This is a genomic window from Methylobacterium sp. 22177 (assembly GCF_052045615.1).
Taxonomy (GTDB): domain Bacteria; phylum Pseudomonadota; class Alphaproteobacteria; order Rhizobiales; family Beijerinckiaceae; genus Methylobacterium; species Methylobacterium radiotolerans.
Genome location: NZ_JBQEPK010000009.1, coordinates 1 through 57,291 on the forward strand (window position 1 = coordinate 1; position 57,291 = coordinate 57,291).

General features: G+C 72.5%; 46 protein-coding genes. 18 read left to right on the plus strand and 28 right to left on the minus strand.

Translation table 11 applies throughout. From position 1 onward, the window contains the following. On the minus strand, positions 1-1,833 hold a 1,833-nt coding region (locus ACTJK8_RS11070), incomplete at its 3' end, for a CarD family transcriptional regulator (protein WP_440761933.1). A gap of 338 nt (positions 1,834-2,171) precedes the next feature. On the opposite strand from ACTJK8_RS11070, the gene ACTJK8_RS11075 reads away from it, so the two are divergent. Beyond that, complete coding sequence (locus tag ACTJK8_RS11075; RefSeq protein WP_012321307.1) at positions 2,172-5,012, plus strand: PAS domain-containing protein; 2,841 nt, start codon at positions 2,172-2,174, stop codon at positions 5,010-5,012. A gap of 101 nt (positions 5,013-5,113) precedes the next feature. Then, on the plus strand, positions 5,114-5,419 hold the full coding sequence (locus tag ACTJK8_RS11080; RefSeq protein WP_012321306.1) for a hypothetical protein: 306 nt from the start codon (positions 5,114-5,116) through the stop codon (positions 5,417-5,419). A 155-nt stretch (positions 5,420-5,574) separates the two neighbouring features. On the opposite strand, the gene ACTJK8_RS11085 is transcribed toward ACTJK8_RS11080, so the two are convergent. Further along, positions 5,575-6,639 (minus strand): DUF2891 domain-containing protein, encoded by a 1,065-nt coding sequence (locus ACTJK8_RS11085; RefSeq protein ID WP_182178227.1) that lies wholly within the window; start codon positions 6,637-6,639, stop codon positions 5,575-5,577. A 180-nt stretch (positions 6,640-6,819) separates the two neighbouring features. Between ACTJK8_RS11085 and ACTJK8_RS11090 the strand changes: the two genes are divergently transcribed. Further along, positions 6,820-7,587: a CDP-diacylglycerol diphosphatase gene (locus ACTJK8_RS11090; protein ID WP_053622582.1), complete on the plus strand. Its 768-nt coding sequence runs from the start codon at positions 6,820-6,822 to the stop codon at positions 7,585-7,587. Positions 7,588-7,597: 10 nt separating this feature from the next. Here ACTJK8_RS11090 and ACTJK8_RS11095 read toward each other — a convergent pair whose 3' ends face one another. Together ACTJK8_RS11095 and ACTJK8_RS11100 are read right to left on the minus strand one after the other, a co-directional pair. Next, entirely contained in the window at positions 7,598-8,125 is a 528-nt protein-coding gene (locus tag ACTJK8_RS11095; RefSeq protein WP_053622583.1) for an AAA family ATPase, read from the minus strand. A 7-nt stretch (positions 8,126-8,132) separates the two neighbouring features. Continuing rightward, complete coding sequence (locus ACTJK8_RS11100; RefSeq protein WP_024828820.1) at positions 8,133-9,035, minus strand: LysR family transcriptional regulator; 903 nt, start codon at positions 9,033-9,035, stop codon at positions 8,133-8,135. A gap of 170 nt (positions 9,036-9,205) precedes the next feature. Between ACTJK8_RS11100 and ACTJK8_RS11105 the strand changes: the two genes are divergently transcribed. From ACTJK8_RS11105 to ACTJK8_RS11130, 6 genes are all read left to right on the plus strand, one after another. Next, positions 9,206-10,738, plus strand: a complete 1,533-nt coding sequence (locus tag ACTJK8_RS11105; protein ID WP_012321301.1) for an ABC transporter substrate-binding protein — start codon at positions 9,206-9,208, stop codon at positions 10,736-10,738. Between the two features lie 191 nt (positions 10,739-10,929). Next, positions 10,930-11,847: an ABC transporter permease gene (locus ACTJK8_RS11110; RefSeq protein WP_012321300.1), complete on the plus strand. Its 918-nt coding sequence runs from the start codon at positions 10,930-10,932 to the stop codon at positions 11,845-11,847. A gap of 10 nt (positions 11,848-11,857) precedes the next feature. Then, positions 11,858-12,793: an ABC transporter permease gene (locus ACTJK8_RS11115; protein ID WP_029358642.1), complete on the plus strand. Its 936-nt coding sequence runs from the start codon at positions 11,858-11,860 to the stop codon at positions 12,791-12,793. Positions 12,794-12,882: 89 nt separating this feature from the next. Next, positions 12,883-14,304 (plus strand): M20 family metallopeptidase, encoded by a 1,422-nt coding sequence (locus tag ACTJK8_RS11120; RefSeq protein ID WP_440761934.1) that lies wholly within the window; start codon positions 12,883-12,885, stop codon positions 14,302-14,304. Between the two features lie 4 nt (positions 14,305-14,308). Beyond that, on the plus strand, positions 14,309-15,913 hold the full coding sequence (locus ACTJK8_RS11125; RefSeq protein WP_012321297.1) for an ABC transporter ATP-binding protein: 1,605 nt from the start codon (positions 14,309-14,311) through the stop codon (positions 15,911-15,913). 188 nt (positions 15,914-16,101) lie between these two features. Continuing rightward, positions 16,102-16,452: a hypothetical protein gene (locus ACTJK8_RS11130; RefSeq protein ID WP_012321296.1), complete on the plus strand. Its 351-nt coding sequence runs from the start codon at positions 16,102-16,104 to the stop codon at positions 16,450-16,452. Here ACTJK8_RS11130 and ACTJK8_RS11135 read toward each other — a convergent pair. The 11 genes from ACTJK8_RS11135 to ACTJK8_RS11185 all read right to left on the minus strand — a co-directional run bounded on the left by ACTJK8_RS11135 (position 16,425) and on the right by ACTJK8_RS11185 (position 29,160). Then, positions 16,425-16,877, minus strand: a complete 453-nt coding sequence (locus ACTJK8_RS11135) for a MucR family transcriptional regulator (protein ID WP_012321295.1) — start codon at positions 16,875-16,877, stop codon at positions 16,425-16,427. The two genes, ACTJK8_RS11130 and ACTJK8_RS11135, sit on opposite strands and share 28 nt — an antisense overlap. 227 nt (positions 16,878-17,104) lie before the next feature. Then, positions 17,105-18,193 (minus strand): YeiH family protein, encoded by a 1,089-nt coding sequence (locus ACTJK8_RS11140; protein WP_024828824.1) that lies wholly within the window; start codon positions 18,191-18,193, stop codon positions 17,105-17,107. Positions 18,194-18,404: 211 nt separating this feature from the next. Further along, entirely contained in the window at positions 18,405-19,331 is a 927-nt protein-coding gene (locus ACTJK8_RS11145) for an ABC transporter permease (protein WP_012321293.1), read from the minus strand. Further along, positions 19,324-20,094 (minus strand): ABC transporter ATP-binding protein, encoded by a 771-nt coding sequence (locus ACTJK8_RS11150; protein ID WP_012321292.1) that lies wholly within the window; start codon positions 20,092-20,094, stop codon positions 19,324-19,326. Before ACTJK8_RS11150 ends, ACTJK8_RS11145 begins: the two co-directional genes overlap by 8 nt. A gap of 157 nt (positions 20,095-20,251) precedes the next feature. Further along, a complete protein-coding gene (locus ACTJK8_RS11155; RefSeq protein ID WP_012321291.1) occupies positions 20,252-21,391 on the minus strand; it encodes an amidohydrolase/deacetylase family metallohydrolase in 1,140 nt (379 codons plus the stop codon). Between the two features lie 133 nt (positions 21,392-21,524). Continuing rightward, entirely contained in the window at positions 21,525-22,541 is a 1,017-nt protein-coding gene (locus ACTJK8_RS11160; RefSeq protein ID WP_012321290.1) for an ABC transporter ATP-binding protein, read from the minus strand. Next, the gene (locus ACTJK8_RS11165; RefSeq protein ID WP_029358647.1) at positions 22,538-23,548 is read right to left on the minus strand and encodes an ABC transporter ATP-binding protein; all 1,011 of its coding nucleotides are present in this window, start codon (positions 23,546-23,548) and stop codon (positions 22,538-22,540) included. Before ACTJK8_RS11165 ends, ACTJK8_RS11160 begins: the two co-directional genes overlap by 4 nt. 11 nt (positions 23,549-23,559) lie before the next feature. After that, positions 23,560-24,534, minus strand: coding sequence for an ABC transporter permease (locus ACTJK8_RS11170; RefSeq protein WP_440761935.1), 975 nt, complete (start codon positions 24,532-24,534; stop codon positions 23,560-23,562). Next, positions 24,531-25,472, minus strand: coding sequence for an ABC transporter permease (locus ACTJK8_RS11175; RefSeq protein ID WP_076730208.1), 942 nt, complete (start codon positions 25,470-25,472; stop codon positions 24,531-24,533). Before ACTJK8_RS11175 ends, ACTJK8_RS11170 begins: the two co-directional genes overlap by 4 nt. A gap of 317 nt (positions 25,473-25,789) precedes the next feature. Continuing rightward, on the minus strand, positions 25,790-27,376 hold the full coding sequence (locus ACTJK8_RS11180) for an ABC transporter substrate-binding protein (protein WP_058607194.1): 1,587 nt from the start codon (positions 27,374-27,376) through the stop codon (positions 25,790-25,792). Between the two features lie 506 nt (positions 27,377-27,882). After that, on the minus strand, positions 27,883-29,160 hold the full coding sequence (locus tag ACTJK8_RS11185; protein WP_024828827.1) for a polyhydroxyalkanoate depolymerase: 1,278 nt from the start codon (positions 29,158-29,160) through the stop codon (positions 27,883-27,885). 273 nt (positions 29,161-29,433) lie between these two features. Here ACTJK8_RS11185 and ACTJK8_RS11190 point away from each other — a divergent pair, with 273 nt between their 5' ends. The 5 genes from ACTJK8_RS11190 (at position 29,434) to purQ (ending at position 32,916) form a co-directional block, all read left to right on the plus strand. Continuing rightward, complete coding sequence (locus ACTJK8_RS11190) at positions 29,434-30,825, plus strand: ActS/PrrB/RegB family redox-sensitive histidine kinase (RefSeq protein WP_012321284.1); 1,392 nt, start codon at positions 29,434-29,436, stop codon at positions 30,823-30,825. A 46-nt stretch (positions 30,826-30,871) separates the two neighbouring features. Beyond that, complete coding sequence (locus ACTJK8_RS11195) at positions 30,872-31,471, plus strand: ActR/PrrA/RegA family redox response regulator transcription factor (RefSeq protein ID WP_012321283.1); 600 nt, start codon at positions 30,872-30,874, stop codon at positions 31,469-31,471. Between the two features lie 114 nt (positions 31,472-31,585). After that, positions 31,586-31,819: a hypothetical protein gene (locus ACTJK8_RS11200; RefSeq protein WP_440761936.1), complete on the plus strand. Its 234-nt coding sequence runs from the start codon at positions 31,586-31,588 to the stop codon at positions 31,817-31,819. Positions 31,820-31,996: 177 nt separating this feature from the next. Next, positions 31,997-32,236, plus strand: coding sequence for a phosphoribosylformylglycinamidine synthase subunit PurS (gene purS, locus ACTJK8_RS11205; RefSeq protein WP_012321281.1), 240 nt, complete (start codon positions 31,997-31,999; stop codon positions 32,234-32,236). Continuing rightward, the gene (purQ, locus tag ACTJK8_RS11210) at positions 32,236-32,916 is read left to right on the plus strand and encodes a phosphoribosylformylglycinamidine synthase subunit PurQ (protein ID WP_012321280.1); all 681 of its coding nucleotides are present in this window, start codon (positions 32,236-32,238) and stop codon (positions 32,914-32,916) included. The genes purS and purQ overlap by 1 nt, the downstream gene beginning before the upstream one ends. A 471-nt stretch (positions 32,917-33,387) precedes the next feature. Here the strand turns inward: purQ and ACTJK8_RS11215 are convergent, their stop codons facing one another. The 5 genes from ACTJK8_RS11215 to ACTJK8_RS11235 form a co-directional block, all read right to left on the minus strand. Beyond that, a complete protein-coding gene (locus ACTJK8_RS11215; protein ID WP_012321279.1) occupies positions 33,388-35,820 on the minus strand; it encodes a penicillin-binding protein 1A in 2,433 nt (810 codons plus the stop codon). Between the two features lie 170 nt (positions 35,821-35,990). Continuing rightward, complete coding sequence (locus ACTJK8_RS11220) at positions 35,991-37,250, minus strand: N-acetylmuramoyl-L-alanine amidase (RefSeq protein ID WP_012321278.1); 1,260 nt, start codon at positions 37,248-37,250, stop codon at positions 35,991-35,993. Between the two features lie 136 nt (positions 37,251-37,386). Then, positions 37,387-37,950, minus strand: a complete 564-nt coding sequence (locus ACTJK8_RS11225; RefSeq protein ID WP_440761937.1) for a hypothetical protein — start codon at positions 37,948-37,950, stop codon at positions 37,387-37,389. A 192-nt stretch (positions 37,951-38,142) separates the two neighbouring features. Then, entirely contained in the window at positions 38,143-38,499 is a 357-nt protein-coding gene (locus ACTJK8_RS11230; protein ID WP_012321276.1) for a phasin, read from the minus strand. A gap of 339 nt (positions 38,500-38,838) precedes the next feature. Continuing rightward, positions 38,839-40,101 carry a glycosyltransferase gene (locus tag ACTJK8_RS11235; protein ID WP_053622589.1) on the minus strand — a complete coding sequence of 421 codons (1,263 nt, stop codon included), beginning with the start codon at positions 40,099-40,101 and terminating at the stop codon, positions 38,839-38,841. 123 nt (positions 40,102-40,224) lie between these two features. Between ACTJK8_RS11235 and ACTJK8_RS11240 the strand changes: the two genes are divergently transcribed. Then, positions 40,225-41,490 carry a glycosyltransferase family 4 protein gene (locus tag ACTJK8_RS11240; RefSeq protein WP_116656140.1) on the plus strand — a complete coding sequence of 422 codons (1,266 nt, stop codon included), beginning with the start codon at positions 40,225-40,227 and terminating at the stop codon, positions 41,488-41,490. A 114-nt stretch (positions 41,491-41,604) separates the two neighbouring features. Next, positions 41,605-41,781 (plus strand): hypothetical protein, encoded by a 177-nt coding sequence (locus ACTJK8_RS11245; protein WP_012321273.1) that lies wholly within the window; start codon positions 41,605-41,607, stop codon positions 41,779-41,781. 30 nt (positions 41,782-41,811) lie between these two features. Here ACTJK8_RS11245 and ACTJK8_RS11250 read toward each other — a convergent pair whose 3' ends face one another. The 5 genes from ACTJK8_RS11250 to ACTJK8_RS11270 all read right to left on the minus strand — a co-directional run bounded on the left by ACTJK8_RS11250 (position 41,812) and on the right by ACTJK8_RS11270 (position 49,207). Then, positions 41,812-44,301 (minus strand): putative bifunctional diguanylate cyclase/phosphodiesterase, encoded by a 2,490-nt coding sequence (locus ACTJK8_RS11250; protein WP_440761938.1) that lies wholly within the window; start codon positions 44,299-44,301, stop codon positions 41,812-41,814. A 94-nt stretch (positions 44,302-44,395) separates the two neighbouring features. After that, positions 44,396-46,078, minus strand: a complete 1,683-nt coding sequence (locus ACTJK8_RS11255) for an acyl-CoA dehydrogenase family protein (protein WP_024828834.1) — start codon at positions 46,076-46,078, stop codon at positions 44,396-44,398. A 232-nt stretch (positions 46,079-46,310) separates the two neighbouring features. Next, positions 46,311-46,517, minus strand: coding sequence for a hypothetical protein (locus ACTJK8_RS11260; RefSeq protein ID WP_012321270.1), 207 nt, complete (start codon positions 46,515-46,517; stop codon positions 46,311-46,313). Between the two features lie 117 nt (positions 46,518-46,634). Beyond that, positions 46,635-48,185: an FAD-dependent oxidoreductase gene (locus ACTJK8_RS11265; protein WP_440761939.1), complete on the minus strand. Its 1,551-nt coding sequence runs from the start codon at positions 48,183-48,185 to the stop codon at positions 46,635-46,637. 113 nt (positions 48,186-48,298) lie between these two features. Next, the gene (locus ACTJK8_RS11270) at positions 48,299-49,207 is read right to left on the minus strand and encodes a DMT family transporter (protein ID WP_012321268.1); all 909 of its coding nucleotides are present in this window, start codon (positions 49,205-49,207) and stop codon (positions 48,299-48,301) included. Between the two features lie 273 nt (positions 49,208-49,480). On the opposite strand from ACTJK8_RS11270, the gene ACTJK8_RS11275 reads away from it, so the two are divergent. Continuing rightward, positions 49,481-50,368 carry a YihY/virulence factor BrkB family protein gene (locus ACTJK8_RS11275; protein WP_012321267.1) on the plus strand — a complete coding sequence of 296 codons (888 nt, stop codon included), beginning with the start codon at positions 49,481-49,483 and terminating at the stop codon, positions 50,366-50,368. 99 nt (positions 50,369-50,467) lie between these two features. Here the strand turns inward: ACTJK8_RS11275 and ACTJK8_RS11280 are convergent, their stop codons facing one another. Together ACTJK8_RS11280 and ACTJK8_RS11285 are read right to left on the minus strand one after the other, a co-directional pair. After that, the gene (locus ACTJK8_RS11280; RefSeq protein ID WP_012321266.1) at positions 50,468-52,243 is read right to left on the minus strand and encodes a glucan ABC transporter ATP-binding protein/ permease; all 1,776 of its coding nucleotides are present in this window, start codon (positions 52,241-52,243) and stop codon (positions 50,468-50,470) included. 466 nt (positions 52,244-52,709) lie between these two features. Beyond that, positions 52,710-53,189 carry a CAP domain-containing protein gene (locus tag ACTJK8_RS11285; protein WP_059409031.1) on the minus strand — a complete coding sequence of 160 codons (480 nt, stop codon included), beginning with the start codon at positions 53,187-53,189 and terminating at the stop codon, positions 52,710-52,712. A gap of 186 nt (positions 53,190-53,375) precedes the next feature. Here ACTJK8_RS11285 and ACTJK8_RS11290 point away from each other — a divergent pair, with 186 nt between their 5' ends. Further along, on the plus strand, positions 53,376-54,485 hold the full coding sequence (locus tag ACTJK8_RS11290; RefSeq protein ID WP_440761940.1) for a diguanylate cyclase domain-containing protein: 1,110 nt from the start codon (positions 53,376-53,378) through the stop codon (positions 54,483-54,485). Here the strand turns inward: ACTJK8_RS11290 and ACTJK8_RS11295 are convergent. Continuing rightward, on the minus strand, positions 54,438-57,170 hold the full coding sequence (locus ACTJK8_RS11295) for a DUF3772 domain-containing protein (protein WP_043074558.1): 2,733 nt from the start codon (positions 57,168-57,170) through the stop codon (positions 54,438-54,440). The two genes, ACTJK8_RS11290 and ACTJK8_RS11295, sit on opposite strands and share 48 nt — an antisense overlap. Between the last annotated feature and the right edge of the window lie 121 nt (positions 57,171-57,291).

A 57,291-nucleotide genomic window follows, 5' to 3' on the forward strand; every position in this document is an offset into this window, starting at 1 on the left:
CGCCACCTCGGTCTTGCCGAAGCCGACATCGCCGCAGACCAGCCGGTCCATCGGGCGGCCGGAGGCGAGGTCGGCCATCAGCGCGTCGACCGCCGCCGCCTGGTCGGGGGTCGGGGCGAAGCCGAAGCCGGCGGCGAACCGCTCCATCTCGCTGGCCGGCGGCGCCAGGACCGGCGCCTCGGTCTCCCGGCGGGCCCGGGCGGCCTCCAGCATCAGGCGGGCGGTCCGCGCCATGGTGGCCTCGGCCTCCAGGCGGCGCCGGGGCCACGTGCCGCCGTCGAGCTTGTCGAGGGTGACGGCGTCGGGCTCCGACCCGTAGCGCCAGATCCGGTCGGCCTGCGTGACCGGCACCATCAGGATCGCGTCGCCGGCGAAGCGCAGGCGCAGGGCCTCGGAGGGCGCCCCGCCCTGCGTTGCCCCCGGCGCGGCACTCGGCGCGGCACTCGGCGCCGAGACGGGCTCCAGCCCCTCGAACACGCACAGGCCGTGGTCCCGGTCGACCGCCACGTCGCCGGGGCGCAGGTCGACCTCGCCCATCGGCAGGATCGCCCGGGCGCCGCCCGTGACGGCGGCCTCCGGACCGAACAGGTCGGCGGCGGCGATCACGCTGGCGCCCTGCTCGGGCACCCGGAAGCCGGCCGCCAGCGGGGCCTCCAGGGCGAGGACGTCGCCGGGCGCCGCCTCGGCCACGTCGGCCCAGGCGTCGATCAGCCGGATCGGGCGCTCGGCGATCTTGCCCGCCTGGCGCACGAGGCGCCGGAGCGGCCGGACCGAGCCGGCGAGCACGACGACGTCGCCGGCCTTCAGCCGCGCGCGCAGGACCTTGGCGAAGGCCGTGCCGGGCCGGCGCTCCCCGGCGAAGCGCGGCATGGCGCGCGGCTCCCCGGCCGCCTCGGTGGCGGTGAGCCGGCCGTGGGCCGCCACGATGGCGCGCCACGCCTCCGGCGCCAGGTAGAGGCCGGCGCCGGGCCCCGCCGGCGCGTCGCGGCCCTTCATCCGGCCCCGCGCCTCGTCCATCTGCTCGAAGAACGCGTCGATCCGGGCCTGCGTGCCGTCCTCGACCGCGAGGCGCGCCTCGGGCACGTAGTCGAGGAGCGTCACGAGGCGCGGGTAGTAGCGGTCCAGGCGGTGCTCCTGCCCGGTGAACGGCTCGAAGCTCTGGCCGGAACCGGGCTCCAGGATGATCTCGGTGGCCGGGTCGATGACGAGTTCGTCGGCCTCCGCCACCGAGCGCTGCGAGATCGGGTCGTAGGAGCGGATCGCGGTGACGCGGCCCTCCGCGTGCTCGATCCGGCACGGCCGCGGCGCGGCGGCGGGGAACACCTCCACGGTGCGCCCGCGGACGGCGATCTCGCCCGGCTCGTCGACCCGCTCGTCGAGGATGTAGCCGAGGCGCTTGAGGTCGGCGGTGGCGGCCGCGACGTCGAGGGGGTCGCCGACCCGGAGCGTCACGCGGGCCGAGGCCCAGGTCTCCGGCGGCGGCACGCGCTGCACGAGGGCGGGGGCGGTCGTCAGAACGAAGTCCGGCAGCGCGTCCCGGTCGGTCAGCCAGCGCATCACGGCGGCCCGGGCGCCCATCGTCGCCCGCGACGGCGAGGCGTGGTCGAAGGGCAGGCAGTCCCACTCGGGATAGACCGCGACCCGCGCGTCGGGCTCCAGCGCCCGCAGGGTCGCGGCGAGATCCTCGAGGCGGCGGGCGTCCCGGGCGACGTGCACCACCGGCCCCGGCCCCTCGGCGAAGGCCAGGAGCGCGACCGCCAGGGCGCCGGTGGGCATCAGCGGCGCGTCCTCCAGCCCCTGCTGGGCGCCCGCCTTCGTCCTGCGCTTGGCCATGCCTGATCCGAACCCATCCCTTGTGAGCCGGCAACGCCGCACCCGCCCCGCGGGCTCCCGACCGCGGCGATCCGATCCACAAGAGCCGCGCGGCGCCCGCCGGATCGCGTCGCGCGGCTCCGACGGGCGCCGCAGGACGAGATCCCGGCAGGTGCCCGAAGCCCGGTCGGCCGCACCGGCAAGACTTGGACGGCGACCGTGAAACCGCGCCGCCGCCGACAATTTGAGATGAATGTCGAGTATTGGACGAATGCGGAATGCTTGCGCTGGTCCCGCCGTCGGACGCGTGATGCAGAGTTTCACTAGGGAGAAGCGGGAGCGTAGGCTATGACGACCCCGTGTCGCCGAACGAGACAATACCCCGCCCGTCGGGTTTCGAGCCCCGGCATCCCCAGCGGCTCGCCGCCTTGCGCGCCTACGCGATCCTCGATACGCCACCGGAGCGCGCGTTCGACGAGATCGCCGAGATGGCCGCCCAGGCCTGCGGCACGCCGATGGCCCACATCAACTTCGTCGACGCCGACCGGCAGTGGATCAAGGCCGCGTTCGGCCACGCCGCCCGGACGATGCCGCTCGATTTCGGCTTCTGCACCGAGGCCATGCGCGCGGACGGCGTCCTCGTGCTGCCCGATCTGGCCGCGGAGCCGGAGAGCGCCGCCAACCCCCTCGTGACCGGCGAACCGCACCTGCGCTTCTACGCCGGCGTGCCCCTTGTGACGCCGGACGGCTGGGCGATCGGGACGCTCTGCGTCCTCGACCGCGTCCCGCGCACGCTCACCGACCAGCAGCGCTTCATCCTGATGGCGCTCGCCCGGACGGTGATGACGCAGCTGGAATCCCGGAACGCCGAGGCGGCCCTGCGCCGGAACGAGGAGCGCTACCGCTCGCTGTTCACCTTCATCGATGCCGGCTTCTGCCTCATCGAGGTGAAGTTCGCCGACGGCGACCGGCCCGTCGACTACCGCTTCCTGGAGGTCAACCCCGCTTTCGAGCGGCAGACCGGCCTGCGGGAGGCGGTGGGCCGCTGGATGCGGGACCTCGCCCCCGACCACGAGCAGCACTGGTTCGACCTCTACGGCCGGGTCGCCCTGACCGGCGAGCCGGTCCGGTTCGAGCAGGCCGCCGCGGCGCTGGGCCGCTGGTACGACGTGCACGCCTACCGGGTCGACGGGCCGGCGCGGAACCGCGTCGCGATCCTGTTCAACGACATCACCGAGCGCCGCCGGGGCGAGAACGCGCTGCGGGCCCGCGAGGCGGAGCTCCGGCTGGTCGCGGACGCGATGCCGGTCCTGATCGCCTTCATCGACCGCGACCTGACCTACCGGTTCGCGAACGCCGCCTACGAGACCTGGACCGGCCAGACCCCCGACGCCGTCGTCGGGCGGACCGTTCGCGACCTCCTCGGCCCCGGCGCGTTCGAGGCCCGACGCGCCGGCATCGAGCGGGCGCTCGCCGGTCAGGAGGTCCGCGAGGAGTGGGCCTGGACCTTCCCGAACGGGCAGGCCCGGATCGCCGACACCCGCTACCTCCCGCGCCGCGGACCGGACGGAAGCGTCGACGGGTTCTACGTCTTCGCCCACGACGTCTCCGAGCGGAAGCGGAACGAGGTCCTGCTCCAGTCCCGGGCGGAGCACCTGGAGGCGCAGGTCGCCGCCCAGACCCGCGACCGCGACCGGGTCTGGACGCTGTCGCCGGTGCTGAAGCTCGTCTCGGACCGGACCGGGCAGGTCCAGTCGGTGAACCCCTCGTGGAGCCGGGCGCTCGGCTGGTCCGAGGCCGAGACGATCGGGCGGGCGGCCCTGGACTTCCTCGCCCCCACCGAGCGCGCGGCGGCGGAGGCGGCGCTGCGCCCGCTCTGCGCGGACAGCCGGGTCGAGGATGTGGAACTGTCGTGCCTGACCCGCGCCGGCGACCGGCGGCGGGTGCTCTGGACCGTCGTGCCGGAGGACGGGCTGTTCTACGGCTTCGGGCGCGACATCACCGAGCAGCGCCAGGCCGAGGAGGCCCTGCGCCAGTCCCAGAAGCTCGAGGCCATCGGCCAGCTCACCGGCGGGGTGGCGCACGACTTCAACAACCTCCTGACCATCATCCGATCCTCCGTGGAGTTCCTGCGCCGGCCGGAGCTGGCCGAGGAGCGCCGGCGCCGCTACCTCGACGCCGTCTCCGACACGGTCGACCGGGCGGCCAAGCTCACCGGCCAGCTCCTCGCCTTCGCCCGGCGCCAGGCGCTGAAGCCCCAGGTGTTCGACATCGGCGCGCGCCTGCGCAGCATCGCCGACATGCTCGACTCGGTCACCGGCGCGCGCATCCGCGTCACCATCGACCTGCCGGAGACACCCCGCTACGTGCGCGCCGACGAGAGCCAGTTCGAGACCGCGCTGATCAACATGGCGGTCAACGCCCGCGACGCCATGGACGGGGAAGGGTCACTGATCCTGCGGCTGGAGGGCGACAGCCCGATGCCGCCGATCCGCGGGCATGCCGGCGCGACGGGGCCGTTCGTGGCCGTGCGGGTCTCCGACACCGGCGCCGGCATCCCCGACGCGGATCTGGGGCGGATCTTCGAGCCGTTCTTCACCACCAAGGAGGTCGGCAAGGGCACCGGCCTCGGCCTCAGCCAGGTGATCGGCTTCGCCAAGCAGTCGGGCGGCGACATCGACGTGGCGAGCGCGCTCGGCCACGGCACGACCTTCTCGCTCTACCTGCCGCAGGTCGAGGCCCCCGCCGCGCCGTCCGAGGCCGACCGCGCGTCCGACCGGGCGGCGGAGCCGCGGCGGGGCCTGTGCATCCTCGTCGTGGAGGACAATCTCGGGGTCGGGCGCTTCTGCACCCAGATCCTGGAGGATCTGGGCCACGCGCCGGTCTGGGCGAAATCCGCCGAGGAGGCGCTGGCCGAGCTCGACCGGGCGCCGGACCGGTTCGACGTGGTCTTCTCCGACGTGGTCATGCCGGGGATGGGCGGCTTCGCCCTCGCCCGGCAGCTCCGGACCCACCGTCCCGACCTGCCGGTGGTGCTGACGTCGGGCTACAGCCACGTCCTCGCCAAGGACGACGCCCACGGCTTCGCCCTCGTGCGCAAGCCCTACTCGGCCGAGCAGCTCGCCCAGATCCTCTACGAGACGGCGCAGCGGGGGCGGCAGCCGGCCTCCCGGGCCCGACCCGCCGTCGGCTCCGATTAACAGACTTCGCTAGAATTCATCCGCGGTCTGGACGGCAATATTCCCGCGGATCCGATCCGGCTGTAGTCTATCGCCCATCGACCGCCGGGGCCTCGACCGCCATGCCGCTGACCGGACGTTTCTGGTTCCGCCGGACCTGGACCGGCAAGCTGATCCTGCTCGTCGAGGAGGAGCGCGGGCGCTGGTTCCGGCGCCGCCTCGGCCGCACCCTGCGCTGGCGCGACGCGCGGCTGCTCGACCTCGCCGAGGGGCCGCTGCGGGGGCTGATGACGTTGGAGCGGACCTACCGCGCCGAGTTCGGCCCCGGCGAGCCGCGCCGCCCCGCCGGCCTCGCGGCGGTCCCGGCCGGGCTGGCCCTGGCGCGCGGCGGACCGGAGCCAGGAACAAGGCCGCCCCTGTCGGGTTGACGGGAGGCAACACAGCGACGGCGTCGCTGTCTTGCAGCCCCTCGTGGGCGTTTCCTCCCTAGACTTCCGGACCGTTCTCCCCGGGGACGGTCCTTTTTTTGCTGTCCACCGCCAGTGCTCGACGGAGCCCGCGACGGACAGTTCTCAAGAATCTCTCAGAAAGTCTTCCCGCCGCCCTGGGTGTCGCCCGCGACGGCCTCGAGGGCCAGCAGCGCGAAGGTCGCGAGCCAGTGCTCGCCCATGTAGTCGCCGGTGACGTGCGGGAGGCCCGCCGCGAGGTGCGCCTCCGCGGCCGCGCGGAGTGGCGGCCGGCGGGGATCGTCCGGACCGAGGGACGCGGCGAGCGCGCGGAAGCACCACGCGCGGCTGAGGTTCAGCCCGTCGAGATGGGCGATCTTCCCGTCCGAGCGGTCGGTCACGCGGGCCGGGCGGAACAGGGTCGCCGGCCGGGACGCCGCGAGACCGGGCAGGAACCGGTCGAACCAGGGCGCGAAGCGCGCGGGCGGCAGCAGGCGGCGCATGCACTCCGCCTCGATCAGCGCCGAGGAGAGGAAGTCGTCGCCGCTAGGCTCGCCCCAGGCCGGGCAATCCGCGTCGTCCCCGTACCAGCGGACGGCGGTGTCGCGCAGCAGGGCAATCAGCGCGGCATCCCCGGCGCCCTCCGCGTAATCGGCCGCCAGGCGCAGCGCGAAGGCGGTGTTGAAGTGGGTCCCGACCCGCACCGGGTAGGTCGCCACCGGCAGGAACTCCGCGAATCGACCGACGATCAGCCCGGCCAGCGGCGCCAGGGCCTCGGACCAGCGGCGCTCCGGGAGCGCGGAGAGTTCGTCGGCGAGCTTCAGGAGCCAGCCCCAGCCGTAGGGCCGCTCGAATCCCCGGGCGGTCGGGGCGGCGAAGTAGGCGCATTCCCCCGCCACCGTCCCGGGGGTCAGCTGCGCGTCGAACCGGGCGCGGATCGCCGCGGCCTGCGGGCCGTCCGGGAACAGCCGCAGCACCCGCGCCAGCAGCCACGTGCCGTGGACGCAGGAATGCCAATCGTAGCTGCCGTGGAAGGCCGGGTGCAGGGCCGCGGGAGTGCGGGCATCGGCCGGCCCGGCCAGGACGTGCCCCGGCTTGTTCGGATACTCGCGGCCGACATGGCCGAGGGCGACGGCGGCGAAGCGCGCGGCGAGGTCGGGGGTGAGCGTGGGGGTGAGCGTCGGGGTGAGCGCGGGCATCATCGCGGCATTCCGGCGGGGACTTGGCGGGGACTTGGCTGAGACTTGGCGGGGATTCTGCGACCGCCGGCATAGCGGGTTTCCCGGTGCGGCGTCAGGGCCCGCGGATCCTTTGCCGGCGCGGCCCCGGATCGGCTATCGCGAAGGGCCGGGCCGGACGCGCCGGCCTCACCGGGAGTCCCCATGCGCCGCGCGCCGCCCGCCGCCCTCCTCGTCGCGGCCCTGTCGGCCGCCGCGGCACCGGCCGCCGCCGCGCCGGACCCGAGCCGCGACGTCCTGTGGGCGGCCCTGAAGACCTGCGTGCTCGCCAAGCGGCTCGCCAACCGGACCTTCCCGTGCCTCTCGGTCGATCTCGGGGACGGGACGCGGCCGGGCTCGGCGGTCCTGCGCGCGCCCGGCGAGCCGACCCACAGCGTCGTCATGCCGACCGACACCGTGCCGGGCCTGGAGGCGCCGGTCCTGCGCGGGCCGCGGGGCGCGGCCTACTGGCGGGCGGCCCTGGCGGCGCGGCCGCTCGTGTCGGACGCGCTGAAGGGGAGGCTCACCCCCGCGGAGGTCGGGCTCGCGGTCAACTCGGCCCGGGGCCGCAGCCAGGACCAGCTCCACATCCACCTCGACTGCCTGAAGCCGAGCGTGCTGAAGGCCGTCCGGGCGCACGGCCGGCAGGTGCGCCACACCTGGAGCCGCTTCCCGGTGCCGCTGGCCGGCGACCGCTACTACGCCCTGCGCGTGCCGGAGGCGGAGGCCGCGCAGTTCAACCCGTTCGCGGCCCTTCACACCCTGCCGGGCGCCCGGCCCGACCTGCACCGGACGAGCTTCGCGGCGCTCGCCACGCCCCCCGGCGATCCCGAGCCGGGCTACATCCTGCTGGCCTACCGGGCGCCGAGCGCCAGCGCCGAGGACGTGATGGACCATAGCTGCGCCGTCGCGGCCGCCCGGGGCGGCGCCTGAGCGGTCCGGGTCACCGGCTCAGCCCCTCCGCGCGGTAGAAGCCGGCCAGGGCGGCCCCCGTGGCCAGCCGGATCTTGGGCAGGGCGATGCGGTCGAACAGGGCCGCGTCGCGCGCGCGGTTCCCGCGTTCGGTGACGGCGATGTGGCGGATCATCGCCCATTTCACGCTGTCCCGGCCGCCGTCGAGGACGCCAGGCCGGTCACGCACGAACCACGACCGGCGCAGGTAGCGGATCAGGCCGGTGGCGGTCGGGACGTCGAGGAGGATCACGCCCGTCGCCCGCGCCAGACGCTGCGGCAGGCACCGGGCGTAGGTGCCGTCCATGACCCAGCGGGGCTCGCGGACCGCCGCGTCGTGCAGGGCCTGGAACTCCGCGAAGGGCCGCGGCTCCCAGTCGGTGCCCGGCCGGTGGTACAGCCGGTCGAGGTGGACCGGCGGCAGGCCGCGCGCCCGCGCGACGGCGACCGCCAGGGTGGACTTGCCGCTGTTCGACGGTCCCAGGATGCAGAGCCGCGGGCCGAGCGCGTCGAGGGTCACGGCGGCGTCACGGCGACCGCGGCGGCGGCAGCGCGTCGAGCAGCTGGCGCAGGAACGCCCGCACCGCCCGGGGCAGCCGCCGGTCGCGCATGGCCTGGACCTTGATGCCGCGGGCGAGGCTCGCCCGGGACTGGATCGGCAGGCTGACCAGCTCGTTGAGGCGCAGGGGCGTCCGGACCGACAGGGCCGACATCAGCGCCAGCCCGCGCGACCGCCGCACGAAGGGCAGCAGCGCCGAGAGCTTGTTGGCGGTCAGCACGGGCTCGACCGTGAGGCCCTCGTGCGCGCAGGCGGCGTCGAAGACCTGCCGCAGGGTCGTGTCCCGGGTCGGCAGGGCGACGGGATAGTGCAGCAGGTCGACGAGGCGCAGGGCCGGTGCCCGCGCGAGGGGGTGGTCGGGGGCGGCCAGCGCCAGCATGTCGACCTGCCCGTCGTAGAGAACCTCGACCTGCGCGGTTGGCGTCAGCGCGAAGGTGATCCCGAGATCGGCATCCCCCGCCGCGACCGTCTGGGTGACCTGGGCCGGGGGCTGGACCGTGACCTCGAAGCGGATGCCGGGATGGTCGGCGTGGAAGGCCGCGATCGCGTTCGGCACGATGTCGAGGGAGAAGCCCTCGGAGCAGGCGACCCGGATCAGCCCGCGGGCGAGCCCTTCGAGCTCCCGGATCTCGGTGACCACCTGCTCGGAGCGGATCAGCACCTGATGGGCGTGCTGCGCCAGGAGCTCCCCGGCCGGGCTCGGCACCATGCCGCGCGGGCGCCGCTCGAACAGCACGCAGTCGAGTTCGGCCTCGAGGTTGGCGATCTGCCGGCTGATCGCCGAGGCCGCGACGTTGAGCTGGGCCGAGGCCGCCGCGATCGAGCCGGTGCGGGCCACGGCCAGGAAGTAGCGCAGGCCCGTACTCTGCATTATCGTGCTCGATACGCTGTATGGTGCCGCGCACATTGCCGATACGGCAACGCAGCACTCGCCAAATTCTACTTGTTGCGATCCCAGATGCACAACACCATGGCAGGGTGAAAAACGCGGCACCCGCGGAACCGTCCGCCGGGCCTGTCCGCCGCGCCGTCGGAGCCTGCATGCCGCTACGGACTCTCACCCGGGCCGCCACCCTGGCCGCCTCGCTCGCCGCACTGATGGCCGCGCACCCGGCGCTCGCCGGCAAGGCCGACGACACGCTGGTCTACGCCTCCGACAGCGAGCCCGAGAACGTCAGCCCGTACCACAACAGCGCCCGCGAGGGCGTGATCCTGGCCCGGAACTGCTGGGACACGCTGCTGTACCGGGATCCCAAGGACGGCACCTACAAGCCGATGCTGGCGACCGCCTGGACATGGGCGGACGACACGACCCTCGACCTCACGATCCGCGAGGGCGTGGTCTTCCACAACGGCGACCCGCTCGGGCCCGAGGACGTGGCCTTCACGTTCAACTACGTGCTGACCCCCGAGGCGCGCACGGTCACCCGCCAGAACGTCGACTGGATGAAGTCGGTGGAGGTGACCGGCCCGCACAGCGTGCGCATCCACCTCAAGGCGCCGTTCCCGGCCGCGCTCGAGTACCTCGCCGGCCCGACCCCGATCTTCCCGGCGAACTACTTCAAGAAGGTCGGCCTCGACGGCTTCGCCAAGGCGCCGGTCGGCAGCGGACCCTACCGGATCACCAAGGTCGACAGCGGCCGCGGCGTCAGCATGGAGCGGTTCGACAAGTACTGGGCGGAGAGCCCTCTGGGTAAGCCGAAGATCGGCAAGCTGCAGTTCCGCGTCATCCCGGACGGCGAGAGCCGGATGGCCGAGCTGATGACCGGCGGCGTCGACTGGATCTGGCGGGTGCCGAGCGACCAGGCCGAGCAGCTGCGCGCCGCGCCCAACATCACGGTCCTCAATTCCGAGACGATGCGGGTCGGCTTCCTGCAGTTCGACACGCTCGGCCGCGCCAAGGAGAACTCGCCGCTCAAGGACGTGCGCGTCCGGCAGGCGATCTCCTACGCCATCGACCGCAAGGCGATGGTCGACAACCTCGTGCGCGGCGCCTCGCGGGTGATGAACGCGCTGTGCTTCGTCGACCAGTTCGGCTGCACCGACCAGGGGGTGATGCGCTACCCCTACGACCCCGCCAAGGCCAAGGCGCTGCTCAAGGAAGCCGGCTACGGAAACGGCTTCGAGATCGACCTCGGCGCCTATCGCGAGCGCGACTACGCCGAGGCGGTGATCGGCTATCTCGGCGCCGTCGGCATCAAGGCGCGGCTCAACTACCTGCGCTACGCGGCGTTCCGGGACGCGCTGCGGGCCGGCAAGACCTCGATCGGCTACCAGACCTGGGGCTCGTTCTCGGTGCTGGACGTCTCGGCCTTCGACGGGGTGTATTTCCGCGGCGGCGAGGAGGATCTGACCAAGGATCCGCAGGTAATCGCGGATCTGCAGAAGGGCGACGGCTCGACCGACCCGGAGACGCGCAAGGCCGCCTACGCCAAGGCGCTCCAGCGGATCGCCGCGGAAGCCTACGCGCTGCCGATGTTCTCCTACTCGACCAACTACGCCTTCACGTCGGACCTCAACTTCACCGCCCAGCCCGACGAGGTGCCGCGCTTCTACGCGGCGTCGTGGAAGTGACGGCGGTGGCCGCGGCGCGCCGAGCCCCCTCTCCCGTGCGGGAGCGGGTTGGGGTGAGGGGCCCGGTCAGTCCGGAGAGGTCGCATCCCTCACCCTGTCCCTCTCCCGCACGGGAGAGGGGACCCGCGATCGGTCCGGATGCCGTGAGCGCCGACCGATCCGTCTCCGATCGCCACGAAGGAGCCTGAGCCATGCTGGCCTTCACGGTCCGGCGCGTGCTGGTCGCCCTGGCGGTGGCCGTCACCGTCTCGGTGGCGAGCTTCCTGCTCCTCCACCTCTCGGGCGACCTCGCCACCGCCATCGCCGGCCCGGAGGCCACGGGCCCCCAGATCGCGCAGATCCGCCGGGATTACGGCCTCGACCAGCCGCTGCTGACCCAGTTCCTCACCTGGGGCTGGCGGGCGCTGCACCTCGATTTCGGCAACTCCTTCTATTTCCGCGAGAGCGTGATCGACCTGCTGGCCGCCCGCCTGCCGATCACCCTCTACCTCGGCATCATCGCGCTGGCCGTCGCGCTGTTCGTGGCGATCCCGCTCGGCGTCGTCGCCGCCGTGAAGCGGGACACGTGGATCGACCGGACGGCACTGGCCGTCTCGGTGCTCGGCCAGGCGATGCCGAGCTTCTGGTTCGGCCTGACGCTGATCCTGATCTTCTCCGTCAATCTCCGCTGGCTGCCGGTCTCCGGCAACGCCACGTGGAAGAACTTCGTCCTGCCCGCGGTGGCGCTCGGCTACTACGCGATGCCGGCGGTGATGCGCCTCACCCGCAACGGCATGCTGGAGGTGCTGGCCTCCGACTACGTCCGCACCGCCCGCGCCAAGGGGCTGCCGCCCCGGAAGATCCTGGTCCGGCACGCGCTGCGCAACGCCGTGATCCCGGTGATCGCCCTGTCGGCGGTGCAGTTCGGCTTCATGCTCGGCGGCTCGATCGTGATCGAGGCGGTGTTCTCGCTCCAGGGCCTCGGGCAGCTCGCCTGGGAATCCATCGCCCGCAACGACTTCCCCGTCGTCCAGGCGATCGTGCTGGTGCTCGCCATGATCTACATCGGCCTGACGCTCGCCGCCGACCTCCTGAACGCCTTCCTCGACCCGCGCCTGCGCCAGTCGTGAGGATCCGCCGATGAGCCTCCCCCCCGACACGGCGGCGCTCGCCGCCCCGGCCCTGCCCCCGGACGCGCCGGTCGCGCTGGCGCCGGTCCCCTCCCCCACCCGCCTGATCCTGCGGCGGGGCCTGCGCCACACCGGCTTCCTGATCGGCGCCGGGATCCTCGGGCTGATCGTGCTGGCGGCGCTCGCCGCCCCGCTCATCGCGCCCCACGACCCCTACGCGCAGGACGTATCCCGCCGCCTGATCCCGCCGGTCTGGCAGGCCAAGGGCACCTGGGCGCACGTGCTCGGCACCGACAAGCTCGGCCGCGACTACCTGAGCCGCCTGCTCTACGGCGGCCAGATCTCCCTCCTGATCGGGCTCTCGGCGGCGCTGATCTCCGGGCTGATCGGCACGACGCTGGGGCTCTGCGCCGGCTATTTCGGCGGCTGGGTCGACTCGGTGGTGAGCTACATCGTCACCACGCGGCTCGCCATGCCGGTGGTGCTGGTGGCGCTGGCCATGGCGGCGCTGGTCGGCGGCTCGCTCAAGGTGGTGGTGCTGGTGCTGGGCTTCCTGCTCTGGGACCGCTTCGCCGTGGTGACCCGGGCCGCCACCCAGCAGATCCGCAACCAGGATTTCGTCTCGGCCGCCCGCGCCGCGGGGCTCACGGACCTGCGGATCATCCGCCAGGAGATCCTGCCCAACATCATGAACGCCCTGATCGTCGTGGCGACCCTGGAGATGGCCCACGCGATCCTGCTGGAGGCCGCCCTGTCGTTCCTCGGGCTCGGCGTGCAGCCGCCCCTGCCCTCCTGGGGCCTGATGATCGCCGAGGGCAAGCAGTACATGTTCTTCCAGCCCTGGGTGATCACCATCCCGGGCGTGGCGCTCCTCCTGCTCGTGCTGGCGATCAATCTCCTGGGCGACGGCCTGCGCGACATCACGGCGCCCGAGGCGCGCAATTGATGCCCGCGTCGCTTCGCTGCGCTCGCGATGACGGGTGGGACCGCCCGCGCGCACTAACGACACCCTCTTCCTTCGCCTGAGATCACACCATGACGCGAGACGCCGCCATCGCGCGCGCCACTGACAGCTTCGACTCGGGCGCGTTCCTCGCGCTCCTGCGGGAGGCGGTGGCGATGCCCACCGAGAGCCAGGCCCCCGGCCAGGAAGCGGCGCTCCGCGCCTATCTCGACGCCTTCATCGCGCCCCTCGTCGCCCGCCTCGGCTTCGAGACCCCGGAAATCTTCCCGAACCCGGACGGGGTGCATGGCCCGTTCCTGATCGCCGAGCGGCACGAGGGCGCGGACCTGCCGACCGTGCTGATCTACGGCCACGGCGACACGGTGCGGGGCTATCCCGAGCAGTGGCGGGAAGGGCTCGGGCCCTGGGAGATCGTGGTCGAGGGCGACCGCTGGTACGGACGCGGCACCGCCGACAACAAGGGCCAGCACGTCCTCAACCTCGCCGCCCTGGAGCAGGTGATCGCGGCCCGCGAGGGCCATCTCGGCTTCAACGTGAAGCTGCTGATCGAGATGGGCGAGGAATCGGGCTCCCCGGGCCTGCGGCCGTTCTGCCGGGAGCAGGCCGAGTCCCTGCGCTCCGACGTGCTGATCGCCTCGGACGGCCCCCGCCTCAACGGCGAGCGCCCGACCCTCTTCCTAGGCTCCCGCGGCGCCTACAATTTCGAGCTGAGCCTGAACCTGCGCGAGGGCCCGCACCATTCCGGCAACTGGGGCGGCCTGCTGCGCAACCCCGGCACGGTGCTGGCCTCGGCGATCGCCTCGATGGTCGACGCGCGGGGCAGCATCCTGGTGGACGCCCTGCGGCCGCCGCCGATCCCCGAGGGCGTGCGCGCGGCTTTGGCCGACATCCGCGTCGGCGAGGACCCGACCGCGCCCACGATCGATTCCGACTGGGGCGAGCCGGGCCTCACCCCGGCCGAGCGGGTCTTCGCCTGGAACACGCTGGAGGTGCTGGCCTTCAAGACCGGCGATCCGGACGGCCCGCTCAACGCCGTGCCGCCCCACGCCAAGGCGACCCTGCAGCTGCGCTTCGTGGTCGGCACCGACTGGCAGAACCTGATCCGGAACGTGCGCGCCCATCTCGACGCGCACGGCTTCCCGATGATCGAGGTCAGGCCGGCCCGCGCCGCCGAGGTGTTCCAGGCGACGCGGCTGCCGGTGGAGGATCCCTGGGTCGAGTGGGCGCTCCAGTCGATCGAGGCGAGCTCCGGCAAGAAGCCGGCGCTGCTGCCCAATCTCGGCGGCTCGCTGCCGAACGACGCCTTCTCGGAGATCTTAGGGTTGCCGACCCTCTGGGTGCCGCATTCCTACCCGGCCTGCCGCCAGCACGGGCCCGACGAGCACATGCTCGCCTCCGGCACCCGCGAGGGTCTGGCGATCATGGCCGGGCTGTTCTGGGATCTCGGGCAGGATGGCCCGGACATCCTCCGCCGCCGCGAAGCGAGGGCCTGACACGATGAGCGAGCCGGTCGTCCGCATCCGCGATCTGACGATCGCGCTCCCCAAGGGCGCCGACCGCCCGCACGCGGTCGAGGGCCTGAACCTCGACCTCGAGGCCGGGAAGATCCTGTGCGTGGTCGGGGAATCGGGCTCGGGCAAGTCGATGAGCGCCTACGCGCTGACCGGCCTCCTGCCCCGGGCCCTGAAGCCGACGGCCGGCACGATCCTGTTCGAGGGGCGGGACCTCCTGACCCTCGACGAGCCGGCGTGGCGGTCCCTCCGCGGCCGGCGCATCGCCATGGTGTTCCAAGAGCCGATGACGGCGCTGAACCCGGTGATGCGGATCGGCGACCAGATCGCCGAGATGTTCGAGGCGCACAACCTGCTCACCCGCGGCGAGCGCTGGGCCCGGGCGGTGGCGCTGGCCACCGAGGTCGGCCTGCCGAATCCCGAGGAGGCGGTCCGGGCCTACCCGCACCAGCTCTCCGGCGGCCAGCGGCAGCGGGCGATGATCGCCATGGCGCTGGCGCTGGAGCCCTCGGTGCTGGTCGCCGACGAGCCGACCACGGCGCTCGACGTCACCACCCAGGCCCAGATCCTCCGGCTGATCCGCGACCTGCAGCGGAAGCGCGGGATGAGCGTCCTGTTCATCACCCACGATTTCGGCGTGGTGGCGGAGATCGCCGACCACGTGGCGGTGCTCCAGCGCGGGCGACTCGTCGAGTCCGGCACGGCCGAAGCGGTGCTGCGCAACCCGCAGGCGCCCTACACCAAGGCGCTGCTCGCCGCCGTCCCGAGCCTGACGCCGCCGGCGCGCCCTCCGCTCGCGGCGGCCCCGGTCGCCCTGTCGGTCGCCGGCCTGTCGAAGACCTATGCCGGGCGCTCCGGCCTGTTCGGCAAGCCGCGGGTCGTGGCGGCGGTCAGGCAAGTCTCGTTCGATGTCCGCCGCGGCGAGACATTGGGGATCGTGGGCGAATCCGGCTCGGGCAAGTCGACCACGGCGCGGCTCGCGATCCGGCTGATCGAGCCCGACGGCGGCACGGTGCGCCTGGGTGACCTCGACTACACGGCGCTCAAGAGCGGCGCGCTGCGCGACAAGCGCAGCCGCATCCAGATGATCTTCCAGGACCCGTTCGCGTCGCTGAACCCGCGCCGCACCGTGGAGCAGATCATCACGGCGGGGCCGATCGCCCACGGGGTCCCGGCCGCGGAGGCGCGGGAGCGGGCGCGGAGCCTCCTCGACCTCGTCGGTCTCGATCCGAAGGCCGCTGCCCGCTACCCCAACGCCTTCTCGGGCGGCCAGCGCCAGCGCATCGGCATCGCCCGGGCGCTCGCCATGGAGCCGGACGTGCTGGTGGCCGACGAGGCGGTCTCGGCCCTGGACGTCTCGGTCCAGCGGCAGGTGCTGGATCTCCTGGAGGACCTGAAGCAGCGCCTGTCGCTGGCGATGCTGTTCATCACCCACGACCTGCGGGTGGCCGCCACGATCTGCGACCGGATCGCCGTGATGCACCGCGGCGCCATCGTGGAGATGCGGGGCACCGCGGACCTGTTCGCCGCGCCGGAGCACGCCTACACCCGCACCCTGCTCGCCGCGGTGCCGGGGGCGCACGCGCCCTGAGCCGTGCCGGCCCCGGACAGGCCAATCTGGGACGCAGAGACAAGTTTTTTGGACGGGACTGCCCTGTCCGGATCCTGCGAGTTCAGTAGGATAGCGCCGTTGTCGAGGGTGGAGCACCCCGGCGGATCTACGGCTGCACCCGCTATCCGTCCCCGCCCGCACCTCGCACGGGGACAGGGTTATCGAGCGTGTCGATCTCAGACAAGACCGACGACATCCGGCCGAACCGCAAGCGCAGCGAGGCGGATCTGCCGCCGGTGCTGCGCCGCGGGCGCGAGCACCGGATCGTGCGCTGGATCGGCGCCGCCAACCGCAAGGCACAGCGCTCCGCGGAGGACACCGCGCCCGCCTCCGCGGACAACCGCGTGATCAAGCTGAGCTGGGCCGACACGTTCGGCCGCCCGAGCCGGGCCGAGCCCGGCCGGCCCGCTCCGGGCCCCGCACAGGTGCTGCCGTTCCAGGGGCGCCGGAGCGAGACCGCGCCGCGCTCGACCCGGCGCCGCGCCGCCGATCAGCCGCCGGTGCCCGTCCTGCGCTGATCGACGCGCCCGCCGGGCACACCGAGGCCGATCGCCTTCGCGAGGGCGGAGCGCTGCGCGGCGTAGCCCGGCGCGGTCATCGGGTAATCGTCCGGCAGGCCGTAGCGCTCGCGGTACCGCTCCGGCGTCAGGCCGTGGGCGGTGAGGTGGCGTTTCAGGGTCTTGTAGGTCCGGCCGTCGATGAAGCTGACGATGCCGTCCTCCTGGACCGACTTGCGGATCTGGGCCGGCGTCGGCCGCTCCACGGCCGGCTCGGCGGCCGCCGCGGGCGGCTGCCCGTCGAGGGCCGCCAGGGCCGCGTGCACGCTCGCCATCAGCTCCGGCAGGGCCGTCGGCGGAACGGAATTGTTCGAGACGTAGGCGGCGACGATCTCGCCCACCAGCGTGACCAACCTGAGGCTGTTCTCGGGATTCTTTTCAGGCACTGCGGGAGTCCACACAAAGCTTTCGACGACGGTGCCCGCGGTTCCAAAGCAAAAACCGCGTATGTGTCAAGACGGTCTTGACAGAGAGTCGATCTCCCAAATCGCTTCACGGTGCGGGACGGCCGGCTCGCCGGCGCGAAAGGCCTCGGTCACCTGCACAAAGGTGCCAATCGAAGGCCGGTTACAGGGGTCGGGGGCCCGCGCGGCGGGAAATACCGCGCGCGGCGTCAGCCGATCCCGAGGGCGCGGATCAGGGTGAGGCTGAGGGCGATCAGGACCGCCAGGGAGGCGGTGACCGCGAGGGTGACCCGGCCGCCGACCCGGGCCAGGACACGGACGTCGACCCCGAGGCCGAGGGCGGCCATGGACAGGACCGTGAGCACGCCGGCGAGCTGGGTCAGCGGCTTCACCGCCGGGTCCGGGACGAGGCCCAGGGAGCGCAGGGTGGCCAGCGCCAGGAAGCCGAGGATGAACCAGGGCACCAGCTTGGTGAAGCCCGGACGGGACGGCGCCGGCGGCGCCCCCGCCGCCTGCGGCAGACGCGGGGCGATCAGCGAGAACACCACCACGACGGGGCCGAGCATCAGCACGCGCACCAGCTTGACCAGGGTGCCGACCTGGGTCGACAGCAGGCTCACCGGCACGGTCGCGGCCAGGACCTGCGGCACCGCGTAGACGGTCAGCCCCGCCAGCACCCCGTACTGGTTGTCGGTCATGCCGGCGAGGGGCACGAACAGCGGCAGCCCGAGCACCATCAGCACGCCCAGGACGGCGGTGAACGCGATGGCGGCGGCGATGTCCTTCGCCTCCGCGCCGATCACGGGCGCCACCGCGGCGATGGCCGAGTTGCCGCAGATGGCGTTGCCGCAGGCCACCAGGATCGCCATCCGGGCCGGCAGCCCGAGCGCCCGGCAGATCGCCACGCTGGCGGCGATGCCGAGCACCACGGTTCCGACGATGCCGGCCAGCAGCGCCGGGCCCGAGGCGAGGATCGCCCCGAGGCTCAGGGAGGCGCCGAGCAGCACCACGGCGACCTCGAGGAGCTGCTTGGCCGAGAAGGCGATGCCGGTGCGGAACTGCGCCGGGGGTGTCCAGGCGGTCCGCACCGCGATCCCGATCAGGATCGCCAGGACCAGGGCCTCGATATAGGGGTGGCCGGCGACCCGCTCCTCCACCGCCTGCGCGGCCATCGCCACCGCGGTGATCGCCGCGCACAGCCCGATCCCGGGCAGGACCGAGGCGGCCGTGTCCGACCGGCCGCCCCGGTCGGAGCGCGCCGGCGTCGGGGCCGTCTTGGAGGGGGCTTCAGGACTCACGGGATCGGGCTCCGGGGATCGTCGGCGGAGCCTATAGGAAGAAAACGTTCGCCGCACCCGCGCAACAGAGAAGTTCGATCTCTATTCGAGTGCCATGCGAGAAGACACATCTCGGCGTCCGCCGGAGACAGCGACAGGCCGAGCGCTGCCGGAGCGCTCCGCGTCCCCCCGCGGCGACGCGGGCCGGTGTCGCGCACCGGCCCGCCCCCGCTCAGGCCTGCATGCCCCAGCGCTGGACGGTGCGCCGCTCGATCGTCTGGAAGATCAGGTTCTCGACCACGAGGCCGATCAGGATCACGGTGAGCAGCCCGGCGAACACGTTCGGGATGTCGAGCATGTTCTTGTTCTCGAAGATGAACCAGCCGAGGCCGCCCGCCCCGGACGACACGCCGAAGACCAGCTCGGCGGCGATCAGGGTGCGCCACGCGAAGGCCCAGCCGACCTTCAGGCCGGTGAGGATCGAGGGGAAGGCCGCCGGGATCAGGATCTTGCCGATCAGCCGCGGGCCCGAGAGCCCGTAATTGCGCCCGACCATCTTGAGCGTGCGGCTGACCGACAGGAAGCCCGAATGGGTGTTGAGCGCGATCGCCCAGGTCACCGAGTGGACCAGCACGAAGATCAGGCTGCCGTTGCCCAGGCCGAACCAGATCAGCGCCAGGGGCAGCAGCGCGATCGCCGGCAGCGGGTTGAACATCGACGTCAGGGTCTCGAGGAGGTCGGTCCCGATCCGCGACGCGATGGCGACGCCGGTGAGCAGGGTCGCCAGGGCGACGCCGGCGGCGTAGCCCATGAGCAGCACCTTCAGCGAGCTCCAGGCCCGGGCCGGGAGCGTGCCGTCCGCGATGCCCCGGACGAAGGCCTCCACGGTCGCCGAGAAGGTCGGGAACAGGAGGTCGTTGTCGAGGTAGCGCCCGTAGGCCTCCCAGATCCCGGCGAGGAGCACGAGGATCACGACCTTGCGCAGCCAGGCCTGGTTGTAGAGCCGCTCGGCGACCGACAGCGGCTTCTCCACCACGGTGGCGCCGTGGGCGTGGCCGGTCTCGCGCACGATCTCGGGCCGGCCGGACGGCGGCAGGGGCGACAGGCGCGGCGCGGGGCCGGCCAGCGGGGGGCCGCTCAGGGCTTGCGCGCTAGACATTCTCCGCCTCCTGGATCTCTTCCGAGAACAGCATGTGCTGGATCCGGCCCTCGAGCTGCAGCGCCGCCTCCGGCGTTTCGGCGCTGTTGAGCTCGGCCTTCACCTCGCCGGGATGGGGCGAGAGCAGCAGGATGCGCGAGCCGACCTTGATCGCCTCGGGGATCGAGTGGGTGACGAACAGGACGGTGAAGCGCGTGCCCTCCCACAGCATCAGCAGCTCGTCCTGCATGCGCCGCCGGGTGAGCGCGTCGAGCGCCGCGAAGGGCTCGTCCATCAGCAGGATGTCGGGCTCCATCGCCATGCCGCGGGCGATGGCGACGCGCTGCTTCATGCCGCCCGACAGGGTGTGGGGGTAGCTGTCGGCGAACTTCGTGAGGTTGACCTTGTCGATGTAGAGGTTGGCCCGGTCCAGGGCCTCGCGACCTCTCAGCCGGCCCGAGGCCTCGAGGGCGAAGACCACGTTCTGCCGGACCGTCTTCCACGGCAGGAGCTGGTCGAATTCCTGGAACACCATCATCCGGTCGGGGCCGGGCTCGGTGACCGGGCGCCCCTTCAGGCGGATCTCGCCCTCGGTCGGCGCCATGTAGCCGCCCACCGCCTTGAGCAGGGTTGACTTCCCGCATCCGGACGGCCCGAGCAGGACGAAGCGGTCCCCGGGCCAGACCCGGAAGCTCACCCGGTAGGTGGCCGTGACGAGGTGCTCGGGCGTCTTGTAGCGGAGCGTGACGCCGTCGACCTCCAGCAGAGGCTGACCCGTGTCCATCCATCCTCCCTGGCGCCGCGGCTTGGGCCGCGTTTCGCTGAGCGCCGGAGATGGTCCGACCCTCACGGGAAAGTGTATCGGTCAGTCGAAGAGGCTGTAAAGGTCGATATTTTGTATGCGATAGGACCGAGGTCCTCGGGGCGCGATCCCGGCGCGGTCAGGCCGGGTGCCACCACGCCCCGCGCAGCACCACGCCCTCCGCGGTGATCCGCCGGTCGCCCGTCATGTGCTCGCCCCGGGTGTCGACGTAGTCGAACTCCCCGTCCCGCACCGCCAGCACCGTGGCGTCGCCGAGCGCCCCGACCTTCAGGGTCCCGTACTCCATCCGCTTCAGCGCCACGGCGGCGTTCACCGTGGAGGCGGCGACGACCTCGTCGAGGCTCATGCCCAGGCAGAGCATCTTCGACATGGTGGTGACCTGGTCGAAGGCCGGCCCCTCGATGCAGAGCTGGTGCACGTCGGACGAGATCGTGTCGGGCAGGAAGCCGCCGGCCAGCATGGCCCGCGCCGTCTTGAAGGCGAACGAGCCCTTGCCGTGGCCGATGTCGAAGATCACGCCCCGCGCCCGCGCCTCGCGGAGCGCCGGCTTCACGGCGCCCTGGGCCGTGATCGGGGAGTTCGGGAACGGCCGGAACGCGTGGGTCAGCACGTCGCCGGGCCGCAGCATGGCCAGCACCGCCTCGTAGCTCGGCGGCGGCTCGTCGATATGGGCCATCAGCGGCAGGCCGGTCTCCTCGGCGACCTGCAGCGCGATGTCGAGCGGCGCGGTGCCCTGGTCGCCCGAGGCGTGGCGCCCGACCCGGACCTTGATGCCGACGATCACGTCCCGGTTGGCGTCGGCGACCTCGACCGCCTCGCGCGGTGCCATGAGCCGCGGATCCTCGCTCTCGCCGACCATGATGGTCTTCGAGAAGCCGAAGATCCCCGCGAAGGAGACGTGCAGGTAGGCGAGGATCCGCGCCTGCGACCGCTCGATCACGTGGCTGCGGAAGCCGGCAAAGTTGCCGGGGCCGGCGCTGCCGGTATCGACCGAGGTGGTCACCCCCGAGGTCCGGCAGAATTCGTCGGCGTCGATGCCGAGCGAGGTGCCGCCCCAGTAGACGTGGGTGTGCAGGTCGATCAGGCCCGGGGTGACGATGGCGCCGGCCATGTCGCGGACCTGCGTGCCGGGGCTCGCCTGAAGGTCGCGGCCGAAGCCCGAGACGCGGCCGTCCGCGAAGGCGACGTCGCAGATCCCGTCGTGGTTCTGCGACGGGTCGATGACCCGCGCGCCCTTCAGGATGAGATCGTGCTGCACGAGAGACTCCAGATGTTGGTCGCGGGAATCCGACCCGTCATCGCGCGCGCAGCGAAGCGACCCAGGGATCCGCCACGCTCGGGGACCGCGCGCCGCCCTGGATTGCTTCGCTGCGCTCGCCAGGACGGCGCCGTCAGGCCGCCCGGGCGGGCACGGCCGTGTCGTTGAGGTGGCAGGCGGCGAAGTGGCCGGAGCCCACCGGGTCGAGGCCGGGCACCTCGGTCCGGCAGCGGTCGAAGGCGTGCGGGCAGCGGGTGTGGAAGCGGCAGCCCGACGGCGGGTTGATCGGGCTCGGCACGTCGCCCTTGAGGACGATGCGGGTGCGCCCGGCCCCGGGCTCGGGGATCGGCACCGCCGAGAGCAGGGCCTGGGTGTAGGGGTGCTTGGGCGCCAGGAAGATGTCCCGGCGCGGGCCGATCTCGACGATCTTGCCGAGATACATCACGGCGACGCGGTGGGTCATGTGCTCGACGATGGCGAGGTCGTGCGAGATGAACAGCATCGCGAGGTCGAGCTCGCGCTGCAGGTCGCGCAGCAGGTTGACGATCTGCGCCTTCACCGAGACGTCGAGCGCCGAGACCGCCTCGTCGCAGATGATCAGGTCCGGCTCGGCGGCGAGCGCCCGGGCGATGCCGATGCGCTGGCGCTGCCCGCCCGAGAACTCGTGCGGGAAGCGCCCGAGCGCCTCGCGGGGCAGGCCGACCCGCTCCATCAGGCTGGCCAGCCGGCTCTCCAGGTCGGCGGCGTTGCGGGCCAGCCCGAAGTTGCGGATCGGCTCGGCCAGGATCGCCCGCACCCGCATCCGCGGGTTGAGCGACGAGAACGGGTCCTGGAAGACCATCTGGATGTGGCGCCGCAGGGGCCGGAGCGCCCCGGCCGAGAGGTCGTCGATGCGCTTCCCGCCGAGGACCACCTGTCCGGCGGTGGGCGCGTAGAGGCGCATCAGCGCCTTGGCGACGGTGGACTTGCCGCAGCCGGACTCGCCGACGAGCGAGAGGGTCTCGCCGCGGGCGACCGTGAACGACAGGCCGTCCACCGCCTTGAGCACGCGGCTCTGGCGGCCGAGCAGGCCGCCGCCGAGGGCGAAGTGCTTCTTGAGGTCGTTGACCTCCAGCAGCGTGCGACCGGCGGGTGCGGGGGTGGCGCTCATGCCGCGAGGGCGTCCTTCGGCGCGTAGTGGCAGGCGGCGAGGTGGCCCGGCGCCTTCGGCTCCAGGGCCGGCGCGTAGGCGCGGCACAGGTCGGTCACGTCCGGGCAGCGCCCGGCGAAGACGCAGCCCTCGATCCGACCTTTGAGGCTCGGCACCATGCCGGGGATCTCGGCGAGCCGCGCGTCGGCGCCGTGCTCGACGGCGCCGAGCTTCGGCACCGCCCCCATCAGACCGCGGGTGTAGGGGTGGCGCGGCGACCGGAACAGGTCGCGGACCGGCGCCTCCTCGACCTTGCGGCCGGCATACATCACCACCACCCGGTCGGCGACCTCGGCGACCACGCCGAGATCGTGGGTGATCAGCATGATGGCGGCGCCGACCCGGGCCTTCAGGTCGCGCATCAGGTCGAGGATCTGGGCCTGGATGGTCACGTCGAGCGCCGTGGTCGGCTCGTCGGCGATCAGGAGTTTCGGCGAGCAGGCGAGCGCGATGGCGATCATCACCCGCTGGCGCATGCCGCCGGAGAGCTGGTGCGGGTATTCCCGCACCCGGCGCCGCGGCTCGGGGATGCCGACGAGGGTCAGCATCTCCACCGCCCGCTCCTCGGCCTCCCGGCGGCCGAGGCCCTGGTGCAGCCGCAGGGTCTCGCCGATCTGGCGGCCGACCGTCAGCACCGGGTTCAGCGAGGTCATCGGCTCCTGGAAGATCACGCTGATGTCGTTGCCGCGGATCTTGCGCATGGCGCTGTTCGGCAGGTCGAGGAGGTTCCTGCCCTCGAACTTGATCGCGCCGGCGATGCGGGCCGGCGGCTCGGGCAGGAGCCGCAGGATCGACATCGAGGTCACCGACTTGCCGCAGCCGGACTCGCCCACGATCGCCAGGGTCTCGCCCGACTGGATCGCGAACGAGACCCCGTCCACCGCCCGGTTCACCCCGTCGGGGGTGCGGAAATGGACCTGCAGGTTCTCGATCGACAGAAGGGGGGTGCCGCTCACGCCTGTGCTCATCCCTGTGCTCATCACACGTCCTTCGCCATGCGGGGATCGAGGGCGTCGCGCAGGCCGTCGCCGACGAGGTTCACGGCGAGCACCGTCATCGAGAGGAAGATCGCCGGGAACAGGATGATGTAGAACTTCACCTGCCAGAGGGCCCGGCCCTCGGCCATGATGTTGCCCCAGGACGGCGTCGAGGGCGGCACGCCCGCGCCGATGAACGACAGGATCGCCTCGGTGATCATCGCGGAGGCGCAGATATAGGTCGCCTGCACGGTCATGGGCGCCAGCGTGTTGGGCAGGATGTGGCGCCAGATGATCGCCGGCATCCGGGTGCCCGTGGTCACCGCCGCCTCGACGTAGGGCTGCTCGCGCAGCGACAGCACCACGCCGCGCACGAGGCGGGCGACGCGCGGGATCTCCGCGATGGTGATCGCGATGATCACGTTCTGGACCGAGCCGCGGGTGAGCGCCATCAGCGCGACCGCGAGCAGGATCGGCGGGATCGACATCATGCCGTCGACGACCCGCATGACGATCCCGTCGAGCCAGCGCACCATGCCGGAGACGAGGCCGACCGCCAGCCCGGCGATCGACGCGAGGAACGCCACCGAGAAGCCGACCAGCAGCGAGACCCGGGCGCCGTAGACCACCCGCGAGTAGACGTCGCGGCCGAGCATGTCGGTGCCGAACCAGTACTGCGCCGACGGTGCCCGGGTGCGCTTGGCGGGCGCCAGGGCGGTCGGGTCGACGGTGCCGAGATAAGGCGCGAGCACCGCCATCAGGAAGACGATGAGCAGCAGCACGCCGCCGACCACGATGGTCGGGTTGCGGCGCACGTAGGTCCAGACCTTGCCCCGGCGCTTGCGGGCCGGGATGACGTCCGGCAGCGGCGCCGCGACGGCGAGGCCCGGCGGCGGCGGTGCCTTGGGGACGGCACCGTCGGACGGATTGCCCGCCTGCGGGGCGCTGCTGGGGAAGGGCGCGACGGTCGCGGTCAATAGCGGATCCTCGGGTCGAGCACGGTGTAGAAGAGGTCGATGGCGAGGTTCACGAGCACGTAGACGAAGCTGAACAGCAGCACGACGCCCTGGATGACCGGGTAGTCGCGCCGCAGGATCGCGTCGACGGTGAGGCGCCCGAGGCCGGGGATGGCGAAGACCGTCTCGGTCACCACCGCGCCGCCGATCAGCAACGCGATGCCGATGCCGATCACGGTGACGATCGGCACCGCGGCGTTCTTGAGGGCGTGGACGAACAGGACCGGCCCCTGCGCCAGCCCCTTGGCCCGGGCGGTGCGCACGTAATCCTGCTGGAGCACGTCGAGCATGGTCGCGCGGGTCACCCGGGCGATCAGCGCGATGTAGACGAGGCCCAGCGTCACCGCCGGCAGGATCAGGTTGGACAGCCAGGGCCACAGGCCCTGCTCGATCGGCGTGTAGCCCTGGACCGGCAGCCAGCCAAGCTCGAGGGCGAAGACGTAGGCCAGCACGTAGCCGACCACGAAGACCGGCACCGAGAAGCCCGTCACGGCGAGCCCCATCACGAGGCGGTCGATCAGGCTGCCGGCCTTCCAGGCGGCGACGACGCCGAGCGGCACCGCCACCACGATGGCGAAGACCAGGGTGACGAGCATCAGCGAGACGGTGGGCTGCACCCGCTGGCCGATCATGGTGGTGACCGGCAGGTTGGTGAAGATCGAGGTGCCGAGATCCCCGTGCAGGATCTGCCAGGACCATTCCCAGAACCGCACCAGGAACGGCCGGTCGAGGCCGAGCGTGGCGCGGATGCGGGCGACGTCGTCGGGCGTCGCCTGGTCGCCCGCGATGATCGCCGCCGGGTCGCCGGGGGCGAAGTAGAGGAGGCTGAAGACGAACAGCCCGACCACCGCCATGACCGGGATGGTGGCGAGGATGCGCCTGCCGATATAGCCGAGCATGGGTCCTCGCTATCGTGCGGGCGGGCGGGCGCGGCGGGTAGCGCCGCCCCTGCCCTCATCGCGGGGGCCGACATTCACGCGTCCGGGTCGGGCGCCGACGCTGGCGGCGGAGCGCGACGCGCCCCCTCTCCCGTGCGGGAGCGGGTCGGGGTGCGGGATCGGACGCTTCAGGAGCGCGCGCACCGCCGGCGCACGTGCGGGAGAGGGGCCTCGCGCCTCGTCCCGCGGCCGCGTTGCCGAACGCGCTGTCCGAGGCCGGTAGCCCGCCCGAGAGACCGGGCGGGTCGGGCGGCCCGACTTGGCGAGAGCGGGCGCCATCACGCCTTCGACACGCCCCAGGTGAAGGGGATCGGCCCCTTCACGATGCCCGAGACGTTCTTGCGCCACGCCTGGTAGCCGAGGAAGAACCCGGTGGGCACGTAGACCACGCCCTCGCAGGCGGCGGCGTTGACCTTGTCGATGGCGGCCTTCTCGGCGGCCGGGTCGGCGGCGTCGAACCACTCGGCGATGGCGGTCTCGACCGGCGGGATGCTGGGCCAGCCGAACCACGCCTTGTCGCCGCTCGCCCGCACCGCCGGGTAGCCCGCCGGATTGATGCAGTCGGCGCCCGCGTGCCAGGTGTGGAACATGTTCCAGCCGCCCTGAGACGGCGGCGCCTTGGAGGCCCGGCGGGTGCCGGTCGTGCCCCAGTCGGTGGCGACGAAGTCGACGTTGAAGCCCATCTGCTTCAGGAGGTCGGCGGTGATGTCGCCCTGCGCCTTGGTGATCCCCTGGTCCTGCGCCACGACGCAGACCACCGGCTCGCCCTTGTAGCCGGCCTCCTTGAGCAGCTTCTGGCCGAGCTTGATGTCGCCCTTGCCGACATTGCCGCCGCCCGCCTCGCTGTAGAGGGGCGTCCCCGGCGTGAAGAAGCCCGGCAGCTTCTTCCACAGGCTGTCGTCGTCGCCGACGATCGCCCGCATGTAGTCCTCCTGGCTCATGGCGGTCATGACCGCCTGGCGGATCTTCGGGTTGTCGAAGGGCGGGTGCAGGTGGTTCATCCGGAACGACCCGACATTGCCCAGCGGGTCGGCGATATCGACGTTGAGGTTGGCGTTCTTGCGCAGCAGCGGCACGAGGTCGGAGATCGGGTTCTCCCACCAGTCGACCTCGCCGTTCTGCAGGGCCGCCGACGCGGTGGCAGCGTCCGGCATGATCACCCACTCGACCCGGTCGACCAGCATGCGCTTGCCGCCAGCGAGCCAGGAATTCGGCTCGTCGCGGGGCTTGTAGTCGGTGAAGGTCTCGAACACCGCCCGGGCGCCCGGCACCCACTCGTTGCGGACGAACTTCATCGGGCCCGAGCCGACATACTCGGTGATCTGCGTGAACGGGTCGGTCTTGGCGATCCGCTCCGGCATCATCAGCGCCATCGGCGCGTTGGTCTTGCCCAGCGCGTAGAGCAGCTTCGGGAACGGCTTCTTCAGGCGCCACTGGAAGGTCTTGTCGTCGGTCGCCGCGAGGTCGTCCTGGATCCCGCGGATCATCAGGCCGATCGGGTCCCGGGCCATCCAGCGGGTGAGGCTCGCCACCACGTCCTTGGCCAGCACCGGCTCGCCGTCGTGCCACTTGAGGCCGGGGCGCAGCCGGAAGGTCCAGGTCAGCTTGTCGCCCGAGACCTCCTCGGACTCGACCATCTGGCGCTGCGGCTTCAGCTGCGCGTCGACGCCGTAGAGCATATCCCAGACGAGGGTGCCGGCGTTGCGCACCACGTACTGGGTCCCCCAGATCGGGTCGAAATTGGCGAGGTTCGCCTGCGGCACGAAGCGCAGGACCTTGCCGCCCTGCGCGAGGGCCGGCCGCGCGAGCTGCGGCGCAGCCAAACCGAGCGCAGCCGAACCCTTGAGAAAGGTCCTGCGGTCCATCGTCTTCTCCCTGGCGGTGCGGATCTCAAGCATCGGTCGCCGGCCCGCACCTTGCGGGCGAGTTTGAACGGTTCTGATGCACGGGCGCAATGGCCCGACGTGACAACGCGGCCCGGGCAAGCGCCCACGCCGCCACCGGCCTCGGGGCGACGGCGGCGTGGATGGGGGCTGGGGTGGCGCGGCTCGAACTCACGGGGCGCGTCTCGCAAGCCCCGCGCCAGCCCGACCGTCCCTGCGTTATGTATTCAGGATCGGCGGTCTGTTTCGCGCGCGGTCTCGCGACGGCGCGTCAACCCGGAACCGCCGGGGCGCGGAGGGCCCGCACCGACGGCGGCCCCGGATGTCCGGCTCGCCCGCGGCCCCCGGAAAGGCGGGGAGGCGTGCGCGCACAGGCGCGGGCGCGATGCCGGCGCGACCGCGCCAGAAGTGGGAGGGCCGACCGCGCACCGACTCCGTCCTCGCTCCGCTCCCGCACGGGAACGGGGCGCGTCGTGCCCGGTCCGGGCTCAGCCCACCTGCCGCAGGTGGCCGCCCCGCGCGCCCGGCACCGCCTGCATGGCGCGGATGAAGGCCGCGATCCGGGGCGCGATCACCGCCCGGTAGCGCGAGCCGTTGAACACGCCGTAATGGCCGACGCCGGCCTGGAGGTGGTAGGCCTTGCGTGCCTCGGGCAGGTTCGGCGTCAGGTCGAGGGCCGCCTTGGTCTGGCCGACGCCGGAGATGTCGTCGTTCTCGCCCTCCACCGCCAGGATCGCGCAGCGGCGGACGGCGCCGAGATCGACCGGTGTGCCGCGGTGCTTCATCTGTCCCGTCGGCAGGGCGTGGTCGACGAACACGGTCTGCACGGTCTGGAGGTAGTACTCGGCCGTCAGGTCCATCACGGCGAGGTACTCGTCGTAGAACTCGCGGTGCTTCTCGGCCGAGTCGCCGTCGCCCGTCACCAGATGGTCGAACATGTCCGAATGGGCGGTGACGTGGCGGTCGAGGTTCATCGCCATGAAGCCCGAGAGCTGCAGGAAGCCCGGATAGACCCGGCGCCACGCGCCCGGGTAGATCGGCGGCACGAGGCTGATCGTGTTCTGCTCGAACCACTTCTGACCGCGCTCCTGCGCGAGGCAGTTCACCGCGGTGGGCGAGCGGCGGGTGTCGATCGGGCCGCCCATCAGGGTCATGGAGGTCGGCACCGCCGGCTCGTCGGCCGCCTCCATCAGCGCCACCGCGGCGATCACCGGCACGGCCGGCTGGCAGACCGCCATGACGTGCAGGTCCGGCCCCAGGACCGCGAACATCTCCTGCAGGTAGTCGATGTAGTCGTCCAGATCGAACTGGCCGGCGAAGAGCGGCACCATCCGGGCGTCGGTCCAGTCGGTGATATACACCCGGTGGTTCGGCAGCATCGCCTCGACGGTGCCGCGCAGCAGCGTGGCGTAGTGACCCGACATCGGCGCGACGATCAGCAGCTTGGGCTGCGGCTCCGCGGGGGCCGCCTGGAACGCGCGGTCGAAGGCGATCAGGCGGCAGAACGGCCGCTCCCAGACCACCCGCTCGGTGACCGGGACCGCCGCGCCGTCCACCACCGTCTCGGTGAAGCCGAAGGCGGGCTTGCCGTACTGGCGGGTGACGCGCTCGAACATCTCGCAGCCGGCGCTGACCGCGCGGGCATAGGGTCCGTAGGCCAGGGGGTTGCCCGGCATCTGCAGCCCGTAGCGGGTGAGGTCGGCGGCGACGCGGGCGGGTGCCATCAGGGCGCGCGCGCCCTCGTACAGGGAATAGGCCAGCAGCATCGTCACCTCGCGGTCTCGGTCCGGCCGCGGGCTTCAGAGCCGCGCGACCCATACCCCCTGCAACCCGATTCGGTAGGATAATGCTCCACCCTGAACGCGGGTGGAACATCCCGCAGCTGCGGCGACTTGCCTGTGACCAGATCCGCCGGCGACCCTCCGCCAGCGACGACGTGTCCGGGTCGGCATGCCGGGATTCCCAGCACCGCGTCGTGCGAAGGGAGTCCGCGGGACGCCGCTCCGGCGGCGCCCGTCCGGCGACGCACGATACAGTCTATGCCCGATACCGATCTCAGCGGCCTCGGTCGCGACGCGCGACACCTGCGGCTCGACACCTTCGTCCGCCTGCGCTGGCTCGCCATCACGGGCCAGAGCGCGGCGGTCGTCGGGGCGCAGTTCGGCCTCGGCCTGCCGCTGCCCTTCGGCTGGTGCTTCCTGGTGATCGCCACCTCGTCCTGGCTGAACCTCGCCCTGCGGATCCGCTTCCCGGCGAGCTACCGGCTCAGCGACGATTCCGCGGCGCTGCTCCTCGCCTTCGACATCGTGCAGCTCGCGGCCCTGCTGTTCCTCACGGGCGGGCTCCAGAACCCGTTCTCGCTGCTGTTTCTCGCCCCCGTGCTGATCTCCGCCACCGCCCTGCCGCCCGAGCGGACGCTGGCGCTCGGCCTCCTGGCGGTGGGCCTCGCGACCCTGCTCGCGCTGGTGCACCGGCCCCTGCCCTGGTTCGCGGACGGTCGGATCGAGCTGCCGTTCCTGTACGTCTCCGGCGTCTGGACCGCGATCCTGCTCGGCACCGCCTTCACGGGCGTCTACGCGTGGCGGGTGGCCGAGGAGACCCGGCTCCTCGCCCAGGCGCTCGCCGCCACCGAGCTGGTGCTCGCCCGCGAGCAGCACCTGTCGCAGCTCGACGGGCTCGCGGCCGCGGCTGCCCACGAATTAGGCACACCGCTGGGCACGATCATGGTTGTGACCAAGGAGCTGATCCGCCAGCTCGGCCCCACCGCCTCGCCGGCGGTGGCGGAGGATCTCAACCTGCTGCGCGAGCAGGTCGACCGCTGCCGCGGCATCCTCGGCAAGCTGACCTCCCTCGACGGGGACGGGGCGGGGGCCGGCTTCCTGGAGACGGTGACGTTCAGCCACCTCGTGGAGGAGCTGGTGGCGCCGCAGCGGGCACTCGGCGCCGCCCTCGCCGTCACCAGCACCGGCGAGGGGCCGGAGCCCGCCTGCCGGCGCAACCCGGGCGTCATGTTCGGGCTCGCCAACATCCTCGACAACGCCGTCGACTTCGCCGAGGCCGGCGTCACCGTGGAGGGGCGCTGGACCCCCGACCGCGTCTGGATCGAGATCCGCGACGACGGGCCGGGCTTCTCCAGCGAGGTGCTGCTGCGGGCGGGCGAGCCCTACGTCACCACCCGCAGCCACGACCGGCCGCAATCCGGCGGGACCGTGGGGGCCGGGCTCGGCCTCGGGCTGTTCATCGCCAAGACCCTGATCGAGCGCTCGGGGGCGCAGCTCGCCCTCATGAACGTCGCGGCGCCGGACGCCCACGGGGCGATCGTGCGCGTCTCCTGGGCCCGCCACATCTTCGAGCGCGGCGCCGCGCCGCGACATTCTCCGGAACTCAGTATCCGCGCCCCCCTGCCACCGCGCGACGCCGTACCTATATGAAGGACAGACCAAGAACCCGACGACGAAAACCCGAAAGGAGTGCCGGATGCTCACGCAGCCCGGGACCTCGGCGGCGACAGACCCCGCCGTGATCAACGATGCCGATCCACTGGCCGCCTTCTCCGACCGCAGCCTGCTGATCGTCGACGACGACAAGCCCTTCCAGACCCGCCTCGCCCGCGCCATGGAGAGCCGCGGCTATCACGTGCAGGTGGCCGACAGCGTCGCGGACGGCGTCTCCGCCGTCGAGGCGCGCGCGCCCGCGTTCGCGGTGATCGACATGCGCCTCGGCGACGGCAACGGCCTCGACGTGATCGCCCGCCTCAAGGAGCGCCGCCCCGAGGCCCGGGGCGTGATCCTCACCGGCTACGGCAACATCGCCACGGCGGTGACCGCGGTGAAGCTCGGCGCCTTCGACTACCTCGCCAAGCCGGCCGACGCCGACGAGATCCACGGCACGCTGATGGCGCAGCCGGGCGAGCGGGCCGACCCGCCCGAGAACCCGATGTCGGCCGACCGGGTCCGCTGGGAGCACATCCAGCGCGTCTACGAGCTGTGCAGCCGCAACGTCAGCGAGACCGCCCGGCGCCTCAACATGCACCGGCGGACCCTGCAGCGGATCCTGGCCAAGCGCGCGCCGCGCTGAGGCCGGACCGCTCCGGCGCCGCCCGGTCGGTTGCATCGCCCCGCCTCTGTGGGCTAGCTGCGCGGGTCCCGGACGGTTCGTCCGGGGCCCGAAATCTTTTCGAGGGCGGATCTCGTGAACGGGCGCAACGCCATCACCATCATCAGCATGATGGTCCTCGTCGGCACCGAGGTGTTCGCCGTGGCCATCGCGGCGGGCTGGGCCATCGCGGGCATCTTCGATCTCGGCGACCGGGTCGGGCACGTCCTGATGGGCCTGTTCAGCCTGTTCGCGGCCTGGATCATGCTCCAGCTCTGGCGCCGGGCGACCAGCATCGAGCCCCTGCGGGGCCCGGCTGCGCATCGCTGAACGAGCGCGCGCGGGCGGGTTCTTCATTCAAGTTGTATCGAACAGCGGAATGATCCCTATGCGTGCGGCGTGTTCGACAGTGCGCCGGCCTTCCTGCTAGAAGCGACCGGCGACGGTCTGTGTGATGTTGTCGCAGGTCACACCCCCGTCCCGGACACGCGTGAGACCCGAAGATCCATGAAAGCCCGTATCATCGTCACCCTGAAGACCGGTGTGCTGGACCCGCAGGGCAAGGCGATCGAGGCCGCCCTCCGATCCCTCAGCATCGAGGGCGTCGACGGCGTCCGGCAGGGCAAGGTCTTCGACATCGAGGTGTCGGCGGTCGACAGCGCCGCCGCCGAGGCGACCCTGCGCGCGGCCTGCGAGAAGCTCCTGGCCAACACCGTCGTCGAGAACTACGCGATCGAGATCCTCTGATGCACGCCGCGGTCGTCGTCTTCCCGGGTTCCAACCGCGAGTCGGACGTCGTCCGGGCCCTGCGGCGCTCCGGCGCGCAGGTGAGCCTCGTGTGGCACGCGGACCACGCGCTCCCCGCCGGCACCGACCTCGCCGTCCTGCCCGGCGGCTTCTCGTACGGCGACTATCTGCGCTGCGGCGCCATCGCCGGCCGGGCCGCCGCCATGGACGCGGTCCGGGCCCACGCCGCCCGCGGCGGCCTCGTGCTCGGCATCTGCAACGGCTTCCAGATCCTGTGCGAATCGGGGCTCCTGCCGGGCGTTCTGATGCGCAACATCGACCGGCGCTTCATCTGCCATCGGCAGACGCTCCGGGTCGAGCGCACCGACACCCGCTTCACCAGCGCCTACCGGCAGGGTCAGGTCATCGACGTCTGCGTGGCCCACGGCGAAGGCAACTACTTCGCCGATCCCGAGACCCTGGCGCGGATCGAGGGCGAGGGCCGGGTCGCCTTCCGCTACTGCGACGCGACCGGCGCGATCACCGTGGAGGCCAACCGCAACGGCTCCCTCAACGCCATCGCGGGCGTCCTGTCGGAGACCGGGAACGTCCTCGGGATGATGCCGCACCCGGAGAACTTCGTCGAGGACCTGATCGGCGGGACCGACGGGCGCGGTCTGTTCGACAGTCTGGCGGCCTGAGATCGCCGGGCGAGAACCTGCCTTAACTCCGCATTAAGGTTTTCGAGGCATAAACAGGCATCCAGTGATCTGGATGTCGAGTTGGACATATCCGTCCGCTCTGTTTTGATGCCTCCCTGATGACTCCTCGAGCCGCTCCGTCCGGGGCGGCTTTTTTCTGTGCGCTCGCCGCCGCGCCGGCTGGCCGGGCCGCGCGGAAGCGGCCCGCACGGGCCGGGCAGCCGCGCCGCCTGACCCCTTCGGGGCCCCCTGCGCGGTCCCGGACGGCGCCGGTTGCCGATCGCGGGGCGTTGCCCGGCGATGACGTGTCGAGCGCGCCGTTGCCCCGGATCTGGGACGCCGCCCTCGCGGCCGTCCCCGCGTGAGACGCGCGTCCGCTCCGGATCCACAACGCGAGAGCCCAGGCCGGGCGGACCCGACCTGGGCTGAGTGCGACCTCGGCTGAGTGCGGGCTGGGCGGGGCGAGCCGCCTCAGTACAGCCCGCCGGCCTGCGCGGCCCGGTCGGGATCGGGCGCGACCGCCGCGGGGGCGGCCGCCTGGCCGCCGCCCGAGGAGGACGGCGCCGAGTAGGAATCCGGCGGCGCGGTGCCGGGCTTGAACGCCTCCAGGATCGTCCCGGCGCCCTCCCCCGAACCGGCGCGGGTGCCGCTCGCGAGGTTGATGCGGATCAGCTTGATCCCCGGCGGCACGCGGAACGGCGTCGGCGGCTTGTCCTTGAGGGCCGTCTTCAGGAACTCCAGGGCGATCGGCGCGGCCAAGCCGCCGCCGGTGGCGCGGTCGCCCAGCGACCGCGGCTTGTCGAAGCCGATATAGATGCCGACCGCCAGATCCGGCGAGAAGCCCACGAACCACGCGTCCTTGGCGTCGTTCGTCGTGCCGGTCTTGCCGGCCAGCGGCTTGCCGATCTGCTTCAGGATCGTGGCGGTGCCGCGCTGGACCACCCCCTCCATGATCGAGACCATCTGGTAGGCGGTCAGCGGGTCGAGCACCTGCTCGGAATCGTCCACCAGCTTCGGCTCGTCCTGGCCCGACCACTTCTCGGCGTCGCAGCCGATGCACTTGCGGTTGTCGTGCCGGTAGATCGTCTCGCCGATGCGGTCCTGGATCCGGTCGATCAGGGTCGGCCGGATGCGCCGGCCGCCGTTGGCCAGCATCGAGTAGGCGGTGACCATGCGCATCACCGTGGTCTCACCCGCGCCGAGCGACATGGGCAGCACCGGCAGCATGTCGTCGTAGACGCCGAAGCGGCGTGCGTACTCGGCGATGAGCGGCATGCCGACATCCTTGGCGAGCCGGACCGTCATCAGGTTCTTCGAGTGCTCGATGCCGTAGCGCAGGGTGTGCGGGCCGCCCGACTTGCCGTCGTAGTTCGAGGGCGTCCAGGCCTCCTGGCCGGGACCGGCCTCGATGGTGATCGGGGTGTCCTGGATGATCGAGGCGGGCGTGTAGCCGTTGTCGAGGGCCGCCGAGTAGACGATCGGCTTGAACGAGGAGCCGGGCTGGCGCATCGCCTGGGTGGCGCGGTTGAACTCGGACTCGTCGTACGAGAAACCGCCGACCATCGCGTGCACGCGGCCCGTATTCGGGTCCATGGCCACGATGGCGCCGGAGACCTCGGGCTTCTGGCGCAGGCGGAACTGGCCGCGGCCGCCGTCCATCGCCTCGACGTAGACCATGTCGCCGGGCTGGAGATTGGCGCGGCCGGCCCAGCGCATGCCCTCGGGGGTGATCACGCCGGTCTCGCGGTCCTTGCCGACCTGGCCGGAGGCCTCGCGCCGGGGCTGCAGGCCGATCTGCACGCCGCCGCCGCCGTTGCCCAGCACCACGGCGAGCCGCCAGGGGGCCACGTCGCCGAGCGCCGGAACCTCGGCCGCCGCCATGCCCCAGTCGCGCCCGGTCAGGTCGACCTTGGTGACCGGACCGCGCCAGCCATGGGCCTGGTCGTAGCGCACGAGGCCGTCGACCAGAGCCTTGCGGGCCCAGGCCTGCATCTTCGGGTCGAGGGTCGTGCGCACCGAGAGGCCGCCCTCGTAGAGCTTCTTCTCGCCGTAGCGCTCGGAGATCTCGCGGCGGACCTCCTCGGTGAAGTAGTTGGCGTTGGCGGCGTTCGGGAAGGCGACGCGCGGGTTGACGCCGAGCGGCATCTTCTTGGCGGAATCCGCCTCCTCCCGGGTGATGTAGCCGTTCTCCGCCATCAGGCGGATGATCTCGTTGCGGCGGTCGAGGGCCGCCTGGGTCTTGCGGTAGGGGTGGTAGTTGTTCGGCCCCTTCGGCAGGGCGGCGAGGTAGGCCGCCTCGTTGATGGTCAGCTCGTGGACCGACTTGCCGAAATAGTCGAGCGCGGCGGCCGCGACGCCGTGCAGGTTGCGGCCGGGCACGATCGTGCCGAGGAAGATCTCGTTGAGGTAGAGCTCGAGGATCTTGTCCTTCGAGTAGGCCGCCTCGATCCGGAGCGCCAGCAGCGCCTCCTTGATCTTCCGGTCGTAGGTCTGCTCGGAGGAGAGCAGGAAGTTCTTGGCGACCTGCTGGGTGATGGTCGAGGCGCCCTGCCGCTTGCCTGACTTGGCGTTGGTCAGGAAGGCGCGCACGATCCCCTCGGGGTCGATGCCGCCGTGCTTGTAGAAGTTCTTGTCCTCGGCCGACAGGAAGGCCGCCACGACGATCTTCGGCATCGCCTGGATCGGCAGGTACAGCCGGCGCTCGCGGGCGTACTCGGCCAGCAGGGAGCCGTCCGCCGCGTGGACGCGGGTCATCACCGGCGGCTCGTAATTCGCGAGGGCGGCGTGGTCGGGCAGGTCCTGGCTGTACTTCCAGTAGAAGTAGCCGCCCACCGCCGCGCCGACCATGAACAGCACCGCGGCGGCGCTGAACAGGATCCCAAAGAAACGGAGGATCAGACGCATCCGGTGTTCCGCTCGTCGCTGGCCCGGCCGAATGCCGGAATCGGCTCATCCGGCGCGTGCACCCCGCGCGCTGCGCGGCCGGCCCCCGGACGGTCCCGTGAGACCCCCTCGGAATGCCGGTTTCGGCGGCCGTGCGACGGGGCGTCGGACGTCCCGTATCGACACTCTATCTATGGTGAAACTGGGGCGGCGGCGGCCGCGCGGCGCGTCGGGGCCGGCCGGCCGAGCGTGGCGCGGTTGGTGAAGAACTGGTCGATCGCCTTGGCCATGGAGCCGGTGACGTCGGCCCGCCACTCCGGCGATTGCAGCATCTCCAGGTCGCGCTTGCTGGAGAGGTAGCCGAGTTCCACGAGCACGCTCGGCACGTCGGGGGAGCGCAGCACCACGAAGCGCGCCTCCCGGTGGGGCTTGGCGCTCATCTTCATCACGGGGGCGAGCTGGCCCATCAGCGTGCGGGCGAAGCCCGACGAGAAGCCCCGCGTCTCGCGCAGGGTCAGCTCCTGCAGGATGTCGGCGATGTCCGGCGGCGCCTCGGCGGCGTCGACGCCCGCGGCGGAATCGGCCCGGTTCTCGCGCTCGGCGAGCTTGGCGGATTCGGCGTCCGTGGCCTTCTCGGAATTGGTGTAGATCGTGGCGCCGCTCACCTGGGGCGCCGCCGAGATCGAGTCCGCGTGGATCGACACGAACAGGTCGGCCCTGGCGTCGCGGGCGAGGCGCACCCGCTCGGCCAGGGGCACGAACACGTCGCGGTCGCGGGTCATCCGGACCCGGTAGCGGCCGCCCGCCTCCAGCTTCGCCGCGAGGGCCTGGGCGAAGCCGAACACGATGTCCTTCTCGAACACGCCGCCCACCGCGATGGCGCCGGGATCGGTGCCGCCGTGGCCGGCATCGACCATGATCAGCGGCCGCTGGTCGGCGGGCTCCGGCGGCGCGGCGCGGGCCTGGGCGGGGGCGGGATCGGCGGTAGCGGCGGCCTTGCGGAACGCGTCGCGGTCGGCGCGCTGCAGCGGGATCGTGAGCAGAACCGCGCCGTCGCGCGGCCGCGTCGCGGTCTCGATCTTCCCGACGGTGGCGGGCGCGGTGAGGTCGATCACGATGCGGGACCGCCCGGGCGCGAACAGGCCGTAGCGGAAGCTCTGCACGAGGCCGTCGCGGCGGCTGCCGGTCCCAGAATCGAGCTGGAAATTGACCTCGGGCAGGTCGATCACCGCCCGGTCGGGCCGCTCCATCACGAAGCCGCGGGCCTCCACGGCCCGGGACAGCGTCAGGGTGAGGCGCGTGGTGCCGGCCTGGCTCGCGAGGTCGGCCCCGATGGCGACGGCCGGCTTCTCGCCGGTCTGCGCGGCGACCGGCGCCCCCGCCAGCGCCGGCAGGAGCGCGACGGCGAGGCGGAGCCATGCGGAACGGATCAGGCGCGCGCAGTTCGGCATCGGTCCGGTGTCGTCTCCCGTGCCCTCCGTTAAGGCATGGGACCGACTTGGTTAACGGGGGGTTGCCGTCGCCGGTTCGATCCGGCCGGCCTTGTGGCCGGGATGCGACAAGTCCGGGCCTCCCGCGCGCGGCGCCTCAGCGGTACGCGACGACCCGGCTCGCCTGCCCGACCACCGTGACCCAGCAGGTCAGGGACGCGTCGGCGGCCCGCTGGACCTCGCCGACCTGCAGGCGGATGAGGTCGGCCGGCGAGCGGGCGCCCGAGAGCGCTCGCAGATGCGCGACGGCCGCCTCGCCCTCGCCGCGCACGTAGCGGGCGATGATCGAGCCGATCTCGGCGACGTCGAGGCGGTCGGGGGTGAAGACGATGCGGTTCGCGGCCGCGGCGCGGCCCGGACCCGCGGCGGTCACCGGCGGGAGGGCGACGTCGATCGCGGCCTCGGTCACCGGGTCGGACGAGGCTCCCACCGTGCCGTCGGGCGCAGTCTCGCCCGCGATGTCGGACCCCGCGTCAGGCGTCACCTCGGGCGTCACCTCGGCCGGCGGCGCGGCGGCCTCGACGGGCCGGCCGGTCGCCGGGTCGGGCTGATCCGCCGCGACCGGGGCGTCGGCGGCCTGGATCTCGGGGGCGGCCGACGCGTCCTGCAACGGCTGGGGCGTCCCGGCGGGACGGCTCCTCGGTCGACGCGGCTTTCCCATCGCGCGATCTCCTCCTGTCGGCGTCAGCCCGTCCCGACGGACCGGCGGCCGGAGTCGTGCGCGGCCGGCTCGCCGGCGGTGTCGGCGCCGGGCCCGTGACGCCCGGGCGTCAGAGCGGGGGATCCGGCGGTCCTCGGGCGGCCCACCGGATCCCGATCCTCGAGCCCCGATCGCGGATCGGGGCGGCCGGCCTCAGCGGGCGGCGGCGTTCTGCGCGAGGGCGCCGTAATCCTTCGCCTGGGCCTGGAGGGCGGCGAACTGGCTGCGGACGAACTCGGACTGGAGCTCGAACGCCTCGCGGAGGTCCTTCGTGCGCACCAGCTTCTGGGCGAAGTCGAAGGTCGCGTTGGCGTTGGTCTGGGCGTGATCGAACCCCTTCGCGACCGCGGCGCTGAGGGTCGACTGGAAAGTCTGGCCCGAGGCCTGGACCTGCTCGGCGGCCTTCACGGCGTTCGCCATCATGGTGCCGACGGCGGTCCGGGCCTGATCGACGCTCTTCTCCGCGAAGTCGCGCATCTCGGTCGGGATCTCGAAGTTCGGGGTCTGCATCGATGTCTCCAGCATCATCCTTGGAGCGGGACGCCGCATGCGTCCGCGTTGACGCACCTCTATATGTTGCACTGCAACAAGAAGTCAAGTGCAGGTTTGGGGCGCGCCCGCGGGACCGGAAGCCCGATAAAATGCCGATTCGATGATCTCACGAAGTCGTCCGATCGTGGGCTCGGTCCGACAGCAGGTTGCGACCAAGCTGTGCCATTGACACAGTCAGCTAAGATTGCTGATCGCGGCGGCGACCCGCTTCGCAAAAAACTATCTCGCTGTCCAGGGCGGTGCGAACGGATCGTGAATTCTTCTGGTATGCCAAATATCCCGCACGCGCCAGGACCGTTACTCCAGGGCCAGCGCCGCGGGATGCTGCATCGCACCAGCCGCCGATTCGATCAGACGGGCGTAGAGCCCGCGGAGCGCCGCCGCGTGCGCGCCCAGGTCCATCGGCGCCGCCCGGGCGAGCCGGGCCGCCTCGGCTCCGAGCGCGTCCGCCAGGGCGTGGTCGCGGAGCGCCGTGAACGCCTCGGCGAGGGGCACGATCTCCGGCGCGACCACGAATCCGGTCCGGCCGTGCCGGACCTTCTCGGCGGCGCCGGAGCGGTCGGAGGCCACGACCGGGATGCCGGCCGCCAGCGCCTCGTAGACGGTGAGCGGCCCGGTCTCGTACCAGCGGGACGGCGCGGCGAGCGCCCGGGCGCGGGCCCGGAGCGTCGCCCAGACCGCTTCGGGCCGCTGCCATCCGATCACCTCCACGCCGTCCCGGGCGCGCAGCTCCGCCTCCAGGGGCCCGGCGCCGATGAACAGGGCCGGGAGCCCGGCGGCCCGGGCGGCGTCGGCCACGAGGTCGGCGCCCTTCTCGCGGGTGAGGCGACCCACGTAGGCGATCGCGTCGCCGCGGGCGGGCTCGGCCGTCGGGCCTTCGGGAAGCCGGACCGGATTGTCGACCCGGTGATGCGTCAGGGCGTAGCCGCCGAGGAGGGCGCCCAGCCGCTGCCGGCTGGCGTCGCAGACATGGACGACGTGGAGCGGGCGGTGCCGGCCCGCCCGGCCGACGGCCCGCCGCAGCGTCGCGGCGCGGGCGACGCGCACGGCCTTGTGCACCCGGCTGCGCGGGTCGCACGGCGCCGCGAGGCACGCGGCCGACAGGGGCGCGAGCCCGCAGGGCTCGGCCCGGTCGAAGCGGTAGTAGACGCCGTTCGGGCAGGCCAGGGCGTAGTCGTGCAGCGTGACGACCAGCGGCACCCCGGTCCCCGACAGGACCGGGAAGATCGCCGGCGACAGGGTCCGGGTCCACTGATGCAGGTGGACGCAGTCCGGCGGCGCGGCGAGGCCGGCGAGGGCCGCGGCGAGGCGGCGGGCGGCGGCCGCGTGCCAGATCCCGGCAGCGGCGGCCCGCGCGGCGCCGAGCGACCAGATGTCGGGCAGGCCGAGCTCGATCCGGCGAATGCCGGCGTGGTCGAGGAGCGGGTCGACGGGACCGGGGATCGCCTGGATGTAGGTGACGGCGAGGCCGGCCTCGGCGAGGCCGCGGGCCGATTCCAGCGCCACCTTCTCGGCGCCGCCGCTGGCGGCCGCGAACTCGGCCAGGATCACGACGTGCATGGTGACCCTCCCGGGGATCGATCGGTCGCGCGCGCCGGGAGGATGGAGCAGACCGGTTTACGAGCGATCAACCGCGGCCGGATACAGGTGTCGGTCCCGGTTCGCAGCGGCGGAAGTCCTGACGTGCACGTCGTCCTCGTCGCAGACCACGCCGCGATCAACGGCGGCCAGGCCAAGGTCGCCATCGAATCCGCCCTGGGCCTCGCCGCCCGGGGGATCCGCGTCAGCCTGTTCGCCGCGGTCGGCCCGGTCGATCCGCGGCTGGAGCCGGCCGGCGTGCGGGTGGTCTGCCTGGATCAGGACGACGTGACCACGGCGCGCAGCAAGCTCGCCTTCGCGGCCCAGGCGATCTGGAACGGGCCGGCCTGCCGCGCCCTGGCGGCGGAACTCGCCGCCTGCGATCCCCGCGACACGCTGGTCCACGTCCACGCCTTCGCCAAGGCGCTGTCGCCGTCGATCGGCGTGGCGCTCCGGGCCTCCGGGCTGCCCTGCCTCTACACGATGCACGAGTTCTTCCTCGTCTGCCCGACCGGCGGCTTCTACGCCTACCCGGCGCAGCGGATCTGCCACCGCACCCCGATGTCGCCCGCCTGCATCGTGGCGAATTGCGACGCGCGCAGCTACCCGCGCAAGGTGGCCCGGATGGTCCGCCACGCCGGCCTCGCCCACGTGGCCCGGCTGCCGGAGCTGTTCGCCCACGTCGTCACGATCAGCGACCTGCAGGAGAGCGTCGTGCGGCCGCTCCTGCCCGGCGGCACCGCCTTCCACCGGGTCGACAACCCCATCGCGGTGGCGCGGGCGCCGGTCCACGACGGCCCGCCGGGCGACTTCCTGTTCGTCGGGCGGATCTCCACCGAGAAGGGCGCGCCGATCTTCGCCGAGGCGGCCCGGCGGGCGGGGGTGCGGGCGGCCTTCGTGGGCGACGGCCCCGAGCGGGCCGAGCTCGCCGCGCGCTATCCCGAGGCGGCGATGCTCGGCTGGCGCGACGCCGCGGCCGTGCAGGCGCTGATGCGGCGGACCCGGGCGCTGGTCTTCCCGAGCGTCTGGTACGAGGGCCAGCCGCTCACCGTCTACGAGGCGCTGGCCTGCGGCGCGCCGGTGATCGTGAGCGACGCCTGCGCGGGCCGCGAGGCGGTGGCCGACGGCGAGACCGGGTTCTGGTTCCGCTCGGGCGACCCGGACGATCTCGCCGCGCATCTGCGCCGCCTGACCGACGACGGCCTCGCGGCCCGGATGGGCCGGGCCGCCCACGAGCGCTACTGGGCCGCGCCCCTGACCCTGGACGCCCATCTCGACCGGCTCGAGGCCGTCTACGGGACGGTGCTGCGCGAGGCCGCCGCCCGCGCGCGGGCCCACGGCCCGCTCGGGCGGCCGCTCGCGACCGCCTGACTTCCCGACCCGCCAGATCGACGCGCGTCCCCGAAAGATCGGAAACACCCGCCCTTCCTCGCGTTGATGCGCACCGGCACCCTTGCGTGCCCCCGTCACGGACGAGCGAGCGACATGGCCGAGACCCACAAGCCGAACGAGACCAAGCCGGGCTTCCAGCAGGGCAGCGCCAAGCCGGGCGACGCCAAGAACCCCGACAACAAGCAGGAGAAGCTGAACGAGCGCCTGGACGACGCCCTGGAGGAGACCTTCCCGTCGAGCGACCCGGTCTCGGTGAAGATCACCAAGTAGGCCCGCGGAACCGGCGCGGGCCGGGCGGCGTCAGGCCGCCCGGTCGTCCGGGACCGTCGCCCGCGCGCGGTCGATCAGGCGGCGGGCCTCGGGGCCCGGGACCGCGCGGCTGAACAGGAAGCCCTGCACCTCGTCGTAGCCCTCCGCGCGGAGCATCGCGAGCTGCTCGGGGGTCTCGACGCCCTCGGCGGTGGTGGCGATGCCGAGGCTGGTGCCCAGGCTCGCCACCGCCCGCACGATCGCCGTGCAGTGGGTGTTCTCGCCGACCTGGCTCACGAAGGAGCGGTCGAGCTTGATCTTGTCGAACGGGAAGCTGCGCAGGTAGCTCAGGCTCGAATAGCCGGTCCCGAAATCGTCCATCGCGATCCGGATCCCCATGGCCCGCAACTCGTGCAGGGTCGCGAGATTGGCGGCGCTGTCGGCGAGGAGGACCGATTCGGTGATCTCCAGCTCCAGGCGCCGCGGGTCGAGCCCCGTGACGGCGAGCGCGCCCCGCACGGTCTCGACCAAGCTGCGGTTGCGGAACTGGATCGGCGACAGGTTCACGGCGAGCCGGATCGTCTCCGGCCACGCCGTCGCCTCGGCGAAGGCGGTCTGCATCACCCAGGCGCCGATCGGCACGATCAGGCCGGTCTCCTCGGCGAGCGGCACGAACTCGGCCGGCGAGACCGGGCCGTGCTCCGGGTGGTGCCAGCGCAGCAGCGCCTCGAAGGCCAGGATCCGGTCAGAGCGGGCATCCATCAGCGGCTGGTAGACCAGCGAGAACTGGCCGCGGGCGAAGGCCTCGCGCAGCTCGTTCTCGCGCCGCCGCCGCGCCTGCACCCAGGCATCCATCTCCGGCTCGAAGCACCGGAAGGTGCTGCCGCCCTCGGCCTTCGCCCGGTACAGGGCGAGGTCGGCGTTCTTCATCAGCGTCTCGGGATCGGTGCCGTCCCGGGGCAGGCAGGCGACGCCGATGCTGGTGCCGATGTGGCAATCCTGGCCCTCCAGGCGGAAGGGCCGGCCGAGCTCGGCGATCACCCGGGCGATCAGCCCGTCGGCCAGCGCCGGGAGATCCATCCCGCGCACCAGGATGGCGAACTCGTCGCCGCCGAGCCGGGCCACGAGGTCGTCCTTGCGCAGGCAGCCGGCGATCCGCTCGGCCGCCTCGCGCAGCAGCGCGTCGCCGACCGGGTGGCCCAGCGTGTCGTTGACGATCTTGAACTTGTCGAGGTCGAGGCAGAGCAGCACCGCCTCCTCGCCGTCCCGGGCGTGGCGGGCGATCGCCTCGCCGAGGCGGTCCCGGAACAGCACGCGGTTCGGCAGCCCGGTGAGGGCGTCGTGGTGGGCCATGTGGGCGATGCGGGCCTCGGCCCGACGCCGCTCGGTCATGTCGATGGCGGCCTCGAGCACGGCCTGCCGCCCCTCGAACGGCATCGCCCTCTGGAACAGGGAGACCTCGATCGCCGAGCCGTCGGCGCGACGGTGGAGCGAGCCGGCGGCGGGCAGGCCGAGCTCGGTCGCCTCCTCGGCCGCGATGGCGAGGTCGGCCGGCGCCCGGCTCAGGAACTGCTCGCGGCTGTAGCCGTAATGGGCGACGGCGGCGTCGTTCACCGCCAGGAAGCGGTCGCGCGCGTCGGCCACCACCCACATCGGCACCGGGTTGTTCTCGAACAGGAGCCGGAACGAGGCCTCCCGGGCCTTGATGTCGCCGACATCCGTCATGGTGACCGAGAGAAGATCGCCGACGCAGCCCGCCTCGACCTTGAGGTAGAGCGTGCCGCCGTCGGACCGGGGGCGGCTCAGCTCGAAGGCCGAGCGCCCTCCCCGCTCGACCATGGCGGCGAGCGTCGCGATCGTCCGCGCGGTGATCGCCCCGGGGAAGAGCTGGCCCACGCGCTGCCATTGCAGGGCGGCGGCGGGGCGCTCCAGCAGGCGCTCGGCGCCGCGGTTGAGGGCGACGATCTTGAAATCGACCGGGCGGCCCGCGGCGTCCCGGATCGTGCTGAGGGCCAGGATGCCCTGGTCGGTGGCGGTGAACATCGCCTGGACCAGCTCGGTCCGCACGCTCGCCCCGTCGAACCCGATCAGCACGAACGGCTCGCCCCAGCGGTTGCCCAGGGGCACGCCGACCAGGCGGGTCGAGGTCACGACCCCGGCGGCGAGGCGATCGCACCGGCCGTAGGCCGGCTGGCCGGACGCGAGGGCGGACGCGACCATCTCGTCGACGGGCTCGCGCAGCTCGATCGCGAGCGCGTCGACCGGGAGGGTCTCGGCCGACGGCCCCTCCGCGCCTTCGGCACCCTGCGCGAGCCAGGCGCCGAAGGCCTGGCCCGCCCAGAGGATCCGGGCGGCGCGCCCGGCGCGGGTCGTCACCAGGGCGGCCCGGTCGGCGAGGCGGCCGAGGCTCCCGAGAACGACGGCCTCGTAGGACGGGATCGGCGCCCCCGGCGTCCGGCAATCCTGCCAGTGCCGGAGGAGGTTCTTGCCTGTCTGACCGTCGTCGTGCTGCGCGCTCACCGAGCCGCCCCAGTTGTTCACCGGGGGCCAGGAAGCGGGGACTTCGTTTAAGCCGGGTTCATGAGCCGACTTATAATCCCATGTTACGTACTATTCCCCAGTTTTAGCCGAGTCTTCAGGCGGATTCGAGCAGCCGGCGGGCGATCACCTGGGCCTGGATCTCCGCGGCGCCCTCGAAGATCGAGAGGATGCGCGCGTCGCACAGGATCCGGCTGACCGGGTACTCGAGCGCGAAGCCGTTGCCGCCGTGGATCTGGAGGGCGTTGTCGGCCGCCGCCCAGGCGACGCGGGCGCCGAGCAGCTTCGCCATCCCGGCCTCCAGGTCGCAGCGCTTGCCCTCGTCCTTCTCGCGGGCCGAGAAGTAGGTGAGCTGGCGGGCGATGTTGATCTCCACCGCCATCATGGCGAGCTTGTCGGCCACCCGCGGGAAATTCACCAGCGCCTTGCCGAACTGGACCCGCTCCTCGGCGTAGCGCAGGCCGACATCGAGGGCCGACTGGGCGACGCCGATGGCGCGCGCCGCGGTCTGGATGCGGGCCGACTCGAAGGTCTGCATCAGCTGAGCGAAGCCCTTGCCCTCGACCTCGCCCAGCAGGTTGCCGCCCGGCACCGCGAAGCCCTCGAAGGCGAGCTCGTACTCCTTCATGCCGCGGTAGCCGAGCACCTCGATCTCGCCGCCCGACAGGCCCTGGACCGGGAACGGGTCCTCGTCGGTGCCGCGCGGCTTCTCGGCGATCAGCATGGAGAGGCCCTTGTGGCCCTTCTCCTCGGGCTTGGTGCGGACGAGCACCGTCATGATGTCGGCGCGGACCGGGTGGGTGATCCAGGTCTTGTTGCCGGTGATCTTCCAGACGTCGCCCTCCTTCACCGCGCGGGTGCGCAGGCTCGCGAGGTCGGAGCCGGTATTGGGCTCGGTGAAGACGGCCGTCGGAAGAATGTCGCCGCTGGCGATCTTCGGCAGGAAGCGCTGCTTCTGCTCCTCGGTGCCGCCGCACAGGATCAGCTCCGCGGCGATCTCCGAGCGGGTGCCGAGCGAGCCGACGCCGATATAGGCCCGGGACAGTTCCTCCGAGACCACGCACATGGCGGTCTTCGGCAGGCCCATGCCGCCGTACTCCTCGGGGATCGTCAGGCCGAAGACGCCGAGCTCGGCCATCTTCTGCACGATCTCCATCGGGATGTAGGCGTTCTTCAGGTGCCACTCGTGCGCCTGATCGACCACCTCGGCCTTGCCGAAGCGGCGCATCTCGGAGCGGATCGCCTCCATGTCCTCGTCGAGGCCCGAAGCGCCGACGGTCGCCGAGCCGCCGCCGTCGCGCATCAGCGCCACCAGGGCGGCGCGGTTCTCGGGGGTGTTGCCCTCGGCGATCAGGGTCTCGACCGCGTCCGTGCGGTACTGGGCCACCTCCTTGGCGGAGAGGCCGAGCGACCCGGTCAGGCGGACCATCTCGCCCTGACTCATCGGGATGCCGGAGAAGAGCTGGTCGAGATACTCGCCGGCGCCGATCCGGACGAGGAGCGCCTCGGTCTCGCCGAACCGGCCCTCGGCCTGGAGTCGCTCGGCGTAGCCGCCGAGCTCGCTCACCGCCTCCGCGTAGGTCGCGAGCCAGGCGAGCCCGTGGGCGGCGTGCTGCTGGCCCTCGAGCTTGGCCGCGTCGATCCGCCCGTCCGTCCCGAGGATCCGCGTGCGGACCCGGCGCGTGGCCTCGGCGGCCAGCGCTTTCGCGCTCTCACCGGCGGCCTTGGTCAGGGACACGAGATCCTGCGGCTCGGTCTGGATGGCGGGGGATGCGGACATGGTTTTCTGCTCGCGTGGCGTCTTCTTGGATCGGGTCTTTTAACCTGTCGCGGTCCGGAGCCGAAGCAGATTTCGTTTGGCTCGTCTTGAACTCAAGTTGAATACCGGGGCTGGCGGGCCGACGCGCGGCCGCGCGAAGTCAAGGCCGGACCGGCGCGCCGACGCGCGACGGCCCGGACACTGATGATCGTGCCTCCAGCCCGCCGAAAGCTGTTCGCGAGACGGCGTCGGGTCAGCGCCTCTGCTCGCACCGGGTCTTCAGGTAGGACCCGTCCTCGCCCTTGAAGCCGGCATTGGCCGCCAGGACCGGCCCCTGGACGAGGCATTCCTGGAGCGTGTGGGCCGGGCCGGTGACCACGTCGATGGCGGTCTCGCGCGAGCAGTCCGGCGCCTGGACGGAGGCGGCGCAGATGAGGGCGACGACGATGATCTGGTTCATGGGGCCTCCCGGCGGGCCCGGCTCTCGAGACGGCGGGCGTCTACCGAAAGAGGGACCGCCGGACCTGGTTCCACCGGCCCGGCCGCGCTGATGTCGCGCTGCTGTCGCGCCGCGGCATCACACCAGGGCGGCGAGATCGGCGCCGACCTCGATCTGGTCGGGGCCGGGCACGCGGCCCTCGCCCAGCAGGTGGAGGAACGCCGTGAAGGCCGGGTTGCGGCCGATGCTGCAGGCCGCCACCGCGCGGTTCTCGCGGACGTAGTAGGCGATGAAGTCGAGCGCCGCCGGGTCGCCCTGCAGGATGATCCGCTCGAAATCCGGCGCGTAGCCGCCGTAATCCAGGCGCTTGTCGCCCTGGTTGCTCCAGAAGAACGGCGCGCCCGCGAAGACGCCGGTGGCGCCGAGCATCGCCCGGGCGACGTGCGTGCCGTGCTGCTGCGCCAGCCGCCAGTGCTCGATCCGCGCCGTGATGCCGCTGGCGCGCTCCGGGAAGGACGCGATGTCGCCCGCGACCCAGACATTGTCGGCGAGCCTCAGGTCGGCGCCGACCGGGAGGCCGCCGGCCTCGTCCGGCTCCACCCCGGCGACGATCCCGGTCTCCGGCGCGGCGCCGGCGCCGATCAGCACGAGGTCGGCCGGGAGCCGCGCGCCGTCCTCGGTCTCGACGGCCTCGACCGACCCGGTTCCGGCGATCCGCGCGACCGTGCCGGTCACGAAGGTCACGCCGTTGCCGGCGTGGTAGCGCTTCAGCGCCGCGCCCACGGCCTCGCCGAAGCGCTTGGCGAAGGGGATCTCCTCCCGGGACAGGACCGTCACCGACAGGCCGCGCTTGGTCAGGAAGGCCGCCGCCTCCAGGCCGATGAAGCCCGCGCCGATCACCACGACGCGCGTCGCCCGCTCCGCCGCGGCGCTGAGCCGCACCGCGTCGTCGAGGCTGCGCAGGGTCATCACGCCGTCGCGGTCCTTTCCCTCGAGATCCGGCATCACGGCGCGGCTGCCGGTGGCGATCAGCAGCGCGTCGCCGGTGAGCGTGCGCCCGTCCGACAGCGCGACGCTGCGGCCGGCCGGATCGACCCGCGTCGCCTCGGCCACGACCCGCTCGACGCGGTGGGCGGCCGCGAAGTCCGGCTCCAGCAGGGTCTTCTCCGCGGGCGTCGGCTTGGCCAGGAACTGCTTGGACAGCTTGGTCCGGTCGTAGGGCGGGTGGCCCTCGCGGCCGACCATCGTGATGGTCCCCGCGAACCCGTCGCGCCGGAGGGTGGTGATGCAGGCCACGGCCGCCGCGCCGGTGCCGACGATCAGGACCGTCCCGACCGGGGCCTCGGCCCGCCGCGCCGGGACCGGCTCGGGGGTCAGCGTCGCCACCGCCTCGCCGCCCTCGATCCGGACGGGATAGCGGGTGAGCGCCTCGAGTGCCGGCGGCTCCTCCAGGCCGCCGTCGGCGACCGCGAAGGCCGCCTTGTGCCAGGGGCAGTAGAGCCGGCCGCCGCAGATCTCGCCCTTGGCCAGCGGCGCCCCGAGATGCGGGCACTTCGCCTGGAACGCGCGCACGCCGTCGGCGTCGCGCACGAACAGCACCGCGTCGTCGCCGGCCTTGCCCTCGGCCTTGCCGCCGAGGGGGATCGCGTCGAGGGCGAGGCGAACCTCGCGGGGCTTGTCCTGGTTCATCCTCGCCTCGCGCGGTGCCGGCCCGGGCCGAGCCGGCCCGCGCGCACCAAACCGCGAGGGCGCGAAGGGTTTCCGCGCCTTCCGTCGCAGGGGCGGCGGCCTCAGCGGCGGCCTCAGCCGCGACTCGCCACCGCCACGCCGAGGGCGGCGAGCGCCATGCCGGCGCCCTGCACCGGGGTCAGAACCTCGCCGAACAGCAGGTAGCCGAGCACGGCCGCGACCGGCGGCACGAGGAAGAACAGGGCGGCGACGCCCGCCACCGCCCCCCGCCGGATCAGCACCAGCAGCAGCAGGATCCCCGCGACCGAGTTGACCAGGACCGCCCAGCCGAGGCCGAGCCACAGGGCCGGCGCCGGGTCGAACGCGGTGCCGCCGAAGGCGAGCGCCAGCGGGATGGCGCAGGCCATGCCGCCGACGAACTGGAGGGTCGCGCCGGCCAGGAGATCGACCCGGCCGCCGGTGCGCTTCTGCCAGAGCGTGCCGAGGGTCAGCGCCAGCACCCCCAGGAGGCTGACGGCCAGCGCCGCCGGCGGGATCCCGGACGGGTCCGTGGCGCCGAGCTTCGGGGCGAGCACGAGGCCCGTGCCGACGAAGCCCATGAGGATCCCGAGCGCGCGCCGGCCGCTGACCCGCTCGCCCAGCAGCGGCTGCGCCAGGAGCGCGGTGAGCAGCGGCTGGAGGCTGCCGACGAGGGCCGCGATGCCGGCCGGCAGCCCGTGGCTCACCGCCCAGAAGACGCCCGACAGGTAGACCCCCTGCATCAGGAAGCCCGCGATGACCGGGTCGCGCCATCCTGCCCGGTCCCCCGGCCAGCGCACCCGGGCGGCCGCGGCGATCAGCGCCAGCACCAGGGCGACGGCGGTGAAGCGGACGGCCGTGAAGGCGAGCGGATCGACGTGCGGCACCACCGCCCGGGCCGAGATGAAGCCCGTGGCCCAGATCGGGATGAACAGCGCCGGAAGGGCGCCGGACGCGAGCGTCGACGGGCGTGGGAGCATCGGCATGGCCGCCGGACGGAGCATGCCGGCGCGCCTGGCGCAACGGTGATCTCGCCGGCCGGGCGAGGCGCGGCCAGGGCGCGGGCAGGGCGCGGGCAGGGCGCGGCCACGGCCGGCGCCGGCGTGGCGCGGACGCGTCACCGGCCGCCGATCGGGACCGGAGCGGGCCGGCGGCGTTGACGCGCGGGTGCCGGCGCCGTTCATCGGCGGGCCTCTCCCCGAGAGGATAGCCCCGAGGATCGCGCGATCGAGGATGGTTGGACACCCGTGAAACCTCTCCGCAGCGGATTACAGGTCATGGGCGTCGCCGCGCAGCGCTTCGTCTCCCACGACGGCTGGGCGATCGCGAGCCACATCGCGCTCTCGAGCCTGACCTCGCTGTTCCCGTTCCTGATCCTGCTGGCGGCGCTGGCCGGCCTGTTCGGCACGCAGTCGCTGGCCGACGAGGCCGGGGTGCTGATCTTCGACGCGTGGCCGCGGGAGATCGCCAAGCCGATCGTCGGCGAGGTCCACCGGGTGCTCACCGAGCAGCGCAGCGGCGTGCTGACGCTCGGCGCGCTGTTCGCCCTGTACTTCTCCTCCTCGGGCGTCGAGAGCCTGCGGGTCGGGCTGAACCGGGCTTACGGCCTGCGCGAGAGCCGGCCCTGGTGGCTGACCCGCCTCGAATCGATCGGCTACGTGATCTGCGGCGCCTTCGCGATGCTCGCCTTCGCGCTGCTCGTGGTGCTGGGGCCGCTGATCTGGCGCAACGTCGTCCTGGTGGCGCCCGGTCTGGAGCCCCTGAGCCTGACGGTGGCGATCGGCCGGATCGCCGTCACGGCCCTGCTGCTCGCGGTCGTGCTGGTCATCGCCCACAAGTTCGTCGCGGCCGGGCGGCGCTCGATCCTGTCGGTGCTGCCGGGGATCGGGGTGACGCTGGTCCTGTGGTTCTTCGCCGGCCTCGGCTTCGGCTACTACCTCGACCGGTTCTCCAACGCCTACGCGTCGACCTACGGGGGGCTGGCCACCGCGATGGTGTTCCTGGTCTTCCTCTACTGGCTCGCCGCCATGTTCCTGTTCGGCGGCGAGATCAACGGCACGGTCATCGCCGCCCGCCGCAGCCGCCTGCAGGCGAAGATGCTGGCGCGCCGGGCCGAGATGGAGGGCCGGAGGGCCGGAACGGGTGCCTCGGGGTCGGGCGCCTGATCCCGAGGGGTGCCGGCCCTCACCCGCGCCCGCGCGGGAACAGGAGCGGGGCTCCGCGCGCGATCCCGGCGACGCGGTGCGCCCGGCGGCGGCGCGTCCTCACGCCGCCAGCGCCAGCCCCTCCTCGGCATCCGCCTCGGTCGCCATGAACTGCGCCCGGGCGAGCTCGGCGAAGCGGCCGCCCTCGGCCACCAGCTGGTCGAAGGTCCCGGCCTCGACGATCCGGCCCTCGTGGAACACCAGGATCCGGTCGGCGTCGCGGATCGTCGCGAGGCGGTGGGCGATCACGAAGGTGGTCCGCCCCTCCATCACGGTCTCCAGGGCGCCCTGGAGCTTGCGCTCGGTGGCGGCGTCCAGCGCCGAGGTCGCCTCGTCGAGGATCAGGATCGGCGGGTTCTTCAGGAGCGCCCGGGCGATCGAGAGCCGCTGGCGCTCGCCGCCCGAGAGCGACCGGCCGCGCTCGCCGATCACCGTGTCGAGCCCGGCGGGCTGGCGCGCCATGAAGGCGCTGGCCTGGGCCCGCTCCAGGGCGTCGAGCATCTCGGCGTCCGTGGCGTCGGGGCAGCCGACCTGCAGGTTCTCGCGGATCGAGCGGGCGAACAGCATCGGCTCCTGGAACACCACGCCGATGTTGTGGCGCAGCGAGGCGAGGCCGACGTCGCGGATGTCCATCCCGTCGATCCGGATCGAACCGGCGGCCGGGTCGAAACTGCGGTGCAGGAGGCCGAGCGTCGTCGACTTGCCCGAGCCGGTGGTGCCGACGAGCGCGATCGTCTCGCCGGGCTTGGCGGTGAACGAGACGCCGTCGAGCGCCTGGCGCCTTCCGTCGTACGAGAAGGCGACGTCGTCGAAGGTGACCGCGCCCTCGAACCGGGCGACCTGCCGGGCGTGCGGCCGGTCGGCCACCGCCGGGACGGTGTCGTAGATCTCGAAGAACTCGGCGATCTTCGGGGCCTGCTGGAACAGGCCGTTGACGAAGCCGACCACGTGGTCGAGCCGGGCCACGAAGGCGGTGGCGAGGCTCATGAAGGCCACGACCTCGCCCACCGTGGTGGTGCCGGCCTGGTAGAGCCAGATGCCGGTGACGAAGATCGCCGTCATGGTGATGGTCGCCGACGCCCGGGTCGCCACGTTCGCCAGCGCCCACCAGGACAGGACCGGGATCTGCGCGGCGAGCAGGTTGGTGATGATGCCGCGCATCGCCTCCTTCTCGGCCTTGGCGCGGGTGAAGGACTGGATCACCGCGACGTTGCCGAGCGCGTCGGAGGCGTGGGCGGCGAGCCCCGAGTTGAACGCCTCGACCTGCCCCTGCAGCGTCTCGGTCCGGCGCATCACGAAGGTGGTCAGCGCCGTGAAGGCCAGCACCAGCACCACCAGGATCGAGCCGAGCTGCCAGTTGATGAACAGGGTCATCGGCAGGAGCACGCCGAGCGAGACCAGGGCGACGAGGTGGTCGCGGAAGAAGCCGAGCCACAGCCACGCCATGCCGTTCGTGCCCTCCAGCATCGCCTTCAGGACGCGGCCGGAATGGTTGGCCGAGTGGAAGGCGAGCGGCAGGTCGAGGACGTGCTCGAAGTAGCTCGCCATCGACGACAGGCGGTTGCGATGCGCGAGCCGGTCGGCGTGGAGCGCGATGAACACGCCCGCCGCGATGGTGAAGAAGCCGAACGCCACCCAGGCGGCGAGCAGGGGCAGCATCGTGCCCATGGCGTCGCCGCCGCGCTTGAGATGGGTCAGCTGGTCGATGATCCGGCCCATCAGCAGGGGCTCGGCGAAGGCCGCGATCGCCAGGACCACGTTGGTGACGGCCAAGCCTATGGCCAGCCGCCGCTCCGCCTTCAGAAATCCCAGGACCCGCCCGTACAGACGAACCATCGTACCGCTCCGCCACCCCTGGCGCGGCCCGTGTGACCCGGGTCTCACGCCTTCACCGAGGAGATCCGCGCGGCCGGCATAAGCGCCAGATCCGAGTCAAACCCCTCGTACGAAACGGGTATGCCAGCGCCTGCCTGAACGGGCGATGACGGGCCGATACAGGTTCGAAACAGTCGCCCGCACCGTTGCTTCAGCAAAGTTTCCCGAAGGTTGACGCGGACCCCTCGCGTCCCGGCTGCGAGGGCGGTGCCGCTCCACCCGGAGAGCCCGCCGGATCATCGTCCACGGATCGCGCAACCGGCACCCGACTGCTCGGCGGCGGCGCGGCGCTCGCGCTGATCATGATCGACGGCGGCCGGCCTTCCGGACGACAGATTCGCCTCCGCCGCCGGCAAGGCCGACACCGAGCCGATGGTGCCCCCTCCATGCCCCTCCATGCCCCTCCGTGCCGGCCGGCGGGGCGCCGCTACTTCGCGGTGAGCAGCGCCCAGTAGACCTTGTACTTCGAGCCCGGCGCGTAGGCGGTGGCGATCCCCATCCGGGTCGCCCCGGGCGCCAGCATGGTGGCGTCGTGGGGCGGGCTCTCGCGCCAGCCCGAGAAGGCCTCGGCCAGGGTGTGGTAGCCCGCCGAGAGGTTGGCGTTGACGTTCGCGTAGCCGAGCCGCTCGACGGCGGCCTTGACGGTCTGGGCCCGGCTCGGCCGGTCGGCGAGCGCCATGGCGGCCGCCTCGGCCTCGGCGAGGCGCTGCAACTCGGGATCAACCGTCAGCGGCGCCGCGCCGCGGTTGCGGCGATAGGACGAGATCATGTCGCGGGCCGCCTCGACGTCGACATGCGCGCTGTTGCTGGCGAGCGGCAGGTAGATGCTCGGCAGCGCCGCGCTGCTCGGCGGCTGGGCGGCACAGCCGCCCAGCAGCGCCGCCGACAGCGCGGCCGGGCCGATCATCCGGGCCCCGGTCCTGATCCGGCCGAGCCCGCGCCCCGCATGTCGACCGTCCCGATCGCGTCTCGTCACGACTTACCCATCCCTGCGACGGCCCTGCCGCCCGGGCGGCATATAGGCGTTGCCGGGCGGCCGCGCATCGGACGATTAGGGCTTCCTCAAAGGCCTTGGGTCTAAAACCGCACACCGATGACGACCGCGCGTTCCCTGGCCCTGGTGAAATCGCCCCGCGACCGATCCGTCCGCGGGCGCGCCGACCCGTCGGCCGCGGACGAGGCGGTCGCCGAGGCCGCGGCCGCCTGCGCCCTGCAGCGGGCGATCATCCGCCAGCAGGCCGGCCTGCTGGCGCGGCAGGAGCGGGTCCTGGCGGACGCCGGGATGGGCCTGTGGTCCTGCCGCCTGCGCGACGGTGCCCTCGACTGGTCCGGCGGCGTCCACGACCTGTTCGGCGTTCCCCGAGGCGCGGCCCTGCATCGGCCCCGGATCCTGGACCTCTACGAGCCGGCCTCGCGGCGCCTGCTGGAGACGCTCCGGCACCGGGCGATCGCCCGGGGCGGCGCCTTCGCGCTCGACGCCGAGGTGCTGGCCGGAGGCCGGCGACGCTGGATCCGGATCCGCGCCGCGGTCGAGTCCGAGGACGGGCGCCCGACCCGCCTCTTCGGAACCAAGCAGGACGTCACCGAGGAGATCGGCCGGCTGGCCGAGCTGAGCCGGCGCGCCGAGTGCGACCCGCTGACCGGGCTGGCGAACCGCCGCGGCTTCGACGCGCAGTTCGCGGCGCAGTGCGCGGCGCAGTTCCGGACCGGGACGGCCGGCTCCGGTCCGGAGCCGCTCGGCGCCCTGCTGCTGATCGACCTCGACGGGTTCAAGCCGGTCAACGACATCCACGGCCACGCGGCCGGCGACCTGTGCCTCAGGCGCGCGGCCGCGCGGCTGGCGGCCGTCTGCCGGGACGCGACCCTCGTGGCCCGCATCGGCGGCGACGAGTTCGCCGTGCTCCTGCGGGCGCCCGTCGACCCGTCCGGGCTGGTCGAGCGCGGACGGCGGATCGTGGCCGCCTTGAGCCGACCGGTCCCGTATCGCGGCCACGGGCTGCGGATCGGCGCCTCCGTGGGGATCGCCGTGGGGACGGCCGCGGGGACGGCCGCGGGCGGCGGCCCCGCCCGGCTGTTCGGGCGGGCGGACGCGGCGCTCTACGCCGCCAAGGACGCGGGCGGGAACACCGTCCGGATCGCCCGCGGCGGCGGCCGGTCAGGCGCCGGCGCTGCGCAGACCGCGGTCGCGCGGGGGCCGGGCTGATTCGCCACCCTCGGGGAGCGCGGCCGGCTGGATGAAGCGGCTGGCGATCTCGCCCATGGCGCTCTGCATCGTGTCGAGGCCCTGCACGGTGACGATGCTGGAGCCGGGCCCGAGCGGCGGGATGAAGCCCGCCTCCGACAGGGTCGCGAACACCGAGAAGTTCAGGTCGGTCACCACCTTCTGGCCGAGGCTCACGTCCACGATCCAGACGAGGAGCTCGAATTCCAGGAACGGGTCGCCGATCTTCTTGAACACCACCCGGGGCGGCGGCTCCTTCAGGACGTCGGCATGGCCCTGCGCGCAGGCCGTGATCATCTCGGCGGCGCGCACCGGATCCTGGTTGCGCAGGACGCTGACCGTGATGCTGACGCGCCCGGTCCGGTCCCCCCGCACCCGGTTCTTGACCACGCCGGAGATCAGGTTCGAGTTCGGCACGATCACGGCCGAGCGGTCGAAGGTCTGGATCTCGGTCGAGCGGACCGAGATCCGCTTCACGATACCCTCGGAATCGCCGATCACCACCTGGTCGCCGACCCGGATCGGGCGCTCCCACAGGAGCAGCAGGCCGGAGACGAAGTTGTTGACGATCGACTGGAGGCCGAAACCGATACCGACCGACAGGGCGCCGGCCACGATGGTGAGCTTCTCCAGGCTCAGGCCGAGATACGAGAAGGCGAGCGCCAGCGCGATCAGGAAGCCGCAATAGCCCGCCACCGTGGTGATCGAGTTGCGCAGGCCGGCGTCGAGGTCGGTGGCCGGCAGGTAGGTGTTCTCGAGCCAGCGCTGCACCCCGCGGGTGATGAACACGCCGACCACCAGGATGCCGATCCCGAAGGCGATGCTGGAGAGCGAGATCGTGACGTCGCCGACCTTGAAGCCGAAGAAGGCCTGCCGGACCGACGAGACGATGTCGGTGGAATCGAGCCCCCAGGGCGCCAGCACGAGGACCGCGGCCGCCAGGAACAGGACGAGCCGGGTCGCGCCCGTCGTCAGGACCGAGATCTGGTTGAGCGAGCGCTTGCGCAGGCCGGTATTGGCCTGGAGCGTGGTGGCGAGCCGCGTCTCGTCGCTGAGCGCGCGGCCGACGAAGATGTCGACGCTCTGGACCAGCAGGTAGAGCAGCACGAGGACGGCCGCGTCCCAGATCAGCTGGTCGATCAGGAAGGCCGCGAAGGCCACGTAGCCGACCAGCGCGCCGAGCCCGATCAGCGCCACCGCGGCCCAGCCCAGGAGCCGGGCCGGCCCGCCGATGCCCGTCGTGGTCTTGGTCGGCACGTAGGGGCCGAAGCAGGCCTCCTCCTCCTGCTCGGTGTCGGCGAAGCGGTGGAGGCCGACCGCGAGGATCAGCGCGGTGGCGACCGCGCCGATGCCCCGCGTGGCGATGGAGATCGGCAGGGCCGCCGAGATCCCGGAGTTCAGCGCCTCGACGGACTTCACCACGGTGATCACCGTGGCGATGCCGACGGCGAGCCGGGTCAGGCGCGTGGCCGCCGCGTCGCTCACCGGGGCGGGCCGCCAGGCCGGCTTCTCGGGGCTGAGCAGCCCGTCGCAGAGGGCCTCCACGAAGGCGATGAAGGCGAGGCCGCCGAGGATCGCGGCGGCGACCGGCAGGAGCCGGGACGGCAGCAGGTTGGTGGAATCGAGGGCGTAGTAGACCGCGTAGGACCCGGCCACGGCCGGCACCGTGCCGAGCAGGATCACCCGCCAGGCGGCGAGCATCACGGCGCGCCGCGACGGATCGGTCTTGGTGGCGTCCCGGCGGGCGCCCTTGGGGGCGATGTTGCGCCGGCCGAAATACAGCGCCACCGAGATCCCGAAGGCGAGGCCCAGGAACAGCAGGTTGGCGAGGCTGCCGTTGCGGGAGAACAGCAGCCCGATATCCGACACGGCGCTCTGCAGGGCGCGCGTGTCCCGGGGCACGTCGCCCATCACCTTGGTCCAGAGACCGGGGCCGACCAGCGGCTGGGAGCGCTGGAGCAGGTCGCGGGTGAAGGATTCGCGGCGGCGGTTCGAGACCCGGTCGACGATCTGGTCACCCTGCACCACCAGGGAGCGGGCGAGGCGCTGGGTCTCGTCGATGCGGGTGACGGCGGCCTCGCGCTCGGCGCGCTCCGCGGCGACGTCGGCGCTCTCCTGGGTGTCCTTCGGCTTCGGCCCGAGCTGGGCCAGGCGCTCGCGCGCGGCCTCCAGCGGCGCGTCGAGCCGGGTGACCAGGGTGCGGATCTCGTCGGTGACCGTGACGGCGCTGTCGCGGATGGCGTTGAGGTCGACGACCGTCAGCTCCGCGTGGCCGAGCTGCTTCTCGCGGGCGTCGAGCTCGGCCTTGGCGGCGTCGAGCTTGGCCCGGACCTTCTTGAACTGCTCGGGAACCTCGGCCTTCGCGGCCGGCGGGGGCGCGGGCTTCGCGTCGGCCGGTCTCGCGCCAGTCGCCTGCGCGTCGGGTGCCTTGCCGTCCGCGGGCTTGGCCTCGGGCGCGGCCTTGGTGTCGGCGGCCTTGGTGTCCGCAGGCTTGTGATCCGCGGGTTTCTGGTCGGCGGACTTGGCGGCGGGCGCCGGATCCTGCGCGAAGGCCGGCAGGGCCAGGGCCGCCGGGGTTGCGAACACCAGCGCGGCGAGCAGGGCGAGGGCGCGGGACGGGCGCGGGGCGCCCTCCGGCTTCCGGGTCCGCGCTGGGATACGATGCATGAGCAACCTCTCGTCGGGCGCGCGGCGGCCGGCCGGAGTCCGGCATCGGCGAATCGGCGGCGATCGGGGACCGGGCGGGCCTCCTGGCGGCCGGGCGCTCTGGGCGAGCAATAGGGCGAAA

What these genes read in the sequence shown, in the direction of transcription:
- ACTJK8_RS11180 (WP_058607194.1), bottom strand. Translation starts at nt 27,376, where the DNA reads ATGGACCGCAGGACCTTTCTCAAGGGTTCGGCTGCGCTCGGTTTGGCT.
- ACTJK8_RS11175 (WP_076730208.1), bottom strand. Translation starts at nt 25,472, where the DNA reads ATGCTCGGCTATATCGGCAGGCGCATCCTCGCCACCATCCCGGTCATG.
- ACTJK8_RS11280 (WP_012321266.1), bottom strand. Translation starts at nt 52,243, where the DNA reads ATGGTTCGTCTGTACGGGCGGGTCCTGGGATTTCTGAAGGCGGAGCGG.
- ACTJK8_RS11165 (WP_029358647.1), bottom strand. Translation starts at nt 23,548, where the DNA reads ATGAGCACAGGCGTGAGCGGCACCCCCCTTCTGTCGATCGAGAACCTG.
- ACTJK8_RS11160 (WP_012321290.1), bottom strand. Translation starts at nt 22,541, where the DNA reads ATGAGCGCCACCCCCGCACCCGCCGGTCGCACGCTGCTGGAGGTCAAC.
- ACTJK8_RS11120 (WP_440761934.1), top strand. Translation starts at nt 12,883, where the DNA reads ATGACGCGAGACGCCGCCATCGCGCGCGCCACTGACAGCTTCGACTCG.
- ACTJK8_RS11290 (WP_440761940.1), top strand. Translation starts at nt 53,376, where the DNA reads ATGACGACCGCGCGTTCCCTGGCCCTGGTGAAATCGCCCCGCGACCGA.
- ACTJK8_RS11125 (WP_012321297.1), top strand. Translation starts at nt 14,309, where the DNA reads ATGAGCGAGCCGGTCGTCCGCATCCGCGATCTGACGATCGCGCTCCCC.
- ACTJK8_RS11110 (WP_012321300.1), top strand. Translation starts at nt 10,930, where the DNA reads ATGCTGGCCTTCACGGTCCGGCGCGTGCTGGTCGCCCTGGCGGTGGCC.
- ACTJK8_RS11235 (WP_053622589.1), bottom strand. Translation starts at nt 40,101, where the DNA reads ATGCACGTCGTGATCCTGGCCGAGTTCGCGGCCGCCAGCGGCGGCGCC.
- ACTJK8_RS11275 (WP_012321267.1), top strand. Translation starts at nt 49,481, where the DNA reads ATGGGCGTCGCCGCGCAGCGCTTCGTCTCCCACGACGGCTGGGCGATC.
- ACTJK8_RS11080 (WP_012321306.1), top strand. Translation starts at nt 5,114, where the DNA reads ATGCCGCTGACCGGACGTTTCTGGTTCCGCCGGACCTGGACCGGCAAG.
- ACTJK8_RS11190 (WP_012321284.1), top strand. Translation starts at nt 29,434, where the DNA reads ATGCCCGATACCGATCTCAGCGGCCTCGGTCGCGACGCGCGACACCTG.
- ACTJK8_RS11225 (WP_440761937.1), bottom strand. Translation starts at nt 37,950, where the DNA reads ATGGGAAAGCCGCGTCGACCGAGGAGCCGTCCCGCCGGGACGCCCCAG.
- ACTJK8_RS11215 (WP_012321279.1), bottom strand. Translation starts at nt 35,820, where the DNA reads ATGCGTCTGATCCTCCGTTTCTTTGGGATCCTGTTCAGCGCCGCCGCG.
- purS (WP_012321281.1), top strand. Translation starts at nt 31,997, where the DNA reads ATGAAAGCCCGTATCATCGTCACCCTGAAGACCGGTGTGCTGGACCCG.
- ACTJK8_RS11090 (WP_053622582.1), top strand. Translation starts at nt 6,820, where the DNA reads ATGCGCCGCGCGCCGCCCGCCGCCCTCCTCGTCGCGGCCCTGTCGGCC.
- ACTJK8_RS11270 (WP_012321268.1), bottom strand. Translation starts at nt 49,207, where the DNA reads ATGCTCCGTCCGGCGGCCATGCCGATGCTCCCACGCCCGTCGACGCTC.
- ACTJK8_RS11230 (WP_012321276.1), bottom strand. Translation starts at nt 38,499, where the DNA reads ATGCAGACCCCGAACTTCGAGATCCCGACCGAGATGCGCGACTTCGCG.
- ACTJK8_RS11295 (WP_043074558.1), bottom strand. Translation starts at nt 57,170, where the DNA reads ATGCATCGTATCCCAGCGCGGACCCGGAAGCCGGAGGGCGCCCCGCGC.
- ACTJK8_RS11265 (WP_440761939.1), bottom strand. Translation starts at nt 48,185, where the DNA reads ATGAACCAGGACAAGCCCCGCGAGGTTCGCCTCGCCCTCGACGCGATC.
- ACTJK8_RS11255 (WP_024828834.1), bottom strand. Translation starts at nt 46,078, where the DNA reads ATGTCCGCATCCCCCGCCATCCAGACCGAGCCGCAGGATCTCGTGTCC.
- purQ (WP_012321280.1), top strand. Translation starts at nt 32,236, where the DNA reads ATGCACGCCGCGGTCGTCGTCTTCCCGGGTTCCAACCGCGAGTCGGAC.
- ACTJK8_RS11185 (WP_024828827.1), bottom strand. Translation starts at nt 29,160, where the DNA reads ATGCTGCTGGCCTATTCCCTGTACGAGGGCGCGCGCGCCCTGATGGCA.
- ACTJK8_RS11145 (WP_012321293.1), bottom strand. Translation starts at nt 19,331, where the DNA reads ATGTCTAGCGCGCAAGCCCTGAGCGGCCCCCCGCTGGCCGGCCCCGCG.
- ACTJK8_RS11100 (WP_024828820.1), bottom strand. Translation starts at nt 9,035, where the DNA reads ATGCAGAGTACGGGCCTGCGCTACTTCCTGGCCGTGGCCCGCACCGGC.
- ACTJK8_RS11220 (WP_012321278.1), bottom strand. Translation starts at nt 37,250, where the DNA reads ATGCCGAACTGCGCGCGCCTGATCCGTTCCGCATGGCTCCGCCTCGCC.
- ACTJK8_RS11195 (WP_012321283.1), top strand. Translation starts at nt 30,872, where the DNA reads ATGCTCACGCAGCCCGGGACCTCGGCGGCGACAGACCCCGCCGTGATC.
- ACTJK8_RS11085 (WP_182178227.1), bottom strand. Translation starts at nt 6,639, where the DNA reads ATGATGCCCGCGCTCACCCCGACGCTCACCCCCACGCTCACCCCCGAC.
- ACTJK8_RS11285 (WP_059409031.1), bottom strand. Translation starts at nt 53,189, where the DNA reads ATGATCGGCCCGGCCGCGCTGTCGGCGGCGCTGCTGGGCGGCTGTGCC.
- ACTJK8_RS11260 (WP_012321270.1), bottom strand. Translation starts at nt 46,517, where the DNA reads ATGAACCAGATCATCGTCGTCGCCCTCATCTGCGCCGCCTCCGTCCAG.
- ACTJK8_RS11150 (WP_012321292.1), bottom strand. Translation starts at nt 20,094, where the DNA reads ATGGACACGGGTCAGCCTCTGCTGGAGGTCGACGGCGTCACGCTCCGC.
- ACTJK8_RS11105 (WP_012321301.1), top strand. Translation starts at nt 9,206, where the DNA reads ATGCCGCTACGGACTCTCACCCGGGCCGCCACCCTGGCCGCCTCGCTC.
- ACTJK8_RS11245 (WP_012321273.1), top strand. Translation starts at nt 41,605, where the DNA reads ATGGCCGAGACCCACAAGCCGAACGAGACCAAGCCGGGCTTCCAGCAG.
- ACTJK8_RS11115 (WP_029358642.1), top strand. Translation starts at nt 11,858, where the DNA reads ATGAGCCTCCCCCCCGACACGGCGGCGCTCGCCGCCCCGGCCCTGCCC.